40 protein-coding genes, 1 other RNA gene and 1 pseudogene are annotated in these 46,277 nt (G+C 62.8%); 13 read left to right on the top strand and 29 right to left on the bottom strand.

Annotation, left to right across the window (positions count from 1 at the left end; genetic code table 11):
- The 20 genes and pseudogenes from ftsA to QN222_RS11525 all read right to left on the bottom strand — a co-directional run.
- The coding region (ftsA, locus tag QN222_RS11620; RefSeq protein WP_284005439.1) for a cell division protein FtsA at positions 1-1,104 on the bottom strand (1,104 nt) is incomplete at its 3' end.
- Complete coding sequence (gene ftsQ, locus QN222_RS11615; RefSeq protein ID WP_283965280.1) at positions 1,101-2,030, bottom strand: cell division protein FtsQ; 930 nt, start codon at positions 2,028-2,030, stop codon at positions 1,101-1,103. The genes ftsA and ftsQ, both read right to left, overlap by 4 nt.
- The gene (locus tag QN222_RS11610; RefSeq protein WP_283965281.1) at positions 2,018-2,944 is read right to left on the bottom strand and encodes a D-alanine--D-alanine ligase; all 927 of its coding nucleotides are present in this window, start codon (positions 2,942-2,944) and stop codon (positions 2,018-2,020) included. Before QN222_RS11610 ends, ftsQ begins: the two co-directional genes overlap by 13 nt.
- Positions 2,945-3,310: 366 nt before the next feature.
- Complete coding sequence (gene murB / locus QN222_RS11605; protein WP_283965282.1) at positions 3,311-4,285, bottom strand: UDP-N-acetylmuramate dehydrogenase; 975 nt, start codon at positions 4,283-4,285, stop codon at positions 3,311-3,313.
- Positions 4,286-4,287: 2 nt separating this feature from the next.
- The gene (murC, locus tag QN222_RS11600; RefSeq protein WP_283965283.1) at positions 4,288-5,697 is read right to left on the bottom strand and encodes a UDP-N-acetylmuramate--L-alanine ligase; all 1,410 of its coding nucleotides are present in this window, start codon (positions 5,695-5,697) and stop codon (positions 4,288-4,290) included.
- Positions 5,694-6,818 carry an undecaprenyldiphospho-muramoylpentapeptide beta-N-acetylglucosaminyltransferase gene (gene murG / locus QN222_RS11595; protein WP_283965284.1) on the bottom strand — a complete coding sequence of 375 codons (1,125 nt, stop codon included), beginning with the start codon at positions 6,816-6,818 and terminating at the stop codon, positions 5,694-5,696. Before murG ends, murC begins: the two co-directional genes overlap by 4 nt.
- A gap of 3 nt (positions 6,819-6,821) precedes the next feature.
- On the bottom strand, positions 6,822-7,976 hold the full coding sequence (gene ftsW / locus QN222_RS11590) for a putative lipid II flippase FtsW (RefSeq protein WP_283965285.1): 1,155 nt from the start codon (positions 7,974-7,976) through the stop codon (positions 6,822-6,824).
- A 65-nt stretch (positions 7,977-8,041) separates the two neighbouring features.
- A complete protein-coding gene (gene murD, locus QN222_RS11585) occupies positions 8,042-9,433 on the bottom strand; it encodes a UDP-N-acetylmuramoyl-L-alanine--D-glutamate ligase (protein ID WP_283965286.1) in 1,392 nt (463 codons plus the stop codon).
- 7 nt (positions 9,434-9,440) lie between these two features.
- Complete coding sequence (mraY, locus tag QN222_RS11580; protein WP_225165836.1) at positions 9,441-10,541, bottom strand: phospho-N-acetylmuramoyl-pentapeptide-transferase; 1,101 nt, start codon at positions 10,539-10,541, stop codon at positions 9,441-9,443.
- Between the two features lie 242 nt (positions 10,542-10,783).
- Entirely contained in the window at positions 10,784-12,217 is a 1,434-nt protein-coding gene (locus QN222_RS11575) for a UDP-N-acetylmuramoylalanyl-D-glutamyl-2,6-diaminopimelate--D-alanyl-D-alanine ligase (RefSeq protein WP_283965287.1), read from the bottom strand.
- A 1-nt stretch (position 12,218) separates the two neighbouring features.
- Positions 12,219-13,679, bottom strand: coding sequence for a UDP-N-acetylmuramoyl-L-alanyl-D-glutamate--2,6-diaminopimelate ligase (locus QN222_RS11570; RefSeq protein WP_284005443.1), 1,461 nt, complete (start codon positions 13,677-13,679; stop codon positions 12,219-12,221).
- 66 nt (positions 13,680-13,745) lie between these two features.
- A complete protein-coding gene (locus QN222_RS11565) occupies positions 13,746-15,491 on the bottom strand; it encodes a penicillin-binding protein 2 (RefSeq protein WP_283964572.1) in 1,746 nt (581 codons plus the stop codon).
- Positions 15,491-15,874, bottom strand: a complete 384-nt coding sequence (locus QN222_RS11560; RefSeq protein WP_283964571.1) for a hypothetical protein — start codon at positions 15,872-15,874, stop codon at positions 15,491-15,493. The genes QN222_RS11565 and QN222_RS11560 overlap by 1 nt, the downstream gene beginning before the upstream one ends.
- Positions 15,875-15,880: 6 nt before the next feature.
- Positions 15,881-16,906, bottom strand: coding sequence for a 16S rRNA (cytosine(1402)-N(4))-methyltransferase RsmH (gene rsmH / locus QN222_RS11555; RefSeq protein WP_283964570.1), 1,026 nt, complete (start codon positions 16,904-16,906; stop codon positions 15,881-15,883).
- A 14-nt stretch (positions 16,907-16,920) separates the two neighbouring features.
- Complete coding sequence (mraZ, locus tag QN222_RS11550) at positions 16,921-17,361, bottom strand: division/cell wall cluster transcriptional repressor MraZ (protein WP_153437367.1); 441 nt, start codon at positions 17,359-17,361, stop codon at positions 16,921-16,923.
- 404 nt (positions 17,362-17,765) lie between these two features.
- Positions 17,766-18,164: RNase P RNA component class A (gene rnpB, locus QN222_RS11545), an RNA gene on the bottom strand.
- Positions 18,165-18,240: 76 nt separating this feature from the next.
- Positions 18,241-18,401 (bottom strand): annotated as a pseudogene (locus QN222_RS11540) (FAD-dependent oxidoreductase); the annotation flags it as partial.
- A gap of 222 nt (positions 18,402-18,623) precedes the next feature.
- Positions 18,624-19,157 (bottom strand): lytic transglycosylase domain-containing protein, encoded by a 534-nt coding sequence (locus tag QN222_RS11535; RefSeq protein WP_283964569.1) that lies wholly within the window; start codon positions 19,155-19,157, stop codon positions 18,624-18,626.
- 228 nt (positions 19,158-19,385) lie between these two features.
- On the bottom strand, positions 19,386-20,150 hold the full coding sequence (locus QN222_RS11530; RefSeq protein WP_283964568.1) for an N-acetylmuramoyl-L-alanine amidase: 765 nt from the start codon (positions 20,148-20,150) through the stop codon (positions 19,386-19,388).
- Positions 20,147-20,854, bottom strand: coding sequence for a DnaJ family molecular chaperone (locus QN222_RS11525; protein WP_283964567.1), 708 nt, complete (start codon positions 20,852-20,854; stop codon positions 20,147-20,149). Before QN222_RS11525 ends, QN222_RS11530 begins: the two co-directional genes overlap by 4 nt.
- A 324-nt stretch (positions 20,855-21,178) precedes the next feature.
- Here QN222_RS11525 and QN222_RS11520 point away from each other — a divergent pair, with 324 nt between their 5' ends.
- From QN222_RS11520 to QN222_RS11510, 3 genes are all read left to right on the top strand, one after another.
- Positions 21,179-22,393 (top strand): pyrophosphate--fructose-6-phosphate 1-phosphotransferase, encoded by a 1,215-nt coding sequence (locus tag QN222_RS11520; protein WP_283964566.1) that lies wholly within the window; start codon positions 21,179-21,181, stop codon positions 22,391-22,393.
- A 191-nt stretch (positions 22,394-22,584) separates the two neighbouring features.
- Complete coding sequence (locus tag QN222_RS11515) at positions 22,585-23,214, top strand: LysE family translocator (protein ID WP_283964565.1); 630 nt, start codon at positions 22,585-22,587, stop codon at positions 23,212-23,214.
- 116 nt (positions 23,215-23,330) lie between these two features.
- Positions 23,331-24,377, top strand: a complete 1,047-nt coding sequence (locus QN222_RS11510) for a lytic transglycosylase domain-containing protein (protein ID WP_283964564.1) — start codon at positions 23,331-23,333, stop codon at positions 24,375-24,377.
- Positions 24,378-24,485: 108 nt separating this feature from the next.
- Here the strand turns inward: QN222_RS11510 and QN222_RS11505 are convergent, their stop codons facing one another.
- Positions 24,486-25,853: a serine hydrolase gene (locus QN222_RS11505; protein WP_283964563.1), complete on the bottom strand. Its 1,368-nt coding sequence runs from the start codon at positions 25,851-25,853 to the stop codon at positions 24,486-24,488.
- Between the two features lie 178 nt (positions 25,854-26,031).
- Here QN222_RS11505 and QN222_RS11500 point away from each other — a divergent pair, with 178 nt between their 5' ends.
- The 5 genes from QN222_RS11500 to QN222_RS11480 all read left to right on the top strand — a co-directional run bounded on the left by QN222_RS11500 (position 26,032) and on the right by QN222_RS11480 (position 31,456).
- A complete protein-coding gene (locus tag QN222_RS11500; RefSeq protein WP_283964562.1) occupies positions 26,032-27,282 on the top strand; it encodes a DUF3419 family protein in 1,251 nt (416 codons plus the stop codon).
- Complete coding sequence (locus QN222_RS11495) at positions 27,279-27,956, top strand: class I SAM-dependent methyltransferase (protein ID WP_283964561.1); 678 nt, start codon at positions 27,279-27,281, stop codon at positions 27,954-27,956. The genes QN222_RS11500 and QN222_RS11495 overlap by 4 nt, the downstream gene beginning before the upstream one ends.
- Positions 27,957-28,152: 196 nt before the next feature.
- On the top strand, positions 28,153-28,932 hold the full coding sequence (locus QN222_RS11490) for a glycoside hydrolase family 25 protein (RefSeq protein WP_283964560.1): 780 nt from the start codon (positions 28,153-28,155) through the stop codon (positions 28,930-28,932).
- 241 nt (positions 28,933-29,173) lie between these two features.
- Positions 29,174-30,385: a lytic murein transglycosylase gene (locus QN222_RS11485; RefSeq protein WP_283964573.1), complete on the top strand. Its 1,212-nt coding sequence runs from the start codon at positions 29,174-29,176 to the stop codon at positions 30,383-30,385.
- A 132-nt stretch (positions 30,386-30,517) separates the two neighbouring features.
- Positions 30,518-31,456, top strand: a complete 939-nt coding sequence (locus QN222_RS11480) for a DMT family transporter (protein WP_283964559.1) — start codon at positions 30,518-30,520, stop codon at positions 31,454-31,456.
- Between the two features lie 502 nt (positions 31,457-31,958).
- On the opposite strand, the gene metF is transcribed toward QN222_RS11480, so the two are convergent.
- The 4 genes from metF to QN222_RS11460 all read right to left on the bottom strand — a co-directional run bounded on the left by metF (position 31,959) and on the right by QN222_RS11460 (position 36,753).
- Complete coding sequence (metF, locus tag QN222_RS11475) at positions 31,959-32,888, bottom strand: methylenetetrahydrofolate reductase [NAD(P)H] (protein WP_283964558.1); 930 nt, start codon at positions 32,886-32,888, stop codon at positions 31,959-31,961.
- A gap of 2 nt (positions 32,889-32,890) precedes the next feature.
- Positions 32,891-33,913, bottom strand: coding sequence for a metalloregulator ArsR/SmtB family transcription factor (locus QN222_RS11470; protein ID WP_283964557.1), 1,023 nt, complete (start codon positions 33,911-33,913; stop codon positions 32,891-32,893).
- A gap of 298 nt (positions 33,914-34,211) precedes the next feature.
- Positions 34,212-35,861, bottom strand: a complete 1,650-nt coding sequence (gene ettA, locus QN222_RS11465) for an energy-dependent translational throttle protein EttA (protein WP_283964556.1) — start codon at positions 35,859-35,861, stop codon at positions 34,212-34,214.
- A gap of 118 nt (positions 35,862-35,979) precedes the next feature.
- On the bottom strand, positions 35,980-36,753 hold the full coding sequence (locus tag QN222_RS11460) for a ribonuclease (protein ID WP_283964555.1): 774 nt from the start codon (positions 36,751-36,753) through the stop codon (positions 35,980-35,982).
- 275 nt (positions 36,754-37,028) lie between these two features.
- On the opposite strand from QN222_RS11460, the gene QN222_RS11455 reads away from it, so the two are divergent.
- From QN222_RS11455 to QN222_RS11445, 3 genes are read left to right on the top strand one after another with little or no spacing between them, the layout of a single operon-like run.
- Positions 37,029-37,982 (top strand): alpha/beta hydrolase, encoded by a 954-nt coding sequence (locus QN222_RS11455; protein WP_284005437.1) that lies wholly within the window; start codon positions 37,029-37,031, stop codon positions 37,980-37,982.
- Positions 37,979-38,932 (top strand): DMT family transporter, encoded by a 954-nt coding sequence (locus QN222_RS11450; RefSeq protein ID WP_283966040.1) that lies wholly within the window; start codon positions 37,979-37,981, stop codon positions 38,930-38,932. Before QN222_RS11455 ends, QN222_RS11450 begins: the two co-directional genes overlap by 4 nt.
- A 47-nt stretch (positions 38,933-38,979) precedes the next feature.
- Entirely contained in the window at positions 38,980-40,626 is a 1,647-nt protein-coding gene (locus tag QN222_RS11445) for a thiamine pyrophosphate-binding protein (protein WP_284005436.1), read from the top strand.
- 104 nt (positions 40,627-40,730) lie between these two features.
- Here the strand turns inward: QN222_RS11445 and QN222_RS11440 are convergent, their stop codons facing one another.
- Both QN222_RS11440 and QN222_RS11435 read right to left on the bottom strand, forming a co-directional pair.
- Entirely contained in the window at positions 40,731-41,069 is a 339-nt protein-coding gene (locus QN222_RS11440; protein WP_283965857.1) for a TIGR01244 family sulfur transferase, read from the bottom strand.
- Positions 41,070-41,185: 116 nt separating this feature from the next.
- Positions 41,186-42,028 (bottom strand): DUF4432 family protein, encoded by an 843-nt coding sequence (locus tag QN222_RS11435; RefSeq protein WP_283965858.1) that lies wholly within the window; start codon positions 42,026-42,028, stop codon positions 41,186-41,188.
- 317 nt (positions 42,029-42,345) lie between these two features.
- Between QN222_RS11435 and QN222_RS11430 the strand changes: the two genes are divergently transcribed.
- Complete coding sequence (locus QN222_RS11430; protein WP_283965859.1) at positions 42,346-43,722, top strand: L,D-transpeptidase; 1,377 nt, start codon at positions 42,346-42,348, stop codon at positions 43,720-43,722.
- A gap of 43 nt (positions 43,723-43,765) precedes the next feature.
- Here QN222_RS11430 and QN222_RS11425 read toward each other — a convergent pair whose 3' ends face one another.
- Complete coding sequence (locus QN222_RS11425) at positions 43,766-43,963, bottom strand: hypothetical protein (RefSeq protein WP_283965860.1); 198 nt, start codon at positions 43,961-43,963, stop codon at positions 43,766-43,768.
- Between the two features lie 31 nt (positions 43,964-43,994).
- Between QN222_RS11425 and QN222_RS11420 the strand changes: the two genes are divergently transcribed.
- Positions 43,995-45,284: an FAD-binding oxidoreductase gene (locus QN222_RS11420; RefSeq protein ID WP_283965861.1), complete on the top strand. Its 1,290-nt coding sequence runs from the start codon at positions 43,995-43,997 to the stop codon at positions 45,282-45,284.
- Positions 45,285-45,545: 261 nt separating this feature from the next.
- On the opposite strand, the gene QN222_RS11415 is transcribed toward QN222_RS11420, so the two are convergent.
- Positions 45,546-46,277 (bottom strand): methyl-accepting chemotaxis protein (locus tag QN222_RS11415; RefSeq protein ID WP_283965862.1); only part of this gene is annotated, 732 nt, incomplete at its 5' end.

The following is a 46,277-nucleotide window of genomic DNA, read 5'->3' as shown; positions in this document are numbered from 1 at the left end:
CGCTGCCCGCCGGCCGGGCAGCTGGCTGGCGCCGCCCGTCAGCACGATACGTTTGCCGACGATCGGGCTGAATCCGGAGCGCTGGATGCGGTCGCGGATGAGCTCCAGCGTCTCCTCGATGCGGGCGCGAACGATGCGCGACACCAGCGCACGCGGCACGTGGGTCGGCTGGTCGCGGTCGTCCTCGCCGATCGGCGGGACGGAAACGATGTCACGCTCGTCGGCGCTGTTCGGCAACGCCGAACCGTGCACGACCTTCAGCCGCTCCGCGTCCTCGATGCGCGTCGAAAGTCCGCGAGCGAGATCGGTGGTGACATGGTGACCGCCGAGGCTGACGGCATCGGCATGAACCAGCTTGCCTTCGGCGAAGACGGAAATCGTCGTCGTGCCGCCGCCCATGTCGATGGCCGCGCAGCCAAGCTCCACCTCGTCGTCGACGAGTGCGGCAAGACCGCTGGCATAGGGCGTAGCAACAATGCCCTCGACCGAGAGATGGGCGCGGTTGACGCAGAGCTCGAGATTCTTGAGGGCGGCCCGCTCGACCGTCAGCACGTGCATGTCCACGCCGAGGACGTCGCCGAACATCGCCAGCGGATCGCGGATGCCACGCTCGCCGTCGAGCGAGAAGCCGGTCGGCAGCGAATGCAGGATCGCCCGGTCGGAGCGCAGCGACTGCTGGCCGGCGGCGGCGAGCACCTTCTTGAGATCGCTGGCATCGACTTCCTGTCCGCCGAGATCGATCGTCGCGGTATAGACGTCACTCTGCAGGCGGCCGGCGGAAACATTGACGATCAGGCTGTCGATCGTCAGTCCTGCCATCCGCTCCGCGGCGTCGACCGCAAGACGGACGACGCCTTCGGCCGCGTCGAGATCGGCGATGACGCCGTTCTTCACCCCGCGCGACTTCTGATGGCCGATGCCGATGATTTCGATGTTGTGGGTGCGGCCGGGAAGGATCTGGCTTTCGGCGCGCGGCGTCAGCCGGCCGATCATGCAGACGATCTTGGTCGAGCCGATGTCGAGCACCGAGACGACATGCGACCGCTTGGAAGACAGCGGCTTCAGACGCGGAAGACCTAGATTGGAAGAACCGAACAAACTCATATCCGCTTCTCCTGGGCTTTCAGCATCTTCTCCCTCGCCTTTAACGCGACTTCCCGCCGGGCAACGGCTTCCGGCGTCAATTGTACTGTGGTGCGGTCTTCAAGCCTCAGATCGACAGCGGCGATGTCGCGCTCGAGAAGCTGATGCTTCTCCTCCATTTCGGAGAGAACCCTCATCGCCCGGACGATGTCGTTCTCCGGAAGCTTGACGATAATGCCGTTGTCGAGGCGCAGATCCCACCGCCTGCTGGAAACGCGCACAAACGCCTTCACGCGCGAGCGGAATTCCGGCCAGCGGGAGAACTCGTCGTAGAAACCGGCGGCGGCCGTCTCGGCGTCGCGGCCGACGAACAGCGGCAGCGCGGCGAACTTGTTGTCGCGAAGCGGCGCGATGACGCTGCCGCTCCGCTCGATCAGGGACAGGTCGGAACCGTGCTGCCAGATGCCGAAGGCCTTGCGCTCCTCGAGATTCACCTCGATCGTGCCCGGATAGACCTTGCGCACGGTGACGTTCTGCACCCAGGGCAATTCGCTGATCAGTCTCCGCGCCTCGGCGATATCGAGAGCCACGAGCGACGTCGTGCCGTCCAGCCCGAGTTGCTGAAGAATATCGATCTCGGACGTCTGCTCGTTGCCGGAAACCCGCACGTCCTCGATTGCAAAGCCTGCGGCGGTCGTCGAGGCCTGAGCGAAATTCTGCGTGTGGCCGCCGAGCGACATGCCGTAAAAGCCCGTCGCCGCCAGGAAGGCAGCGGCCGAAAGCGTGCCGGTGTGCGCCGGGAAGCGGATGCGACCGGTACCGAGGCTGACCAAGAAACGGACTACCTTGCGCAACGGACGCGGCAGAACGAACGTCTCATCCGCCTCAGCGGCGACGCCGAGCGGGTGACGCACCCTTCTGCCCATTCTGCCCCTCAACGCAAACACGACGCGTCCTCCACCATCCACCTGAGAAACTCACCAAACTGAAGGCCCGCATGCTGCGCCATCTCGGGCACCAGGGAGGTCGGGGTCATGCCGGGCTGGGTGTTGATTTCCAGCCAGATCAACTCGCCTTCGCCGGGACCGCGATCATCGAAGCGGAAGTCGGATCGGCTGACGCCGCGGCAACCGATTGCCTGATGCGCCTTCAAAGCGAGTGTTTGTATTTTTTGGTAAATATTTGGTGAAATCTGTGCCGGAATGACGTGGCTTGAACCACCTTTTACGTATTTTGAATCATAATCGTAGAAGGCATGCCCCTGCGGAATGATCTCGGTGACGCCAAGCGCGACCTCGCCCATGACGCCACAGGTCAGCTCGCGGCCGGCGATGTAGCGCTCGACCATGACGCGGTCACCGTACCGCCATTCGCTCGACGTGATCACCTGCGGCGGATGCGACTGATCCTCCTTGACGATCACGACGCCGAAACTCGAGCCTTCGCGAACCGGCTTGACCACGTAGGGCGGCTTCATCGGGTGCTCGTTGCCGAATGTCCGCCGATCCATGATCAGCGCCTCTGCAACCGGAATGCCGGAGGCCTTGGCAACATGCTTGGCCTGCGCCTTGTCCATGGCGAGCGCGGAGGCAAGCACGCCGGAATGCGTATAGGGGATCTCCAGATATTCCAGGATTCCCTGGATCGTGCCGTCTTCGCCGAACGGACCATGCAGGGCATTGAAAGCGACATCCGGGCGGAGATCGGCGAGAACCGCGGCCACGTCGCGACCGACATCCACGCGCGTCACGCGATAGCCTTCGGCTTCGAGAGCATCGGCGCAGGCAGCCCCGGAAGACAGGCTCACCGGCCTCTCCGAGGAAAATCCGCCCATCAGGACAGCAACATGCCTGCCGCTCATCAAAACCCCCAAACAATACGCCACTATCACAATGCTTGCTTGCGCCTGGCTGATTCCGGCTGCCGAGTCACGGGCGCCCGAACAGGGCCACTAGAACGGCATTATGGTTAATGAACCGTTTACTTTGGTTAACTCTTCTCATGAAACGCATCAGGTTTGACACCGGAAAACGCCTGCCGAAACAAGGCAATTAGGCGGAAAATCAGCGCTTTGTGCGATCGTGCTAAGAAAGGAGTTCAGAAGTCGGAAAAATAATGGCGTCGGAATCTAGAGGAGGAAGTCCCTGGCTGGCGACAGTTCCAAACAAACAGCAAAAAGGGCCGCGACGGTAACCCCATCGCGGCCCTTTCGTTTTCCTGCTCCGGCTCAGGCGATGCCGCGGCCGAGGAATTCCTTGATCTCGTAACCCGGCATGAAGTTGCCGATACGCTTGATTTCCCATTCGAGGCGAATGCCGGAATGTTCTAGCACGCGGGAGCGCACGGTTTCGCCGAGATATTCGAGCTCGTAGCCGGTCGCCTGCCCCGTATTGATCATGAAATTGCAGTGGAGCGGCGACATCTGGGCGCTGCCGATCATCATTCCGCGACAACCCGCCTCGTCGATGAGCTTCCAGGCGGAATGGCCTTCCGGGTTCTTGAAGGTCGATCCGCCGGTCTTCTCGCGGATCGGCTGCACCGTCTCGCGATGCTGGCGCACGGCGTCCATGTCGGTGCGGATCTTGTTCTTGTCTTCCGGATAGCCTTCGAAAATCGCGTGCGTGAAGATCAGGTCCTTCGCCGCCGCCGTATGGCGATAGCTATAGCCCATGTCGGCGTTGCTCAGCACATGCTTGTTGCCCTTGCGGTCGACTGCATGCACCTCCACGACCCGCTCGCGCGTCTCGCCGCCATTGGCGCCGGCGTTCATCCGCAGTGCGCCACCGATCGAGCCCGGAATGCCGTAGTAGAAATAGAAGCCGCCAATGCCGTGATCGAGCGCCATGGCAGCGATGTTTTTGTCCGGGCAGATGGCACCCGCCTTGATGCGGTTTTCGCCGACGAGTTCGAGATCGCCGAAGCCCTTGGCCGAAAGCCGGATGACCACGCCCGGTATGCCGCCGTCGCGCACGAGCAGGTTGGAGCCGACGCCGATCACCATCACCGGCACATCCTCCGGCACAAGCTTCAGGAAGGTGACGAGATCGTCCGTGTCGTGCGGCTGGAACATGAGCTCGGCAAGCCCGCCAGCGCGAAACCAGGTGACGCGGTCCATCGGGGCATCGGGGGTGATGCGTCCGCGGACTGCGCTGACGCCGCTTCCGAGCGCTTCGAGAAGTTTCTGACCGTTAACCTGTTTCATGCTCAAATTCCTGAAATATTCGCGAGTTCCTTGGGAAGGGCTGCAGCCCAATAGGTAATACTGCCGGCCCCCAAGAGAACCACAAAATCGCCCGGCTGCGCAATCTTCGAGACGATCGGCGCGATCGCCTCCTGCCCGCCGACGTAACGCGCGTCGCGATGCCCTGCCGCCTTGATGCGGTTGACCAGCGCTTCCGAATCCACTCCGTCGATCGCGTCTTCACCCGCCGCGTAGACCGGCGCGATCAGGATCGTGTCGGCATCGTTGAAGCAGGCGGCGAAGTCCTCGAAAAGGCTCGAAAGACGGCTGTAGCGATGCGGCTGGTGGACGGCGATGATCCGGCCCTGGCAGGCCTCGCGCGCCGCCCTCAACACCGCCTTGATCTCGACCGGGTGATGGCCGTAGTCGTCGAAGATGCGGGCACCGTTCCATTCGCCGGTGAGCGTGAAGCGCCGCTTGACACCACCGAAGGCGGCGAGCCCCTTCGCGATATCCTCCGTCTTGATGCCAAGGCGCTGGGCGACCGCGATGGCGGCCGTGGCATTGGAAACGTTGTGGCGGCCGGGCATCGGCAGGCGCAGGTCCTTCATCGTGATCACCTGGCCGGTGCGGCGGCGGCGGATCTCGATATCGAAGACCGAGGTCGCGCCGTCCATGCGGATATTGTGGTAGCGCACGTCTGCCTGCGGGTTCTCGCCATAGGTGACGACCTTGCGGTCCTCGATCTTGGCGACCATCGCCTGGACCTCGGGGTGGTCGAGGCAGAGCACGCCGAAGCCATAGAAGGGCACGTTCTCGACGAACTGCCGGAAGGCAGCACGCACCGCGTCGAAATTGCCGTAGTGGTCGAGATGTTCGGGGTCGATATTGGTGACGACCGCGATATCGGCGGGCAGCTTCAGGAAGGTGCCGTCCGACTCGTCCGCCTCGACCACCATCCATTCGCCGGCACCCATGCGAGCATTCGTGCCGTAGGCATTGATGATCCCGCCATTGATGACCGTCGGATCGAGCCCGCCCGCATCGAGCAGCGCCGCGATCATCGAGGTCGTCGTCGTCTTGCCGTGCGTGCCGCCGATGGCGATCGCATTGCGGAAGCGCATGAGCTCGGCCAGCATTTCGGCGCGCCGCACCACCGGCAGGAACTTTTCGCGCGCGGCAATCAGCTCGGGGTTGTCCTTCTTGATCGCCGTCGAGACGACGACGACTTCGGCGTCGCCGAGATTTTCAGCCCTGTGGCCGACGGAGATCTTGATGCCCTTCTCGCGAAGGCGCTGCACGTTGGCGCTGTCCGACTGATCCGAACCCTGCACCCGGTGCCCGAGGTTGTGCAGCACCTCTGCGATGCCGCTCATGCCGATGCCGCCGATACCGATGAAATGTACGAGCCCGATCGTCTTCGGCATTTTCATGAGCGTGTTTCCTTGAATTTCTCGACTGTCAAACCGCTGGCAATAGCCTCTACGAGGGACGCAAGCAAGCGCGCGGCGTCCGGTTTGCCGGTTTCGCGGGCACTGGCGGCCATCTGCGCCAGGGCCTGTGGATTGTTCATGGCATCGGCGAGGATGCCCGAAAGCCGCTCGGCGCTGAGCTCGGCCTGCGCGATCACGCGGGCACCGCCCTTGGCCGCGAGTGCGGCCGCATTCGCCGCCTGATCGTGATCGAGCGCATAGGGATAGGGCACGAGGATCGCCGGCCTGCCGATCACCGCGAGCTCGGACACGGTCGATGCGCCCGAGCGGCAGATGACGAGCTGGGCGGCTGCTATCCGCGCCGCCATGTCGTTGAAGAAGGGAGAGACCTCCGCCGGAACGCCGAGTTTGTCATAGGCCGCGCTAACGCCTTCCCGGTCCTCGGGACGCGCCTGCTGCGTGACCCGCAGCCGCTGGCGCGCGGCGTCCTCGAGACGGCAAATCGCCTGCGGGATCGCCTGCGAGAAATATTGCGCGCCCTGGCTGCCGCCGAAGACGACCAGATGGAACGGCGCGTTATTCGAGAAACCCGCATAGGGCGTGCCTGCCGCCTCGAGCACGGCCGGACGAACGGGATTGCCGGTCGTCACCGTTTTCGTCGCAAACGCCCCGGCGCCCTCCGGAAGAAAGCCTCCGGCGATCGCCTGCACGCGCGAGGCCAGCATCTTGTTGGCCCGCCCCATCACCGCATTCTGCTCGTGGATCATGGACGGGACGCCCATGCCGGTGGCAGCGAGCAGCGGCGGGACCGTCGGGTAGCCCCCAAAACCGATCACCGCCTTGGGCTTCAGGCGCGCGATCAGCCGCCGCGCCGCGCGCAAGCCGGTCCAGAGTTTCCAGACCGATCGCGCCAGCTTGATCGGGTTCTTCGAGCCGATCGTCGCGGAAGGCACAATGTGGATCTCGTCGGCGGGAAACCGGCCGGCAAAGCGCTCGGCGCGGCTGTCCGTCGCCAGATGCACGTCGTAGCCGGAGGCCCTGAGCTCATGCGCCAGCGCTTCCGCGGGAAAGAGGTGACCGCCGGTGCCGCCGGCGGCAAGAAGAATGATGCCTTTGCTCATGACTTACTCCGCCGGCATTCCGACACCGGATCGAAAGAGGCTACGCTCCACGGCGCGCTTCTCCGGCCGATGCCGGGTCAATGCCAGGACGAAACCGGCCGTCACGCAGATCGCCACCATCGAGGAGCCGCCATAGGAAATCAGCGGCAGGGTCATGCCCTTGGCCGGAAGCAGTTCGAGGTTCACGCCGATATTGATCATCGACTGGATGCCAAGTTGCAGCACCAGACCGGCAACGGCAAAGCGGTTGAAATCGTTCCGCTCGCGGAAGGCATGGCTGAGACCACGCATGACCAGGAAGGAGAAGATCAGCACGATGACCATGCAGAAGACGATGCCGAACTCTTCCGCCGCGACCGAGAACACGAAGTCGGTGTGGCTGTCGGGGATGATGCGCTTGACGACACCCTCACCCGGGCCGCGACCGAACCAGTCGCCGCGAATGATCGCTTCGCGTGCCGTGTCCACCTGGAAGGTATCGCCCTCGCCGGTCAGGAACCGGTCGATACGGCCGGCAACGTGCGGCAGCATGGTATAGGCGACGAAGAAACCGCCGACCGCGGCGCCTGCAAGCACGATAATCCAGAGCCACGGCATGCCGGCCATGAAGAACATGCCGCCCCAGACGGCCGTGGTCAGGATGGTCTGGCCAAGGTCCGGCTGGGCGACAAGAAGCGCGCCGACGATGCCGAAAAGCAGGATGGCGAAAAGATTGCCTGGGATTTCCGGCTGCCGCGCGTGCTCGGAGAAAAGCCAGGCGCAGACGACCACGAAGGCCGGCTTCATGAATTCCGAGGGCTGGATCGAAATGCCGGCGATCGATATCCAGCGCAACGAACCCTTGACCTCCTGACCGACGAAGAGCACCAGCACCATCATGCTGAGCGAGACGCCGAGCAGGATGATCGCTGCGCGCCTGACCTGGCGCGGCGAAAGGAAGGAGATGCCGACCATCACCGCGAGCGACGGCAAGAGGAACAGCGCGTGACGCTTGACGAAGTGGAAGCTGTCGAGGCCGAGCCGTTCGGCAACCGGCGGGCTGGCAGCGAAGGAGAGCATGAAGCCGACGCCCATCAGGAGGATGAAGGTCGCCAGAAAAAACCTGTCGATCGTCCAGAACCAGTCGGCCACGGGGCCACGTTCGGCTCGGCTTACCATCTGTCTGTCCCCTTTTCCGGCGCAGATCTGCGCCAACGTCAATCGTTCAGGCCCGACTCCGCCCGTCAGACGAGCATGTTCACGCCCTCGAGTGCTGCCACATGCCCGACAAAGGCATCTCCACGCACCTCGAAATTCTTGTACTGGTCGAAGCTTGCGCAAGCCGGGGAGAGCATCACGGCCGAAGGCCCGCCCTCGTCCCGTGCCGCATCCGTCGCCGCATGGGCGACGGCCTTTTCCAACGTTCCGGAAATCTCGTAGGGCACGGTGTCGCCGAGCGTCGCCGCAAAGGCCGGTGCGGCTTCGCCGATCAGATAGGCCTTGACGATCTTCGGGAAGAACGGCGCAAGCGACGTGATGCCGCCCTCCTTCGGCAGACCGCCGGCGATCCAGTAGATCCGATCATAGCTCGACAGCGCCGGCGCCGCGGCGTCCGCATTGGTCGCCTTGCTGTCGTTGACGAAGACGACGTCACCTTTCTTCCCGACCGGCTGCATCCGGTGTTTCAGGCCCGGGAAACTGCGAAGCCCATCGATGATGTCCTTCTCGTCGACGCCGACCGCAAGGCAGGCCGCAATCGCCGCAGCGGCATTCTGGGCGTTATGTCCGCCGCGCAGCGTCTGGATCCCTTCAAGGTGTGTGAACAGCGAAGACGTGCCGCCGCTGGCGCGCATCAGTCGCGAGCCTTCGGCATAAAACCCGTCGGCAAGCACTTGCCGGCGCGAAATGCGCACGACCCTGGTCCCGGCGCGCTCCACCCGGTCGGCGATCAGGCTGGAGAAGCTGTCGTCGACGCCGACGATCGCCGTGCCGCTTCCGGCCACCAGCCGCTCCTTGATATTGGCATAGTGCTGCATCGTGCCGTGCCGGTCCAAATGGTCCGGCGTCAGGTTGAGCAGCACCCCGGCCGTGGACTCAAGCGTCGGTGCAAGATCGATCTGATAGGAGGAGCATTCCACCACATAGAAACGCCCGGCCTTCGGCGGATCGAGCGTCAGCACCGCCGTACCGATATTGCCGCCAAGCTGGGTGTCGCGCCCGCTTTCCTTGAGGATATGGGCGATCAGCGCCGTGGTCGTCGATTTGCCGTTGGTGCCGGTGATGGCGATGAAGGGACAATCCGGGGCATGCACCCGGCGCTCACGCACGAAGAGTTCCACGTCGCCGATGATCTCGACGCTGGCCTGGTGAGCCAGATCAACCGTCCAATGCGGCTTCGGATGCGTCAGCGGCACGCCCGGAGAAAGCACGAAGGCGGCAAAGGCGGACCAGTCGACACCACGCAGGTCGGCCGTCGGAACCCCCGCGGCCGCGGCCTTGGCGACGCTCTCGGGATTATCGTCCCAGGCAACGACCTCCGCCCCGCCCGCGACCAGCGCTTGCGCCGTCGCGAGGCCGGAACCGCCGAGCCCGAAGAGTGCGACCTTCTTGTCCTTGAATGTGGTGACCGGGATCATCGCGCACTCACCTGAGCTTCAGCGTCGAGAGGCCGATCATCGCGAGGATGACGGCGATGATCCAGAAGCGGATCACCACCTGGCTTTCCGTCCAGCCCTTCTTCTCGAAGTGATGGTGGATCGGCGCCATAAGGAATACGCGGCGGCCGGTACGCTTGAACCAGAACACCTGGATGATCACCGACAGCGTCTCCATGACGAAGAGACCGCCGATGATGATCATTACGACTTCATGCTTCGTGGCGACGGCAACCGTGCCGATGAGGCCACCCAGCGCCAGAGAGCCTGTGTCGCCCATGAAGATCGCGGCGGGTGGCGCGTTGAACCAGAGGAAGCCGAGGCCCGCGCCGATAACGGCGCCGAGGATCACGGCGAGTTCGCCGGTGCCCGGCACGAAATGGATCTGCAGATAATTGGCGAAAACGGCGTTGCCCGCGAGATAGGCGATGAGGCCGAAGGCGGCGGACGCAATCATCACCGGCACGATGGCAAGGCCGTCGAGACCATCGGTCAGGTTCACGGCATTGCCCGCGCCGACGATGACGAAACCGCCGAAAAGCACGAAGAAATAGCCGAGATTGAGCATCAGGTCCTTGAAGAAGGGGAAGGTCACCGAGGAACCGAAGGTGGAGCCGGCGGTCCCCGCCGAAAGCGCCGCCTGCATCATGAAGAATACGGCAATCGCGGCGATCACGAATTCGATGCCAAGGCGCGCCTTGCCCGAAAAGCCCTTGTCCGACTGCTTGGTCACCTTGAGATAGTCGTCGTAGAAGCCGATTGCGCCGAAGCCGAGCGTCACCAGAAGAGTCGAAACGACATAGACGCTGGAAAGGTCGGCCCACAGCAGCGACGAGACGACGATGCCGGCGAGGATCATCAGGCCGCCCATTGTCGGCGTGCCAGCCTTCTTGAAGTGGGTCTGCGGACCGTCGGCACGGATCGGCTGGCCCTTGCCCTGGCGGATGCGAAGCGATGCGATCATCGCCGGGCCGAACAGGAAGACGATCAGGGCGGAAGTGAAGAGAGCTGCACCCGTGCGGAAAGTGATGTAGCGAAAGAGATTGAAAAATTGAAAGTGGTCCGCCAGTTCCACGAGCCAGATCAGCATAAGGGACCTTTCCCCAAAGGTTTAGAATCGGACATCGTCCAACAGAATCATCTGAAAGACGTTACCCGCTTGTGGTCGACTATGTTAAGGCCATATCCCCTGGCCGAAGGCGGTATCCACCAGCGCTGCAGCGCCGTGCGTCCTTTCAGGCGCACAAAGATTGCTGCAGCACTTCCAATCACCGCATGTCTTTTCCTTGGATCGGTTCGGACTAAGGAGACATGCAGTGGTGGCAACGCCCGCTATACTTCCCCGCCCCTCGCCGCCTCTTCCGGATAGGCGTTGAGAAGCGCCTGAACGATTCTCGCGCAGCCGGTTCCCTTGGACGACTTGACCATCACCACATCGCCGGCGGCAACCGCCGCGAGTGCGTAATCCGTGAGATCGTCGACGGCCTCGCGATAAACGACCGAAACCTCCGGCGGCAGAGCGTCGCGCAGATTAGCCATCTCGGGCCCCGCGAGCCAGACGTCGGCAATGCCGGCCTCAACGATCGGCCCGGCAAGAGCGGCATGAACATCGGCGGCCTGCTCGCCCATCTCCAGCATGTCGCCAAGGATCGCGATCCGGCGTCCGCCGACGGGCGGTTCGGCGTCGCGCAGCAGCGAGATCGCGGCGCGCATCGAGGCCGGGTTGGCGTTGTAGCTCTCGTCGATGAGCGTCAATCGACCCGCGCCGACCTTCAGACGGTGCTGCAGTCCCCTGCCCTTTTCCGGCCGCATTGTCGCAAGCGAAGCCAGGACCTGATCGAGATCGGCGCCTGCGAGCTTCGCCGCCGCGATCACGGCCAGCGCGTTCTCGGCGATATGGCGCCCCGGAGCGCCGATCGCGACTTCCAGCGTCCTGCCGCCAATCCCCGCCCAGAGCACCGACCCTTCCGACCGACCAGTGAATTCGACCAGCCGGAACTCGGCTTTCGGATTGGCGCCGAAGGAATGGATGTAACTCACCCCGGCAGCACCGGCGGCACGCTCCAGGAGGGTATATTGCGGGCTGTCGATATTGAGGACGGCGTGGCCGCCTTTGACGACCCCTTCGAAGATCTCCGCCTTTGCCGCTGCGATCTCATCAAGACTTTCGAAATTGCCGAGATGGGCCGGTGCGATGCTGGTGACGACCGCCACGTGCGGGCGCACCATCTTCGTCAGCGGTCGGATCTCGCCCGGGTGATTCATGCCGACCTCGAAAATGCCGAAGTCGGTCGCCTCGGGCATCCGCGCCAGGGTCAGCGGCACACCCCAGTGATTGTTGAACGAGGCAACGGAGGCGTGGACCCGGCCGAGCGGGGACAGCACATGCCTCAGCATTTCCTTCGTCGTGGTCTTCCCGACCGACCCGGTGACGGCGATAACCTTTGCCGCACTGCGATCGCGCGCGGCGCAACCGAGGCGGATCAGCGCCTCCAGCACGTCATCGACAACGATCATCGGCGCGATCAGCCGGCCGAGGGCGGGAATCTTGCCTTCGCTGACGACAAGGAGGGCGGCTCCATTGGCAAGCGCGATCCCGGCATAGTCGTGGCCGTCGACGCGATCGCCCTTGATCGCGAAAAACGCCTCGCCCTTATTGATCGTTCGGCTGTCGATCGAGATGCCTGCAATGCCCTCTGGCAGATTTCCGACCGGACGGCCGTTCATCGCAGCCAGAAGATCGCTGCTTGTCCAGAGCCAGCTCAAGTCACAGCCCTCCCAATGCCTTGCGTACTTCCTCATGATCCGAGAACGGCAGCGTCACAGAACCGATCGTCTGCCCTTCCTCATGTCCCTTGCCGGCGACGATCAGCGTGTCGCCGGTTTTCAGCATCCCGACCGCCGTGCGGATCGCCTCGGCGCGGTCGCCGATTTCGGTCGCGCCTTTGGCCGCAGCCATGATCTCGGCGCGGATGACCTCCGGCACTTCCGAGCGCGGGTTGTCGTCGGTGACGATGACCACGTCGGCAAGCCGGGTGGCGATCTCGCCCATGATCGGCCGCTTGCCCTTGTCCCGGTCGCCGCCGCAGCCGAACACGATAATGATCCGGCCGGTGGTGAAAGGCCGAACCGACGTCAGGACATTCTCCAGCGCATCCGGCTTGTGGGCGTAATCCACATAGGCGAGCGCGCCGTCCTTCGTGTGCCCGACGAGTTCCAGGCGCCCGGACGCGCCCTGCAATTTCTCGAGCGCCGAGAAGGCGGCCTTGGCGCTGATGCCGGTGGACATGGCGAGGCCGGCTGCAACCAGCGCATTGGCGATCTGGAAGTCGCCGGCAAGCGGCACGTGGATTTCAAAGATTTCGTCGCCGACATGCACCTCTGCCGACTGCTTGTGGCGGAAATGCTCGACGCGCTTCAACGTGATGAATTCGCCCTTGCGTCCGACGGTGCGCACGTCCTGGCCCGCCTTGCGGGCGGCGCCGATCGCCTGGTCCGACCATTGGTCGTCGGCGAAGATCACCGCCGGCGCGCCCGTGGGCAGGAGGTTGGAGAAGAGGCGCATCTTCGACGCCATGTAGTGTTCGACCGTCGGATGATAGTCCATGTGGTCGCGTCCGAGATTGGTGAAGGCGGCGGCGGCAAGCCGAACGCCGTCGAGCCGGCTCTGGTCGAGGCCGTGGCTCGACGCTTCCATCGCCGCGTGGGTCACAGCGGCATCGGCGAGTTCCTTAAGCAGCTTGTGCAGCGAAACCGGGTCCGGGGTGGTCAGCGATCCGTAGTCGTTGCGGCCCGGCGCCACGACGCCGGTCGTTCCGATCATCGCGGCAGAAAGGCCTGAATGCGCCCAGATCTGCCGGGTAAAGGAAGCGACGGAGGTCTTGCCCGCCGTCCCGGTCACCGCCACCATGGTCTCCGGCTGGCGACCGTAGAATGCAGCTGCAGCCTTCGCTAGGAAACGACGCGGCTCCGACAGTCCGAAGACCGGCACGCCGGCCTCGGCAACCGCACCAGCCACCGTGACCACAGCCGCAGCGCCGCGCGAAAGGGCATCGGCGATATAAGCGGCACCATTCGCCTTCGTCCCGGCGACGGCGACGAAAAGGTCGCCTGGCTTGACCTGCCGGCTATCGGCCGTAATCCCGGCGATCTCGATATCCGAGGAAACGCCCTTCAGTTGCGCCGAAAGTTCCGGGAAAGCGGCTCCCGCCAGGTCCTTGATCTTCATGAACTGCATGTCTCGCATCGATATCGATCCGCCGGATCGCGAATCGTTCGCATTCTCATTTCACGGTCAATAAGACACAAGCAAGGCAGAACCGTCTTCTCCAAATTTCGGTTCGACACCGAGAAGCGGCGCGGAGCGGCTGATGATGTCGCGCACCATCGGCGCTGCGTTGGAGCCCGCGGTCCGCCCGCCACCTTCCCCGGTCTTCGGCGCATCGATGAAGGTCAGCACGATGTATTTGGGGTTGTCGATCGGGAATGCGGCGAGGAAGGCGTTGAAGTTCAGGTCATGGGCGTAACGGCCGTTGACCACCTTATCGGCCGTACCGGTCTTGCCGCCGACGTTGAAACCGGGAACGAGCGCCCGTTTGCCCGAGCCGGCAATGCCGTTCCAGCGAAGCAGGAAGCGCATGTCTTCGCTGGTGCTTTTCTTGACGACCGCAGTCGCGAGCTCGTTTGCCTGCTCCTCCGTGCGCGGCAGGAAGGTCGGCGGAATGAGCTTGCCGCCATTGACCAGGGCAGCCCCGGCAACCGCCGTCTGCAACGGCGTCGTGGAGACGCCGTGGCCGAAGGAGATGGTGATCGAGTTGATCTTCTTCCATTCGCGCGGCTGGGACGGTGTCTTGACCTCAGGAAGTTCCGTCGGCAGCTTCGACAGGAGCCCGATGCGCGTGAGGAATTCCTTATGCCCGGGAATGCCGATCAGGTCGGCGATCTTGGCCGTGCCGATGTTCGAGGAGTACTGGAAGATCTCCGGCACCGTCAGCACGCGGCGCTTGCCGTGAAAATCCTTGATGGTGAACCCGCCGATGCGGATCGGCGCCGACGCATCGAAGCTGTCGTTGAGGGTCACCTTGCCGGAGTCGAGGCCCATCGCGATCGTGAAAGTCTTGAAGGTGGACCCCATCTCGAACGTGCCGTTCGACATGCGGTTCATCCAGCCTTCCTCGGCGCCTTCGGCTGGCTTGTTCGGGTCGTAGTCCGGAACCGAGGCCATTGCCAGCACTTCGCCGGTGTGGACATCGAGCACGACCGCGCCGGCGGCGATCGCCTGGAAATTCTTCATGCCGGCTTCGATCACGTCGCGCACGATGTTCTGGACGCGCACATCGATCGAAAGCTTGACCGGCTCGAGTTTGGCATCGCTGGTCATGCCGATCGCCGCAAGATCGGCAAGGCCCTGGCCGTCGATATAGCGCTCCATCCCGGCAACGCCGCGGTTGTCGATATTGACATGACCGAGGATATGGGCGGCGGTCGGGCCGCCAGGATAGAAGCGCCGCTTTTCCGGGCGGAACCCGACGCCGGGAATGCCGAGCGCCAGGATTTCGCTCTGCTGCTTCGGCGTCAGCTGCCGGCGCAGCCATTGGAAACGCGACTTCGATTTGAGCTTGTTGTAGATCTCGCGGGCGTTGAGATCGGGCAGAACCGTCGCCAGGCGCTCCACTGCTTCGTCGGCATCGACGATCTTGTGCGGCTCGGCATAGAGCGACACGGTGCGGATGTCGGTTGCGAGGATTTCACCGTTGCGATCGAGAATGTCGGGGCGCGAAGCCATCAGATTGTCGGCGCGCCCGATCGACGAAACGGTCTCCGGCTGCGCCATGCCGTACTGCACCAGCCGCCCGCCGATCACCGCATAGACGATTCCGAAGCTGGCAATGACGATCGCCACCCGGTTCTTGGCCTGGCTGGCGCTCTTCTTGCGCGCTCCCTGGATCGTGACCTTGACCCCATCGGATGGCCGGTTGTTGCCGCCCGCCGAGAAATGCGCCTTGCTCTTCAGCACCATGATACGGGAGAGAAACGACATCAGCGCGCCACCGATCCTGTTGCTATACCATCTGTCTTGATGACGGCGGCAACGCCGTCGTCAGCCCCCTTGTCGCCTTCCGGTTGCGGCAGATCCGCTCTCAGCATCGGCAATTCCTCGGGCCGCGCGAGTTGCGTCGAAGGGGTCGGCGCGAGTTGCAGGTCGGCGGCGAAGGCGCCCACGAGCCGCTCGAGCCGGTTCGGCTGTGTCAGCAGCGCCCAATCCGCCCTCAAGAGATCGATCGTGTCTTCCTCGAGCTTGATGGCGGCGTCGAGCCGGCGAACTTCTTCGCGCTTGTTCTCGGCCTGATGCTTGATCGTGTAGGTGACCGTAGCGGCTGCCGTCATGACGACGATCAGGACAATGTCGAGCGTTCGCAGCATCTTCTCTTAGCCCCCCAGTTTCGCAAGGCTCGCCAGTTCCGGCAGATTGAAAATGGACAGATCGTTTCCCGGCGACGGGGCCTCCGTGCGGATGCCGGCCCTGAGCTTGGCGGACCGGGCACGCGGATTGCGGGACGCTTCTTCCTCACTGGCCGCAATCATAGGCTTGCCGACTGGCGTGAAGGTTGCGGCGCGTGCAGCAACCATCGGCAGATGGCGGGATCCTGCCGCCTTGCCGGACCGGTCCTGGAAGAACGTCTTGACGATCCTGTCTTCGAGAGAATGGAAGGTGACGACGACAAGGCGCCCGCCGGGCTTCAGCACCCGCTCGGCAGCAAAAAGCGCATTGGCGAGCTCCCCGAGCTCTTCGTTGACGAAGATGCGCAGCGCCTGAAAGACGCGGGTCGCAGGATGGATCTTGTCCTTGGCCTTGCGCGGCGTCACGGTCTCGATGAGGCCCGCGAGGTCGCGCGTCGTTTCGAACGGCGCCTCAGCGCGGCGTTTTTCGATGGCGCGGGCAATGCGGCCCGCCTGCTTCTCCTCGCCGAGGAAGCCGAAGATGCGGATGAGATCGGAGACCTTGGCGCGATTGACGACATCGGCGGCAGAGACGCCGGAAGCCGACATGCGCATGTCGAGAGGACCCTTCTTCTGGAAAGAAAAGCCGCGCTCGGCCTCGTCGATCTGCATCGAGGAAACCCCGATATCGAGCACGACGCCGTCAAGGCCTTCTGCCGGCGCATGTTCGGCGAGTTCCGAAAAACGGGAATGAACGAGCTTGAGCCGCCCCTCGGAGGCAGCGACAAGAGGCTGACCTGCGGCAATCGCCGTCGGATCGCGGTCTAGCGCGACCACGTCGGCGCCCGCCGTCAGGATGGCGGCCGTATAGCCGCCGGCACCAAACGTGCCATCGAGAATGATCTTGCCAGGCGCAGGTTCGAGGGCAGCGAGCACCTCGGTCAGCAGGACGGGAATGTGACGAACCGGTCCGCCGTCGGCTTCAGAATCTCCGCCGCCTTGATCCGTCACCATTCCGCCTCTCCATTCTATTCCGGACGCAACCCCCGTTGCTTGCGCCCTTCCCGGGCCTCCGCCTGCGCCCTCGCAAACGCCTGCGGCTCCCAGAGCTGAAAATGATCGCCCCGTCCGACGAAGGTCACGTCGGTCGAGATGCCGGTGAAGTCGCGAATAAAATCCGTCACCATCAACCGGCCCTCCGGGTCGAGCTTCACAAAGACGCCGCCCCCATGAACGAGGAGCGACATCTGGTTGGCGACATCCGAAAACGGATCCTCTGCCGCCATCTGCTTCTCGAACCGGTCCAGAAGCTCCGGCCCACCGACGCTGATCGCCGGAAAGACGAAGTCCTGAAAGCAGTATAACTCCCGGACGCCCCCATCCGAAAGCACGGCGCGGAACGCCGAAGGCACGGACACCCGCCCCTTTGCATCGATCCGGTTCGTAGCATGTGACAAGAAGCGGTTCATGACGCGAAACGGCCGCCTCCGACTGACGGGCCACGATCATCGGCCCGCGCGAACACTTGCCTGCGCGCGCAAAAGACCCCCGCCGGACACAAGCATGCCCGCCCGACCCTTCCGAGGAAGGAACCTTGGAATTTTGCGATAGTGGGCCACGACGCGGCCCTTGCGCAGTACCATTATGGGATAACATGGGACCATATGGGCGTCAATGGGAGAAGCCTTGCGGATGATCAAATATTGATAGGTTGTTAAGTTTAACAAAGGGTTACGATCGGGATCCTAATCCCTTGGAATCCCGCGTGAAACCGCACGGCAGCAGCAATGGTCGCGGGAGGCGTTCGACTGCTGATTCGCTTGAGAAATGGCGCTCCGCTTGAAATGGCGGCTGCGAGTAGCCCTGGAAGAAAAAAGCCAGTTGGCCTGTAAGCCGGGTTCTGTATGGCCCCGCCCCCGAAGGAACGGGACGTGGCAGCCATTCATCTGGGACTGCGCTTGCGCGCAGCCTCTTGCAACCCACCCGGATGACGCGCCTGGAAACCGGCTGGACGCTTGCGCGCCCGTGTCATCCCTATTCGGTCTTGCTCCCGGTGGGGTTTGCCGTGCCGTCCATGTTGCCATGTCCGCGGTGGGCTCTTACCCCACCCTTTCACCCTTACTCCGCGAAGCGAAGCGGTTTGCTTTCTGTGGCACTTTCCCTAGGGTCGCCCCCGCCGGACGTTATCCGGCACCGTGTTTCCGTGGAGCCCGGACTTTCCTCCCCCCGCGGCCTTTCGGCACTTGCGGGGCGCGGCTGCCCGGCCAACTGGCAGAGGGTCCATAACCCGCCAAGACAGCAAGCGCCAGAAAAATCGGCGATTTCATGCTTTGCCTAGCCGGTTCTGTTCAGCGATACAAAACCGCAAAGTCGGTTTCGTATTCGGGGCATCAATGCGCCCCTTGAGGACGAGCGCGGCACCGAGTCGGCCGATCTCGTCGGAACTCTTCGCGGCGTGTCCATTGCCGCCGGTGACGACAACGCTGCGATCGCTGGCAAAACCGATATAGGATCGACGACAGCGAAATCAAAGCTTTCCGACATGACAGTCCCCGATGGCTCCCGTCGCCGGGAATAACATGCCGCAAACACAAGGCACCGAATTCCTTCGGGAATTAACGGTATGCCGGAACGCGAGACCTTTCCGGCAATAGCCTTGGACCGGGATCGATCCAAGGCTAATCATGTGTCCGTCATGTTCAGTCGGGGAGGCCCACGGACGATTCAGCCCTTAGTTCAGGATGCTCTGAACCTTGCCGCAATAGCGCTTCGACACCGGGTTCATGCGCGTGGCGGCGTGGCCGGCATTGTATTTCAGGATGGTGCCGCAGGTTGAGCCGTCCGAAAGCTCCTGCGCCTTCGCCAGATACATCATGCCGAACTTGATGTTGGTTTCCGGATCGTAGAGGCCCTTGGCGGAACCGGAATAGCCCATCATGCGGGCAGTGGCGGGCTTGATCTGCATCAGGCCGATCTCGCCGGAGCTGCCACGCGCATCCGGGTCGAAGTTGCTTTCGATTTGAACGACGGCGTGAGCGAGGCCGGCGGGGACTCCAAATTGCTTGGCGTAGGACTGGATGAGGATCGTATATTGCGAACCCGTCGACAGGGATAGGTCAGGCTTCGGATAACCTGTTGTTCTGGTCACTGACTGAAGCGAAGAGGTCTTGATGGTTTTGTCGACATCCCCTGCATACGACATACCCATCCCGGCGAAGGACATGCCAAAGCATGCCGCCACCGCAGCAACAGACGATATTCTCATTTAGTTTGAAGTCTCCGGTCTGGGGAACTGCTCGCAGCGGCGCACCCCGCCGCCACGACCGAATTTCCCGATCGTTTTTATTGACAAAAGAGCGGCGCGGTCGCGCTGCATCCCCTGCAGTTGATGCAGGGAAAATGAAGGGGCCATCATGGTAAACATGTGGCAACACAAAAAAATCGCGCAGGAAAATGGTGAGCGCGCTAAATTAGCGCCCCCAAAAATCGTCGCCTAAACGGCGGGATTCGGCAGGGCGGAAAGCAGGCGGTGAAGCGTGTCGATGGTCGAAACATCGGCGATTCCATCCACCCTCGCCTGGCGGAAATGCCGTTGGAATGCGGCCACCGCGCCTTCTGTCTTCTCGCAGAAATCGCCTGTTACTTCAATACCATAACCGTAGAGGGACAACAGAGACTGGATCGCCTCGATCGGCTGCCCCCGGTCGCCGCGCTGGAAAAACCGGCCGCCGCCGACCGGCGCCGGTTCCACCCAGTGGCCGACCCCCTTGGCGTGCAGCACGTGCCAAGGAAATTTTTCTCCCGGATCGACCTTGCGAATCGGTGCAACATCGCTGTGCGCAAGGACCCTTTCCGGGGCGATGGACCAGCGCTCGCCACAGTCCCGACACAATTCGGCGACCGCTTCGATCTGTGCTTCAGGGAAGTCCGGCAACCCGCCCGGATGGCCGGCATTGGCGATCTCGATACCGATCGAACAGGAGTTGATGTCCGCCTCGCCCTTCCAGAAGCTCTTGCCCGCGTGCCAGGCACGCCGCTCCTCCGCGACAAGCTGGTCGATCCGGCCGTCCTCATGAACGAAATAATGGCTGGAGACCTGGCTTTCCTCGCGGCAAAGCCAGTCGAGGGCCGAAGCGGCGGTCTCCATGCCGGTATAGTGCAACAGGATCATATCCGGGTTGCGCCCGGCGGCCCGCTCGCCATGATTGGGCGACGAGAGCAGGCGGGCACCGGGAAAGTCGCATGTCTTCGCTGTCATGCCGCGCGGCGTTCTCTTTCGATCGCCTCATAGGCTGCGTTGAGCGCGGCCATGCGATCGTTGGCGATCGCGTGAAATTCTTCCGGCACGCCCCGCGCCACCAGCATGTCTGGATGGTTCTCGGAGACGAGCACGCGATAGCGCCTGCGGATCTTGGCGAAATCGTCCTTCGGCGACACGCCCAGAACCTCATAAGGATCGCGGCCCGTGAGATGGACATGGCGCGCCATGATGCGGTGGAAATGCTCCTCGTCCATCTTGAAGATCTCCGCGACCCGCATGAGGAACGCGAGCTCCTTCTCATGCAAGGCGCCATCGGATTTCGCGATATGGAAGAGCCCGTCGATGATGTCCTCGAGGATCGGGCAGTTCTTTTCGCAGGACGAGCACAGCGACGCCATCTTTTCGGCATAGGCCTCATAGCCCGCAACGTCCTGACGCGCGAGGTTGTAGAGACGCGCAACGTTCTGCGCCTGGTCCGCGGGAAATTTGAAGATATCGCGGAAGGCGGCAACCTCGGTCTCGCTGACGATACCGTCGGCTTTCGCCATCTTCGCCGAAAGCGCGATCATCGCCACCGAGAACGCGACCTTGCGCCGTGTTTCCGGGTCCCCTTCAAAGAGGGTGCGAACGGCCTCGACCACGCCCGCGAGCGCATTGCCTGTGGCCGTGACGATTTTCAGCAGGCTGTCCCAGAATGACATATGTGCGATTTTTCCCTGTCCACCATCCAGCATGATCTGATGTGGTGGCAAATTGCAAGCGGCCGATCGCCGGAAACACCACGGATGACGTACTTGTGATGGCCCCTCAATAAATCATATAGCCGTAAATCTCAACCTATTTCGAAGTATAGTCGCGTCGACGAGTCGACGTCGGACGGCATGGGCTTTTTGAAGGATCCACAGGCCTGTCATTTAACTTCCATCGGATTTGCGCTAGACCACGATGTCCTTGAATGAGCAAGGATCATGAACATGACCGGCTCTGCTGAGCCGTTGCCAGTGCCGAATCGCCGAGGAGGAACCATGGCCAAGAAGAAAGTCGCAATGCTGACGGCGGGCGGGCTTGCCCCCTGCCTTTCATCCGCTGTCGGCGGCCTGATCGAACGGTACACCGACATCGCGCCCGACTACGAGCTCGTCGCCTACCGTTCCGGCTATCAGGGCCTGCTTCTCGCCGACCGTATCGAGATCACCAGGGACATGCGCGAGAAAGCGCATCTGCTCCATCGCCACGGCGGTTCGCCAATCGGCAACAGCCGCGTCAAGCTTACCAACACAGCCGACTGCGTGAAGCGCGGTCTCGTCAAGGAAGGCCAGAACCCGCTTCGGGTCGCCGCCGAGAGGCTGGCGTCGGACGGCATCACGATCCTGCATACGATCGGCGGTGACGACACCAACACGACCGCGGCCGATCTCGCCGCCTATCTCGGTGCGAACGGCTATGACCTGACGGTCGTCGGCCTACCGAAGACGGTCGACAACGACGTGGTGCCAATCCGCCAGACGCTCGGCGCCTGGACGGCGGCCGAATACGGCGCGCGCTTCTTCGACAATGTCAGCAACGAGCAGAGCGCGGCGCCGCGCACCCTCGTCGTCCACGAAGTGATGGGCCGCCATTGCGGCTGGTTGACGGCAGCAACCGCGCGCGCCTACATCCAGATGGCCGAAGACAAGGAATATGTCGACGGCTTCATGATGAACGCGCAGCTGAAGAACATCGACGGCCTTTACCTGCCGGAGATGAAGTTCGATCTCGAGGCCGAGGCCGAGCGCCTGCGCAAAGTCATGGACCGCGCCGGCTTCGTCACCCTGTTCGTCAGCGAAGGCGCATGCCTGGACGCGATCGTCGCCGAACGCGAGGCGGCGGGCGAAACGGTCAAGCGCGATGCTTTCGGCCACGTGAAGATCGACACGATCAACGTCGGCAACTGGTTCTCGAAGCAGTTCGCCGCCCTTCTCGGCGCCGAACGCTCGATGGTGCAGAAGTCCGGCTACTACGCCCGCTCCGCGCCCGCCAATGGCGACGACCTGCGCCTGATCCAGAGCATGGTCGACCTCGCGGTCGAAAGCGCGCTCAACAAGGTCTCCGGCGTAACGGGCCATGACGAGGACCAGGGCGGCAAGCTGCGCACGATCGAGTTCCCGCGCATCAAGGGCGGCAAGCATTTTGACCCGTCCGCGAAATGGTTCGGCGACGTCATGGACGTCATCGGTCAGAAGTGGCAGGCGGCGGACTAGCATGATTCCTCAAATCGGAATCGATTTGAGGAAAAAATCATGCAGCAATTCAGAGTGCTACAGCGACCTTTGCGCGTCCCGAAGGACGCGCGGCGCTGGAAGCGGCACCCATAATTGCAGTTGACGGCTTCGCGCTTGCGTGGCTCCCTCCCGGTTCTTTCCAGGAAGCCATTCAAGCGCGGAGCCTTTTCATGTCCTTCGAACACTGGTTTGCCTTTGCGGCCGCGTCGGCGGTGCTGCTCGCGATCCCCGGCCCGACCATTCTTCTCGTGATCTCCTACTCCCTCGGCCACGGCCGCAAGACTGCCGGCGCGACCGTCGCCGGCGTCGCCCTCGGCGACTTCACCGCCATGACCGCCTCGATGCTTGGCCTTGGCGCCCTGCTCGCTACGTCGGCCGCCATCTTCACCGTCTTGAAATGGGTCGGCGCCGCTTACCTCGTCTGGCTCGGCATCAAACTCTGGAAGGCACCGGTCGGTGGCGAAGAAGCCGATAGCGCGGCTTCGGCGGAAAGGCCGCGGCGCATCTTCCCGCACGCTTATGCCGTCACCGCTCTCAATCCGAAGAGCATCATCTTCTTCGTCGCCTTCCTGCCGCAGTTCCTCGATTTGTCGCGGCCGCTCTTTGCCCAGATGGCGATTTTCGAGGCGACGTTCCTTATGCTCGCGACACTCAATGCAGCGCTTTATGCCTTTCTCGCCGCGGCCGCCCGAAACACGATCCGCAAGCCGAATATTCGCCGCGTGGTCAACCGCACCGGCGGCTCGCTGCTGATCGGTGCTGGCCTGCTGACGGCCGGTCTGAAACGGGCTGCGCCGTGAAAATCTCCCACGCGCTTGCCGCAACTGACGGCATAGGTTAATGGAGATTCAAGCGCGGTGGTTGGCATCCACTGATTTGCGGGGGCTACGGGGCCCAGAAGCACGAAAGTGACACTATGGCTGTATTCCGTATCTCCCTTACAAAACGGGCATTTACTGCCGCTGCCCTGGCATCGGTGGCCATTGCCTCGGGGTGCTCCACGGTCGAGCATACGTCGCTTGAAGAACTCACCGCCGTGCAGACAGTCACCCCCATCGCGAAGCCCGGAACAGAAATGACGGCCTATGCCCTGCCGACACCGGACGGAGCGGCGACCGTAGCTTCGACAGCCCTTGCTTCTCAAACGACCCCCGGTGAGACGACACCAGGCGCAACCGCGACGGACGCCGCCGCGGCGTCGACGACAACCATGGTGGCAACCGCAGCGACGGAGACCTCTCCGATAGCGGCGACCGCGACAATGCCGGCCAGCGATGCAACGCTGGCCTATGCCGCTCCCCAGAGGGTTGCGATTCCGACCGCCAAGCCGGGTCAGGCATTCGAAGTGGCGATGGCAGGGCCGGCCACATCGGCCGAGCTTGCAGAAAAGCCCGCCGCCGCCGCGCCCGCAACCGTGCCCTTCCTGGGGGTTGCCGCGGCCATGGAATCGGATTTCGACACGGGCGAGCCGGTCGGCCTCGAAACGCTGGTCGCCAACCGGATGATCGTTCCGACGGCGCGGCCGAACACCGGCGTGATCGGCTCTGCCGTCGGCGCCGTCGCAAGCGTCATCCCCGACTCGCTGAAGTTCTCAAAGACGCCGACCAGCTCGCGTCCGGAACTCGACCGGCTGATCAAATATTATGCGGAGCTGAACGGCATTCCGGTGGAGCTCGTGCACCGGGTCGTCAAGCGCGAGAGCAACTACAATCCCCGCGCCTACAGCAAGGGCAACTTCGGCCTGATGCAGATCCGCTATAACACCGCCAAGGGTCTAGGTTATGAAGGCCCGGCCGAGGGTCTGTTCGACGCGGAAACCAATCTCAAATACGCGACCAAGTACCTGCGCGGCGCCTGGATGGTGGCCGACAACCAGCATGACGGCGCCGTAAAGCTTTACGCCAGCGGCTACTACTATCACGCCAAGCGCAAGGGCCTGCTAGACGAGCTCGATATGCGCTAGAGCGGGATGAGGAAAAGTGTGTGCGGTTTTCCGCCCGCATCCCGCTCCAAATGATTTAAGCCCTGGGCGTCGTCCGGCAAACAGCGTGAAACTGATGTCCGAGGGCGCTCAATCGAGCGCCTCTATTATTTTCGCATTCAGCTTCTGCACGTCGTAGCCGGTGCGCGACGGTGTGAGACCGAGGCGGACGACCGCGAGCCGCAGTGACGGAACGAGCATGATCGCCTGTCCGTCGTGCCCAAGCATCCAGAACGTATCCGGCGGGAAGTTGCCTGTGCCGGCGCGGATGCCGTTTTCCTGCAGCCACACCTGTGCGGAGCCATAATCGCCGCCGGACGCCGCCGATGGCGTGCGCATGAAGGAAACATAACCCTCCGGCAAAATCCGCCTGCCCTTCCAGCTTCCGTCATCCAATAGAAACTGCGCGAAGCGCGCCCAGTCCTGCGCCGTCGCATACATGTAGGAGGAACCGACGAAGGTGCCGCTCGCATCCGTTTCCATCACGGCGCTCGTCATGCCGAGCGGGGCGAAGAGCGCCTTGCGCGGATAAGCGAGCGCTTCGGCCGGATCGTCGAACGTTCGCATCCACAGCTGGGACAGAAGATTGCTGGTGCCGCTCGAATAGCGGAATTTCTTGCCCGGCTGCATGTCCAGCTGCTTTGACGCCACGAAGCCGGCCATGTCGCTTTCGAGATAGAGCATGCGCGTGACGTCGGTCACGTCGCCATAGTCCTCGTTGAACGCGAGCCCGCTCTGCATCGCCAGGAGATCGGCGAGCTTGATCCGCGACCGATCATCGCCGCTCCAGGCTGGCAGAAGATCGCTGCGGGCGACGTCCATCTTCCCCTCCCCGGTCCGCAGGCCGATCAGGGCCGCAGTCACCGATTTCGTCATCGACCAGCCGAGCAGAGGCGTCCCCCGATCGAAGCCAGGGCCATAGGTCTCGGCCACCAGCCGGCCGTCTCGCACGACGGCGATCGCCCGTATGCCGGAACCCGCCAGGCCGGCATCCTCGATGACGCTCTGAATCGCCGGATCTATGTCGGCTTTGCTGCCGTCTGGCCAGCCGATAGCCGCGTCGTGAGTCCCTATGGCTCCGGTCTCAGCCCCTGTCCCCGTTGCCGAACCCGCAAGCGCCTGCGCGCCGCTGTCATCGACATTGGTACAACCATATCCCGGCCTATGGACCGCTCGGCCGGGCGCGGCAAAGCCGAATATGCGCGCCGTCACGCTCTCCTTTTCCCGATCGACCGAGACGCGGACGAACTTCAAGAGCGGATGGCCGGGCGCCTGCACGTCCTCCGCAAGAACCGCTTGCGGATCGCGTTTGGCAAGGAAGACATTGGAGCAGACGATCTTGGCGGCATAGCCGTCGCCCACCTTCAGAAGCTCCGGCGGGAACAATGCCAGCCATCCGCCGATCCCCGCAAGACCGACGACCACCGCTCCGGCGATCGCCTTCAGCAACCGTTTCATGCGCGTCCTCCCGGCTCCCGGACCGTCACGTCTCCGCACGCGCGGCAGTTACGAGAGAAACAGGATTCCGGCGAAAGGAAAAGCCCTCGGAAGCCTCGCGGCTGTGCGAAACCCCGTCATCAAAGTGTAGCGGAGTCACTTTAGAAGCGGCTAAGTTTCAACTGGATGACAGGCAAAGATGACCGAACTCGCCCCCGACGCCGGCTTTGGCAGGAAGAATCCAAAGCTGAAAAGCGCGCTGCTGCAGCACAAGCCCCTCTCCCTCGCCGGCCTGTCGGAACGCCTGTTCGGGTTGCTTTTCTCGGGGCTCGTCTACCCGCAGATCTGGGAAGATCCGATCGTCGACATGGCGGCAATGCGGATCCGTGCCGGACACCGCATCGTGACGATCGGTTCAGGCGGTTGCAACATGCTGACCTATCTCTCCGCCGGCCCCGCCCATATCGATGTCGTCGACCTCAATCCGCACCATGTCGCGTTGAACCGGCTGAAACTCGCCGCCTTTCGCCACTTGCCAAGCCACAAGGACATCGTGCGCTTTCTTGCCGCGACAGACACGCAGTCGAATGTGCAGGCCTTCGACCTTTTCCTCGCTCCTAACGTCGACGCGACGACCCGCGCCTACTGGAACGGCCGGGCGCTCGACGGACGACGCCGCATCGGCGTCTTCGGCCGCAACATCTATCGCACTGGCCTTCTCGGCCGTTTCATCGCCGCCAGTCATCTGCTCGCCCGTCTCCATGGCATCAACCCCGAGGAGTTCGTCCAGGCCCGGTCGATGCGCGAACAGCGCCAGTTCTTCGACGAAAGGCTCGCGCCGCTGTTCGAGCGTCCGGTCATTCGCTGGATCACCAGCCGCAAGAGCTCGCTTTTCGGTCTCGGCATCCCGCCGCAGCAATTCGACGAGCTCGCGAGCCTGAGCGATGAGAAATCGCTGGCCGCGGTGCTGCGCCAACGCCTTGAGAAGCTCACCTGCCACTTCCCGCTTCGCGAGAACTATTTCGCCTGGCAGGCCTTCGCGCGGCGCTACCCGCTGCCGCATGAAGGCGAGCTGCCGGCCTATCTGCAAGCCGAGAACCACGAAGCGATCCGCGATCATGCCGACCGCGTCGAGGTCCACCACGCAAGCTTTACCGAATTGCTGGCCCGCAAAGCGGCTTCGTCGGTCGATCGTTACGTCCTGCTCGACGCGCAGGACTGGATGAACGATCGGCAGTTGAACGACCTTTGGACGGAGATCACGCGCACCGCCGACAGCGGCGCCGTGGTGATTTTCCGCACCGCCGCGGAAGCGAGCATCCTGCCGGGCCGCGTCTCCGCGGCTCTGCTCGACCAGTGGCACTACGATGCCGAGGCGTCCACCAAACTCGGTGCGGAGGACCGTTCGGCCATCTATGGCGGCTTCCACGTCTATCGGAAGAAAGCATGAGCGCCGCCCAGCCGTCGGAAAACAACCACGCGCGCCTGATGGACCAGATGTATCGCTATCAGCGCTACATCTATGACTTCACGCGGAAATATTACCTCTTCGGACGCGACACGCTGATCCGAGAGCTCAACCCGCCGGCGGGCGCCTCGGTGCTCGAGGTCGGCTGCGGTACAGGCCGTAACCTCGCCATGATCGGCGAACTCTATCCCGGTAGGCTCCTCTTCGGCCTCGATATTTCCGCGGAGATGCTTGCGACCGCGAGCGCAAAGCTTCGGCGTCAGGGCTTGTCGAGTGTAGCACTACGTGTCGCCGATGCGACGAATTTCACGCCCACCGCCTTCGACCAGCCGGGCTTCAACCGCATCGTCATCTCCTATGCGCTGTCGATGATTCCCGAATGGGAGAAGTCTCTCGACGCCGCGATCGCCGCGCTCAATCCGGGCGGCTCGCTTCATATTGCCGACTTCGGCCAACAGGAAGGCTGGCCCGGCGGCTTCCACCGCCTGCTCCAGGCGTGGCTGAAGCGCTTTCACGTGACCCCGCGCGAGACGCTTTTCGAGGTCATGCGCGAGAAGGCGAAAACAAACGGCGCAACGCTCGAATTGAAGTCGATCGGCCGGGGATATGCCTGGCTCGCCGTCTATCGCCACCCGGATCGAAACGGCGCCCGATAGCATTTTGCGTGGCCCGGCGGGCGCCCGCTCGCGCCAGCGAATGTTTGCCCGCTCGCCGCTGCCGCAATTCCCGCTTGAGCTAACTCAATTTTTACGATGATATGGTGAAAATGGGGCACGCCTCCGAGGGGAAAATCACCATCATGAAAGCCATCGCGTGAGGCAGGATCGTCGATCGTCTCGAAACGGGAACCCCATGCGCCGGCTTCTCCTGGCTTTGCTGCCTGTTGCAACCCTTCTTTCCGCCTGCACCTCAACCGACTACGACCTGGTACAGACCGCTTCGATATCGCCGCGGTTCCAGGATACGGACCCGCAGGATTTCGGCGGCCGCAATCCGCATCGTCACAACATCCACGGCATCGACGTTTCCAAGTGGAACGGCGACATCGACTGGGCACGGGTCAAGAATTCAGGCGTCTCCTTCGCCTTCATCAAGGCGACGGAAGGCAAGGACAGGATCGATACCCGCTTCAACGAATATTGGCAGCAGGCGCGCGCCGCCGGAATTCCCTATGCGCCCTACCATTTCTATTACTTCTGCTCCACCGCGGACGCCCAGGCCGACTGGTTCATCGCCAACGTGCCGAAGAGCGCTGTCTATCTGCCGCCCGTGCTCGATGCAGAATGGAACGGTGAATCGAAGACCTGCCGCTATCGCCCCTCCCCGGAGACCGTGCGCGCCGAGATGAAGCGCTTCATGGACCGGCTGGAGGCGCATTACGGCAAGCGGCCGATCATCTACACCTCCGTCGACTTCCATCGCGACAATCTCGTCGACCAGTTCAAGGACTATCACTTCTGGGTCCGCTCGACCGCCAAGCATCCGGGTGAGGTCTATGTCGAGCGCCGCTGGGCCTTCTGGCAATACACCAGCACCGGTGTCATCCCCGGCATCCGGGGAAGCACGGACATCAACGCCTTCGCCGGGTCCGCGAAAAACTGGCAGAAGTGGGTAGCGGCGGTTTCGAGATAGACGGCAATTGTCGTTCAGATTGCTCGCACAAACCCCGCATTTCTTCATTCGGTCATAATGCTCTGAGAGAGCTTCGGCAGACTTCTTGCAGCGCCGGCGTCTCTCGGACGCATAAGGATCGCTGGGGCATTTCGAATGGCTGCCTGTTTCTCAAATCGATGCCGATCTGGGAAAACGGGCATGAGACAGATTGCACGCTCGCCGGCCTGCCGGGGCCGCGCGGCGAAGGAAAGGAACTATGATGACAGGCACGGCCCGCAAAATCCTCCTCACCCTCGGACTGCTGGCGCTGACCGGCACGTCTGCGCTGGCGCAAACCCAACAGCAGACGCCACCCGTGGCCTGCGGCGGTGATCTCGCCACGTTCCTTGACGGCGTCAAGGCCGAGGCCGTTGCCAAGGGTATTCCGGCCGATGTCGCCGACCGTGCGCTCGCGGGCGCCGCGATCGACCAGAAGGTGCTGAGCCGCGACCGCGCCCAGGGCGTGTTCAAGCAGACCTTCACGGAGTTTTCCAAGCGCACCGTGAGCAAGGCCCGGCTCGATATCGGCGCGCAGAAGATCAGGGAATATGCCGAGGTTTTTGCACGGGCGGAAAGCGAATTCGGCGTGCCGGCGCCGGTCATCACTGCCTTCTGGGCCATGGAGACGGATTTCGGCGCGGTCCAGGGCGATTTCAATACGCGCAATGCGCTGGTGACGCTGGCACATGACTGCCGCCGCCCGGAAATGTTCCGGCCGCAGCTCCTTGCTGCGATCGAAATGGTGCAGCATGGCGACCTTGATCCGGCGACGACCACCGGCGCCTGGGCCGGCGAGATCGGCCAGGTGCAGATGCTGCCGGAAGACATCATCGCCTATGGCGTCGACGGAGACGGCGATGGTCACATCAATCTGAAGAAGAGTTCGCCGGATGCCATCCTCACGGCGGCGAAATTCATCCAGAGCCTCGGCTTCAAGGCCGGGCAGCCCTGGATCCAGGAAGTCAGCGTCCCGGAAAACCTGCCCTGGGAGAAGACCGGGCTGCAAGCCGGCATGACCGCCGGTGACTGGTTCGCGCTTGGCGTCGCGCCGCGTGATGGCAACACCGCGAGCAGCGGTCTTGAAGCATCGCTTGTGCTGCCGCAAGGTCGCAAGGGCGTCGCCTTCCTCACCTATCCGAATTTCAATATCTATCTCGAGTGGAACCAGTCGTTCATCTACACCACCTCCGCCGCCTATTTCGCGACTCGCCTTGCCGGCGCTTCGCCCTATCAGGGCGGCAATCCGGAACCCGGTCTCGGTGACGTCGAGATGAAGGCGCTGCAGACACGACTCCAGGCCCTCGGCCACGATGTCGGCAAGATCGACGGCATTCTCGGCTCCGGCACGCGCACCGCGTTGCAGAAGGAGCAACTGAAGCTTGGACTGCCCGCCGACGGCTGGGCAACTCAGGAACTCCTGAGCGCGCTCTGATCGCAACGTTCCGCTTGTCGTCGGACAACCGTGGCGGGCACGAGAACGTGGAACGAGCAAGAAGCGGGTGGCAGCGCCCGCTTCTTTGTATTACGGCTTGCGCGTCACTTGCAGCATGGCACAGGCACGACGATGAGTTCACCGGCAAAGGCGATCAACACACAGATGACGATGGGCAACTGGGCGCTCCTGACCCTGCTTGGCCTTATCTGGGGTGGTTCCTTCTTCTTCGCGCGGGTTGCCGTTGCCCATGTGCCGCCCTTCACGCTGGTTCTCCTGCGTCTCGGTCTCGCGGCGCTTGCTCTCCACATCTACATTCGCGGCCGCTACGGCATCTATCCGGCGCTCAAGGAACGCTGGCCCGAATTCATGCTGATGGGATTGATCAACAACGCCATCCCGCACGCCTTCATCTTCCTCGGCCAAACGCATATTGGCGCCGGGCTCGCCGCGATCCTGAACGCGACGACGCCGGTCTGGACCGTACTGATCGCCAACATGGCCACGGACGACGAGAAGCTGAGCGCCGCCAAGATCAGCGGTTGTTTGTTGGGGCTGGCGGGCACCATCGTGCTCATCGGTCCGAGCGCGCTTTCGGGTCTTGTCGGCCGTTCCACAACCATCCCGCTCTGGGCGCTCGTGCTGCCGGTGCTGGCCGCTGTCAGCTACGGCCTGGCCGCAACCTACGGCAAGCGCTTCCGCAGTCTGGCACCGCCGGTGACGGCAGCCGGACAATTGACGGCGTCGACACTGATGATGTTGCCGATCGCCGCCCTTGCCGATACGCCCTGGATGCTGCCGGCGCCGCCGACAACCGCCGTGTTCGCGATCCTCGGCCTCGCTCTCGTCTCGACCGCCTACGGCTACATTCTCTATTTCCGCATCATGGCGGAGGCTGGCGCAACCAACGCTTCGCTCGTCACGCTGCTCGTGCCACCGAGCGCCATATTGCTTGGCTATCTCTTTCTCGGCGAGACACTGCAGGCGGTGGATATCGCCGGCATGGCGCTCATCGCAGCCGGCCTCGCCGTCCTCGACGGACGCGTCCTGAAGCTTCGTTATTCGACCTGAAAAAGAATCAAAAAAGGCTTCGTCATCGCCCTCCGCGACGCTCACGCAGCATTACACGCGGTTACATTAACCCGCGCGAAGCAATTGTGAAAAAAATGTGGCAAGGAGAAAATCGAATAATTTCCGACGTTTAGTTCTGTGAATAACGCATTGTTACAGTCCGTCTTTCGCAGCGCAGCACAAGTTTCGCTTTCACACGCCGTTTTTTCGCCCTATGTTTTACCGGTCAACGCAGGGAGGATCATCTTATGGGACTTACACATTCGTTGAATGTCCTCATGATCAGTGCAGCGTTCGCATTCGTGGCCATAATGCTTTTTGTCTGAGCAGGGCCGCTGAAAAGTCCAAACCGAGACAAGGACTTTAATTTCCGGAAATCCATTTGCAGCAAGATTTGTCAGGCAGGCCACTCAGAGAGTACCCGGTCAACAGACTGCGATAACAACCAAAGCCCATGAACGCCGATCCGTTCATGGGCTTATCTTTGCTCGAACTGGTGCGTCTACGCGCTCGCCCTGATCGGAAGCTCGACAGCGGTCTCCTGCACCGGCATACGCTCAAACCCGACAAGATCGCAGACCGCCGTGATAAGCGGTGAGCGGTTCATCGTGTAGAGATGGAAATCGCGCACGCCGCGCCGGGCGAGATCGACAATCTGTTCGGCGGCGATATGGGTCGCTTCCTTGAACCGCTCCGCGGGCTGGTCTTCAAGATGGGCGAGCCGCGAAATGACCGCCTCGGGAACCCGCGCGCCGCACAATCCGGCGAATCTCTGGACCTGAGCGAGATTGTTGATCGGCAGGATTCCCGGCACGATCGGAACGTGGACGCCGGCCCTTCGCACCCGCTCCAGATAACGCTCGAAATCATCGTTGTCGAAGAAGAACTGGGTGATCGCCCGCGTCGCGCCGTTGTCGACCTTGCGCTTCAGCATGTCGATATCGGCGGCGACATCCGTGCTCTCCGGGTGCTTCTCCGGATAGGCCGAAACCGAAATTTCGAAGTCGCCACGGGCGCGCAAGGCCTTTACGAGGGCAGCGGCGTTTTCGTAACCTCCCGGAAACGGCTGATAGGCGCTGCCGATGCCGCCCTGCGGATCGCCCCGGAGCGCCACGAAATGCCGGACGCCGAAGGCCAGGAACTCCTCGATCACTGCATCGACTTCGGCTTTCGGGGCGCCGACGCAGGTCAGATGCGCCGCCGTGTTCCCGATGCCCATTTCCCCGATCATACGCCTGACGGTCGTCAGCGAACGGGCCTTCGTCGAGCCGCCGGCGCCGTAGGTCACGGTGACGAAGGCAGGGTCAAACACGGAAAGGTCCGCAACCGTCTGGAAGAGCTGCACCTCCATTTCGTCGGTCTTCGGAGGAAAATACTCGAATGACAGTCTGAGGTTACCGCGCTCAGCCGGATAAAGCGTCCGTGTCGTCATTCTCAAACTCCCCCTGCCTGAACGCGCTGACGCGGCATATCGGCGATGTGATCGGCAACACGCTGATCGCGCGCCAGCCAGATCGTCACTGTCAGTTTGCCCTCGTCCGCGCCCTCCGGCGCGAGGTCGGTTGTTTTCTCCAGCGCGAGGCCAGCCTTCTGCAGCCAGTCGGCCATCGCCTGATGGGAGAAGCCGAGGCGCGCATGGGCATGCTCATGACGCAGATATTCGAGCCCGTGCGGGGCGAAATCGATGATGACGAGCCGGCCGCCAGGCGCGAGCATGCGCGCGGCCTCGGCAATCGCCGCTTCGGGCTCCTCCAGGAAATGCAGCACCTGATGGATCGTCACGAGATCGAAAGCCTGTCCGTCGAGCGGCAAGTTGAAGATATCGCCGTGGCGGATGGAAGCTTTCGTAATTCCCGCCCTGTCGAGGTTGGAGCGCGCCACAGCAAGCATGTCGCGGCTGGCATCGACGCCGATGCCGCGCCGGTAGATACCCTCGAAAAGTTGCAGGATACGACCGGTGCCGGTGCCAAGATCGAGCAGGCTTTCGACCGGTTTCTCGCCGACCATCGCCTTCAGCGTGGCCTCGACATCGCCTTCGCTGACATGCAGCCGCCTCAGTTCATCCCATTCGGCGGCATTGCGGCTGAAATAGGCCTGCGCCTTCTCGGCGCGCTGGCGTTTCAGGACGGCGAGCCGCATCGCATCCTTGGCAAGGATGGCGTCTTCAGCCGCGGCCGCCGCGAGCAGTTCGCGCACCAGCGCGACACGCCCTCCCTCCTGCCGCAGGCGGAAATAGGCCCACGCCCCTTCCTGATAGCGATCAATGAGCGCCACTTCGGCAAGCAGCTTCAGATGCCGGGAGATACGCGGCTGCGATTGTCCGAGAATTTCGGTAAGATCGGTGACGGTAAGGTCGCTGGCACACAGCAAAGCGAGCAGGCGCATCCGTGTCGGCTCACCCGCCGCCTTCAGCACGTCGACCAACGCGTCCAACCCAAGCGTTCCTCGGCTCACCATCGCCTCCTCATCAACACATAAAGATATCTTTATGTGATTTGTGAGAAGTGCGCAAGTGAATTTGCGCACAAAGACAATCGAATGGCGCGGAGAAGATAGGCGAACGGGCGGATGCTACGATCCGCCCGTCCAAGAAGAGCCTACTGCATGTCTCCTTAATCGCAGACGATGTAAAACATCCAGCAATTCAGGGAGCTACAGCGACCTTTGCGCGTCTGATAAGACGCGTGGCGCTTTACGTCTTTGTTTTCATGCATGTCGTGGTCCAAAACCGCTGCACAGTTTTGGGCAACATGCGTTAGCGCGTCAGGCGCTTGTAGGTCACGCGCTTCGGATTGACCGAATCCGGGCCGAGGCGGCGGACCTTGTCCTTTTCGTAGTCCTCGAAGTTGCCTTCGAACCACTCAACATGGCTATCGCCCTCAAAGGCGAGGATATGGGTCGCCAGACGGTCGAGGAACATGCGGTCGTGGCTGATGATGACCGCGCAACCGGCGAAGTTTTCGAGCGCGTCCTCGAGTGCCGCCAGCGTTTCGGTATCAAGGTCGTTGGTCGGTTCGTCGAGCAGGACGACGTTGCCGCCGGACTTTAGCATCTTCGCGAGGTGCACGCGGTTACGCTGGCCACCCGAAAGCGTGCCTACCTTCTGCTGCTGGTCGCCGCCCTTGAAATTGAAGGACGAGCAATAGGCGCGCGAATTGACCTCGTGCTTGCCCAGCTTGATGATGTCATTGCCGCCGGAGATTTCCTCCCAGACGGTCTTGTTGGCGTCGAGCGCGTCGCGGCTCTGGTCGACATAGGCAAGCTGCACGCTCTCGCCGATCCGGAAGGAACCGTCGTTCGGTTGTTCCTTGCCGGTGATCATCCGGAAGAGCGTCGTCTTGCCGGCGCCGTTCGGACCAATGACGCCGACGATGCCGCCGGGCGGCAGTTTGAAGCTCAGGCCCTCGATCAGCAGTTGATCGTCATAGCCCTTGGAAATGTTCTCCGCCTCGATGACCACCTGGCCCAAGCGCTCGCCGACGGGAATGATGATCTGGGCGTCGCCGGGACGCCGGTCGGCGGCCGCCTTGACCAGTTCGTCATAGGCGCGGACACGCGCCTTGGATTTCGCCTGTCGGGCCTTCGGGCTCGAAGCGATCCACTCCTGCTCGCGGCTGATTGCCTTCTGGCGGGTTGCCTCCTCGCGGCCCTCCTGGGCCATGCGCTTGGCCTTCGCCTGCAGATAGGCGGAATAATTACCCTCGTAGGGAATGCCGCGGCCGCGGTCGAGCTCGAGGATCCAGCCGGTGACGTTGTCGAGGAAGTAGCGGTCGTGGGTGACCATCAGCACGGCACCCGGATATTCGCGCAGGTGCTTTTCGAGCCAGGCGATCGTCTCGGCATCGAGGTGGTTGGTCGGTTCGTCGAGCAGCAGGAGATCCGGCTGCGACAGCAGGAGCTTGCAGAGCGCAACGCGGCGCTTCTCACCGCCCGAGAGATTGTTGACGTCGGCGTCACCCGGCGGGCAGCGCAGCGCGTCCATCGCCATCTCCACCTGGCTGTCGAGATCCCAGAGGTTCTGGCTGTCGATGATGTCCTGGAGCTTGGCCCCCTCGTCCGCCGTCTCGTCGGAATAGTTCATCATCAGTTCGTTGTACCGGTCGAGGATCGCCTTCTTGGCGGCAACGCCCTCCATGACGTTCTCGAGCACGGTCTTTGCGGGATTGAGCTGCGGCTCCTGCGGCAGATAGCCGACGGTTGCGCCCTCAGCGACCCAGGCTTCGCCGGTATATTCATGGTCGAGGCCCGCCATGATCCTGAGGACCGTCGACTTACCGGCGCCATTGGGGCCGAGAATACCGATCTTCGCATCCGGGTAGAACGATAGATGGATGTTCTCCAGGACCTTCTTGTTGCCATAGGCCTTGTTGAGCCCGGCCATGTGATAGATGAACTGACGTGCCATAAGGGAATGCTCCGCATCGGAAGGGAAATTTGCCCGCTATGTAGGCGAATTACGGTGGCGGGGCAATCCGCCAAAGGCCTGCCCACACCAATCCCTTCTGGCAAGCAGCCCTCGCGGATCAACCGCGCCCGGCGGCGTCGACGATCCCCTTGGCGCACTTGAACTCGGTCGGCCCGGCCGCCTGGATCAGGCTCTCAAGACCAGCCTTGCCTGCGAGGTCGCCGGAAAGTCCGATGGTGAAACCGGTGATGACGCTGCGGCCGTTGATCGTCTGGCAGCGCATGCGCGCCCGGTCGCCGGCCCCGACCCCGAAGCTCTGGTCGAAGGCCTGCTTGATCTCTTTTTCGCCAATCTCTGAACCGAGTTTGCCGGCAAAGAGAGCCTGCACGGCGGACGAGTTCAATTCGTCGACAAGGCGCAGTTGCAGCCTGAAATAATCGTCCGCCTTTGCAGTCTGGCACGTGCCGCTCTGCAGCCATTGGTGGCGATCGAGGCCGGACTTGACCCCCGGCATGGCGACGAGCAGGCGTGCGGCGGTTTCGTCGGCCATGGCAAGCTTCGGCAGGTCCAGCCAGTCGCCCTTTCGATCGCGCGCCTTGAGCTCCGCCTCGACGCCGCAATAGCTCTTCTTCAGCGGCCAGAGCCCGTGAAGCGAGAAATGCGTCGCATCAAAGCGGTCTGCCGTCTGATCCGCGCATTCCTTGCGGTTCGGTCGCGTCTCGCAAAATCCCGGCTGCCAACTGACCGCCAGCACGTATTGCGTCTTGCCGGAGCTTGCCACTCCCGCCGTTTCGACCGGCGACACCTCCTCGGCTGCGGCAAAGGACGACAGTCCCAGCCCCAGAATGAGTGTCGCAACTCTCGCAAGATTCGTTTTCACCCTCGCCCGCATTTCAAATAGCCTCCAACAGGAAAACAAAACAAGAACAAATATCGACGAATGCGCGAAAATTGCAACCCCTAATCCTCATTTCCGGATTCGTTGTGACCTCATGCGCAACAAGCAACAAGCAGCGATTGCCTTTGCGGAGCAAATCGATTTGATATCGGCCGGTGTATTTTGCGAAGGGCATTTCCGCTGAGAGTGTTCCTTGGTTCGCGCGATGGTGTCCTCGACACTCTCTCGGCGGCACGCAAAGGTCTGATGATTGTTCCCGGGGGCATGACATGTTCGGGCAGGTGAGGACGCATCAAAGCCCGACGGGTGCTACGCTCGGCTGGCGCCATTTCACGGCCTCGACCGAACCGCGGGGCATCCTCATCATCAGCCACGGATTGTCCGAACATTCCGGCCGCTATGCGCGTTTCGCCGAGGCGATGGCGGCAAATGGCTTCCATGTCTATGCACATGACCATCGCGGCCATGGGGAGAGCCGGGCGCCGGACGCCCCGCTTGCAACCTTCGCGCAACGGGATGGGGCGGCCAAGGTGATCGCGGACGTGCGGGCGATGCGCGACATGGCAGTCGCCAACCACCCGGACCTGCCGGTCGTTCTCTTCGGTCATTCGATGGGTGGGCTGATCGCGCTCAACGCCGCCGAAGCCGATCCAGAGCTTTATGACGCGCTTGCCGTCTGGAATTCCAATTTCCGCCCGGGCCTTGCCGGCCGAGGCGGTCAGGCGATATTGGCGATCGAGCGGATGCTGAAAGGTTCGGACGTGCCGAGCCCTCTGCTGACGAAGCTCACCTTCGGCGCCTGGAGCAAGGCGATTGCCGATCGGAAGAGCGATGCCGACTGGCTGTCGCGCGACGAAAGCGAAGTCGCCAAATACGCGGCCGATCCGCTCTGCGGTTTCGATGCGACGGTGTCGCTTTGGATCGACCTGTTCAAATTCGCCTTCGCCGGCGCCCGCGCGGACCGGTTGGCGCGGTTGCCCGCCAATCTGCCCGTCCATCTCGTCGGCGGCAGCGCGGATCCTTCGACGTTCAACGGCGCCGCCATTCGCTGGCTCGGCGAGCAAATGAAAGCGCGCGATATGACCGACGTGACCATCACCATCCATGACGGCATGCGCCACGAGACGCTCAACGAGATCGGCCGGGAGAAGGCAACCGAAGACTTTGCCGCCTGGTGCCTGAAGGCGGTCGATAGAAAGCGCCGACGAGACGGAAAACCATGACCGACCTCTCCCTGCCCAGAATCGCCGCCGGTCACGACCGCGTTTCCTTTGGCCTCACGTTGATGGTCATTGCCGTTCTGATCTCGCCGCTGATCGACATCTTCGCCAAACTTGCGATCGCCACGGTTCCGTCGGCCGAGATCACCGCCGTCCGCTTCCTGCTGCAGGTGGCCTTCATCCTGCCGGTCGTCCTTGTCCGCGGCACCCTCTTCGACCTCACCTGGCGCAAGAGCGCACTGCATGCGCTGCGCGGCGGGCTTCTGGTGCTGACCATGCTCTCCTTCATCACCACGCTGAAGGTGATGGAGGTTGCCGACGCGATCGCCATCTTTTTCGTGGAGCCGATCATCCTCACCATTCTCGGCGCCATTTTCCTTAAGGAGACGATCGGCTGGCGGCGCTACACTGCCTGCGCCGTCGGATTCTTCGGTGCGCTGCTCGTCATCCAGCCGAGCATGCAGGAGGTGGGCCTGATCGCGCTTCTGCCGATCGTCGCCGCCTTCGGGCTCGCCGTCTTCCTGCTCGTGACCCGCATGGTCGCGCAGAACGAGGACCCCTGGTCGATGCAGTTCCACGCAGGCATCTGGGGCGGCCTCTTCTGCCTCGTCCTGCTCTCGTTCGGTGAAGGCAGCGGCTCGAGCGTGTTCGATCCCGTCTGGCCGGAGGGCAATACGTGGCTCTACCTGCTCGGCGTCGGCGTCACCGCGACGATCTCGGGCGTGCTCGGTGTCTATGCCTATCGCGCCGCCGCAGCTTCGGTGCTCGCGCCGCTGCAATATCTCGAAATCGTCTCGGCGACGATCTTCGGCTGGCTGGTCTTCGCCGATCTTCCGGACGCGCTGAAGTGGCTGGGCATCGCGATCATCATCGCCTCGGGTCTCTATATCATCTGGCGCGAGCGTAAGGTGGAGAAGACCGCAAGTGTCGCACCGGTCTCGCCGGCGATCTGAGGTGTCGATAAACGGATAAGAATAAAAGAGCATTGGGAGGAGTTCGGATGAAAACGGGTGGTCAGCTGGTTGTCGAGGCGCTGGTCGCGAATGGCGTCAGGCGCATCTCGTGCGTGCCGGGAGAGAGCTATCTGGCGGTCCTGGACGCACTCCACGACACCGACATCGATGTCATTGTCTGCCGCCAGGAAGGCGGCGCGGCGATGATGGCGGACTGCTGGGGCCGGCTCACCGGCGAACCCGGCATCTGCATGGTGACCCGCGGCCCGGGCGCCACCAACGCCTCGGCCGGGCTTCATATCGCCAGGCAGGACTCGATCCCGATGATCCTCTTCATCGGCCAGGTGCAGCGCGACGCGCGCGAGCGCGAGGCCTTCCAGGAGATCGAATATCGCCGCGCCTTTACCGAGGTCGCGAAATGGGTGGGAGAAATCGACGACCCGGCGCGCATCCCCGAGTTCGTCACCCGCGCCTTTGCCGTCGCGACGTCAGGCCGTCCCGGCCCGGTGGTCCTGACGCTCCCGGAGGACATGCTGACGGAGCCTACCGAGGCGCCTCAGGCCCGCGCCTACCAGCCGGTCGAGAGCCATCCGGGCCGCGGCCAGATCGCCGGGCTCGAGGAACTGCTCGCAGCTGCGAAACGGCCGATTGCTATCCTTGGCGGCACGCGCTGGTCTGCCGAAAGCGTGGCCGGATTCCAGCGTTTCGCGGAGCGCTGGAGGCTGCCGGTCGGCTGCTCCTTCCGCCGCCAGATGCTCTTCGACCACCTGAATCCGGTCTATGCCGGCGACGTCGGCATCGGCATCAACCCCGCACTGGCGAAGGAAATCAAGGAGGCCGATCTCGTCCTGCTCGTCGGCGGCCGTTTTTCTGAGATGCCCTCTTCCAGCTACACGCTGATCGACGTCCCCTACCCCAGGCAGACGCTGGTCCATGTCCATCCGGATCCCGCGGAGCTAGGCCGCGTCTACCGCCCGGATCTGGCGATCGCCGCAAGCCCGCGCGATTTCGTAGCGGCGCTCGGCGACCTCGCACCTGCGGCCGAACCTGAGTGGTCCGCGCGCACCGGGGCCATGCACGAAGCCTATCTCAAATGGTCGACGCCGCCTGAAAAGGGTCCCGGCGACGTGCAGATGGGGCCGATCATGAACTGGATCGAGGCGAATACGGGGCCGGACACGATCTTCACCAACGGCGCCGGCAACTACGCCACCTGGCTGCACCGCTTCCACCGCTTCCGCCGTTATGGAACCCAGGCCGCACCCGCTTCAGGCTCGATGGGCTACGGGCTGCCGGCGGCCGTCGCGGCCAAGCAACTCCATCCGGAGCGCGAAGTTATCTGCTTTGCCGGTGACGGCTGCTTCCTCATGCACGGGCAGGAGTTCGCGACCGCCATCCGCTATCAGCTGCCGATCATTGTGCTCGTCGTCAACAACGGCATCTACGGCACGATCCGCATGCACCAGGAGCGCGAATATCCCGGCCGCGTCAGCGCCACGGACCTTACCAACCCGGATTTTGCAGCACTTGCACGCGCCTATGGTGGCCATGGCGAAACCGTGGTGCGGACCGAAGAATTTGCCGACGCATTCCTCCGGGCACGCGCCAGCGGCAAGCCGGCGATCATCGAAATCAAGCTCGACCCGGAAGCGATCACGCCGACCAGAACGCTGACCGAAATTCGCAACGGTTGAAGCGAGACAAGAGCCGAAGTCCGGTGCTTCTTAACCTCCCTCCGCCCGGCAGGGCAGAGGGGGGTGCCGTAGCGGTTCACTTGGCCGGCGGCAGACCAGTCCCGTCAGCTGCGGATATGCTGCGTCTGCTGATAAACAGCGGTGGAGCGGGCGCCGGAACGGCAATAGCCGAGCATCGGGCGCTGGAACTCGTCGAGTGCATCGACCATGCGGGTCACCGTGTCGGCGGTCACGCCCATCGGTCCTACGGGAATATGCGTGATTTCGAGGCCCAGCTCGGCGGCGCGGGCGGCGATCGCATCGAAGGTCGGCTGATCAGGGGTCTCGAAATCCGGGCGGTGGCAGACGATGGACTTGAACCCGAGCGCCTTGATCTCGTCGAGGTCCTCGACCGTGATCTGGCCGGAAACCGAGTATTCATCGTTGATCTGGCGAATGTCCATGATGATGCTTCCTCTGAACGGTGTTGCCCTGATTTAGGCCGGGCGTCAGGCGGCGTCAATCGCAAGAGCGGGATGAGGAAGTTTCCGCCCGCAGCCGCTCTGGCTATTCCGGTCGATCAGGACACCGCGAAGGCGAGCGCATAGTCGCGCGCCTGGCCAGGCTCGATGACGCCGAGCTCGCCCGATGCCGCCAGCTCCGGCCGCCTTGCCAGGCGATGCGATGCCGGTTCGATGCTGATGACATTGGCGCCGTCGCGCTGGCAGCGCCACATCTGCAGGAACGGCAGCGTGTCCACGCGAAACCGAACGGCAAGCCGCCGCCCGCCAAGCCCCGGCAAGGGCGTAAGCGAAACCTCCGACCAGCCGTCCTCGTCATGCGCCGGAATACAAAAATGGGCGCTCTCGCCCATGCCGAACTGCCAGCCGAGCGATCCACTTTCGAGTGAGGGACTGACGACATGCGTTTCGGGGCCGAGCAGCCGGCCGCCAATATTCATGTGATACATCATCATTGGCGCGAAGGCCGAAGCGCCGACGTTCGTTACGTGATCCTCAAGTATCACGCTTTGCCCGTTTTCGCTCACGGACCATCGACGCTGGACGGCCGCCTTGCCGCCACAGGCAAGATGCACCTCGGTCAGAGCCTCGCAACCTGTGCCGTCGGCGGACATCTCCGCCCGGATGACGGACGTGCCTGCAAGCGAACCATGCAGAGGGTAGCGCCTCCCGTCGTCGCGGCCTTCGACAAGTTCGGGATGGCGGATGTGATCGGGGCCGCAGGTAAAGAGAAAGCCGGCGAGCGCACGATCGATCCGCGGGTCGCCATCGGACGGGATGGCCGAACCCGGAGAAAGGTCCGTGCCATCGACCACGAAGGCGCCAATGTCGAGCGCCGACGAGCGATCGAACAGGAGGTGGCTGGGGACACTGTCACGCGTGCTGCTCAAGGTTGTTTCCATAGGTTGCTCCGGCTGGTGCACACGAATCGGGCGACGTGCAAATGCATGATAAAGCAAAGCAAAACGCCCCGGGCATGACAATTTGCGACTGAACAATCCGGCTTCGTGAGCGTTACCGACACAGACGGAGGACGAACACGGTGCGAAGGATCGATTCCAGGCCCTTCTGCCCTCATTCTCCCCGGTTGAAACCGACGCCAGACCGATCTAGTACGGTTAACCGATCGGTGAGGATGAATTTTAACCAACCGTTCACGATGGATTCACTTTTTTCACATTAACGTCCAAATCGGCATGTACCGCCCGGATCAATCATCATGAAAACAGGTTCTATCGTGACGACTGCGACCCGCACCGGCCTCTCGCTTCTTGCCGCAGCCGGCCTTTTGGCCGTGGAGCTTATACCTGCCTTCGCGCAGGAAGGTTATTACCGCGGCGGCGGTGATGTGATCCTGGTTACCCCGAGCGGCGAAATTCTCGACTATATGCCGGGACAGGACGAGGTCCGCGCGATGCGTGACCGCCGCGGCCGCACTGTTCTCGTCGATCCCTGGGGCAATGTCGTCGCGACAGTGATGCCGTCGGACGGCTACAGCAGAGCCCGTCGGCGGCAAAGCGACGTCGACGTCTATTCGAACGACGGCTATGGCGACCGCGGCTACGGCTATTCCGAGCCCGGCGAATATACGGGCACCGTCCCGGACTACCGCGAGCCGGCCCCAGTCGAGCGTGAGGAGTTGCGGGACAACCTGCCGGGCCTGATCGATGGCAGCGAGCAGGCAGCCTACGATCCCCAATATGACGATCCGCTCAGGCAGCCGATGCCGCCAGCGATCACGGTGAAGGGCAAATCGCGTGCGGAGATCACCGCGCTGCAGGTGTTTCTCGACCGCGAAGGCTTCTCGCCGGGTGTGATCGACGGCAAGATGGGCTCGAACGTCACCAAGGCAATCGAGGCCTGGCAGCAGGCAACCGGCGAGACGCTCGATCCGAACAACACCGAAGACATTCTCGAACGGCTGCGCTTCAACGGCGGTCTGCCGATCACCACCTACACGATCACCGCTGCAGACGCGGCCGGGCCCTATGTCGCGGCGATCCCGGAAGACTATGCCCACAAGGCGATGCTTCCGCATCTGTCCTTCATGTCCACGGTCGAGATGCTCGGCGAGAAGTTCCACATGGACGAGGCCTACCTGCGCGAACTCAATCCGGGCATAGATTTCACCGTTCCGGGTACGATTATCAAGGTCATCAATCCAGGCCCGAACAAGGCGGGCAAGGTCGCGAGGATTGTGGCCGACAAGAGTCGCAAGCAGGTGCTCGCCTACGATGAGGCCGACAAGCTCGTTGCCGCTTATCCTTCGACGATCGGCTCGTCGGACACACCCTCCCCCTCCGGCATCGTGTCGGTCGAGCGGATCGCCTTCGATCCGGGCTACACCTACAACCCGAAGATCAACTTCCAGCAGGGCGCGAACGACAAGATCCTGACCCTGCAGCCGGGACCGAACGGTCCCGTCGGCACGGTATGGATCGCGCTGTCGAAGCCGACCTACGGCATTCACGGCACCCCCGACCCGTCGAAGATCGGCAAGACCCAGAGCCACGGCTGCATTCGCCTGACCAACTGGGACGCCACCGAACTCGGCAAGATGGTCAGCAAGGGCGTGACGGTCGAGTTCGTCGATTGATCCTATAACGCGGCCGCCACGCGGCGAAGGACACGCCCTCCTTTCAGGACCAGTTCCTCGAGAGGGCGCGTGCAGGCGATTTCCTGATCGCAATCTGCGGCCGCCGCCGGGCATTGCACGGCTTCATGACCTCATGAAACATTGTCATGAAAAACTTTGCGACAATGGTTCTATCACTGGCGAAGAGTTTTCCATCACGATCAATCGGTGCAGGATAAAGAGGGGCGTTTTCGGCCTTCATTCCCCACTCCGAAGGCAAAGGAATGTCCGCAATGGCAACGGAGCGTGCTCTCCCCAATCTCTGGCATGCGACGGCACCGGCCGCTCCTGAAACCGGCCCGCTTGCAGGCGAACTGACGACCGACGTGGCGATTATCGGCGGCGGTTTCACCGGCCTCTCCGCCGCGCTGCACCTTGCGGAAAAGGGCGTGAACGCAACCGTGGTCGAAGCGCGGATGATCGGATTCGGCGGCTCCGGACGCAATGTCGGTCTGGTCAATGCCGGCATGTGGGTGAAGCCGGACGATCTGGTGGCAACCCTCGGCGCCGACGCGGGAAACCGCTTGTTGAAAGAGCTCGGCGACGGTCCGTCTCTCGTCTACGACCTGGTCGCGAAACACGGGATGCAATGCGAAGCTGTCCGCAACGGCACGCTCCACATGGCTGTCGGCGCCGAGGGCTTGAAGGACATTGAGGATCGCGAGGCGCAGTGGAAGAAACGCGGCGCACCGGTCGAAGTGCTCTCCGCCGAGAGGACGCACGCGCTGTCCGGCGCGGAGGGCTTTGCCGGTGCGTTGCTCGACCGTCGCGCCGGAACGATCCAGCCACTCGCCTACGCAAGAGGGCTGGCACGGGCGGCGCTTGCCGGCGGCGCCAGCATCTTTACCGACACTCCGCTGGTTGCCGCCGAGCGCCAGGGCGATCTATGGAAACTGAAGGCCGGCCGCGGCAGGATTGCCGCCCGCCACGTCATTCTTGCCACCAACGCCTATGGCGGCCTCGTTGCCGACGTGCCGTGGAAGGCGCATACGCAGGAACTGACGATCCTCCCCTATTTCCAGTTCGCCACCAATCCGCTTCCCGAAAAGGTTGCAGCGCGAATCCTGCCGGAGCGTCAGGGCAGCTGGGATACCGGGCTCGTGATGACCTCCTTCCGCATGGACCAGCAGAACCGAATGATCTTCGGTTCGATCGGCCGGCTCGACGCCATGGCCGAGGGCACGCATCGCGCCTTCGCCGCTCGCTCGCTACGCAAGCTCTTCCCCTATATCGGCGATTTCCGCTTCGAATACTGGTGGGACGGCAGCATCGGCATGACGACCAACAACCTCCCGGCGATGCACGTGCTCGCGCCGAACGTCGTTTCGGTAAGCGGTTACAATGGCCGCGGCATTGCGCCGGGAACGGTCTTCGGACGTGCACTCGCTGACCACGTCATGGGAGACGCCTCAGCCATCCCGCTTTCAGAAACCCCGATCACGCCGGATCCGTGGCGAACCGTGAAATCCGCCTTCTATCACGCCGGCGCGCAGGCAAAGCATTTCGTCGATCGGCGGTTCTGAGCTCCGCTGCTCTTCACCTCCTGCCTGCCGGTTGTTCTCTCCCCCGTCATTCCTGTGCTTGTCACAGGAATCCAGCCGCACCGCGTCGGCGGTGCTAGAGACTCCATCTGGCGCTTTGTACCACGCCGAAGGGCAGCATTGTTGCCTCAGCAACCGCCTCCCTCGACAAGCCAACGTCATTCACGGCGCGGACGCGCCGTGGCTGGATCCCTGTGACGAGCACAGGGATGAGGAGCGTGTGGCTGTCATTCCGGCGGTAATTTAAGCAGCGATCTGATAGCCTGATGCGCCACCGGCACTGCCGCTGCCGGACGTCTTGAAGGCGCGGAGACGTCGTGCAGTCTGCTCGGCCTCAGCCGTCAGCGCCTGGCTCGAGGCGTTCGCCTGCTCCACCATCGCGGCATTCTGCTGGGTGATCTGGTCCATCTGGCTGATGGCGCTGTTGACCTCCTGGAGGCCGGTCGCCTGCTCGGCGGTGCTGGCGCGGATCGCACCGAAGACCGAGCTCACCTCCACCACCTGCGCCACGATCTGCCGCAGCGACTGGGCCACCTTGTTGACCGAGTTGACGCCATCCTCGACCTGGTCGCGCGATTTCGCGATCAACGACTGGATATCCTTGGCCGCCTCGGCACAGCGCTGCGCGAGCGCACGCACCTCCGAGGCGACGACGGCAAATCCCCTCCCCGCGTCGCCGGCGCGCGCCGCCTCGATGCCGGCATTGAGCGCCAGCAGGTTGGTCTGGAAGGCGATCTCGTCGATCACATCGACGATGCGGGCGATGCTCGCCGACGAGGCCTGGATTTCCTGCATCACGCCGATGGCATAGCTGACGACCTCGCCGCCCTGCTCGGCATTGGCACGCGCGGCAATGACGGTCGAATTGGCCTGGTCGGCGCCCTCGGCCGTCTGACGCACGGTGCGCGTCACCTGCTCCACCGCGGCCGCCGTCTCCTCGAGGTTGGCCGCCTGACGTTCGGTGCGTTTTGCGAG

It is taken from the genome of Sinorhizobium sp. 6-70 (genome assembly GCF_030124375.1).
GTDB lineage: Bacteria > Pseudomonadota > Alphaproteobacteria > Rhizobiales > Rhizobiaceae > Sinorhizobium.
Note: the sequence above shows the minus strand (reverse complement) of the source record. Positions and strands in the feature narration are given on the sequence as shown.

Coding starts and splice junctions, on each gene's coding strand:
- QN222_RS11425 (WP_283965860.1), bottom strand. CDS start 43,963: ATGAAGGCCGAAAACGCCCCTCTTTATCCTGCACCGATTGATCGTGAT.
- murG (WP_283965284.1), bottom strand. CDS start 6,818: ATGAGCAAAGGCATCATTCTTCTTGCCGCCGGCGGCACCGGCGGTCAC.
- murD (WP_283965286.1), bottom strand. CDS start 9,433: ATGATCCCGGTCACCACATTCAAGGACAAGAAGGTCGCACTCTTCGGG.
- QN222_RS11455 (WP_284005437.1), top strand. CDS start 37,029: ATGTTCGGGCAGGTGAGGACGCATCAAAGCCCGACGGGTGCTACGCTC.
- QN222_RS11440 (WP_283965857.1), bottom strand. CDS start 41,069: ATGGACATTCGCCAGATCAACGATGAATACTCGGTTTCCGGCCAGATC.
- murC (WP_283965283.1), bottom strand. CDS start 5,697: ATGAAAATGCCGAAGACGATCGGGCTCGTACATTTCATCGGTATCGGC.
- mraY (WP_225165836.1), bottom strand. CDS start 10,541: ATGCTGATCTGGCTCGTGGAACTGGCGGACCACTTTCAATTTTTCAAT.
- metF (WP_283964558.1), bottom strand. CDS start 32,888: ATGACGACACGGACGCTTTATCCGGCTGAGCGCGGTAACCTCAGACTG.
- QN222_RS11500 (WP_283964562.1), top strand. CDS start 26,032: ATGACCGAACTCGCCCCCGACGCCGGCTTTGGCAGGAAGAATCCAAAG.
- QN222_RS11450 (WP_283966040.1), top strand. CDS start 37,979: ATGACCGACCTCTCCCTGCCCAGAATCGCCGCCGGTCACGACCGCGTT.
- QN222_RS11490 (WP_283964560.1), top strand. CDS start 28,153: ATGCGCCGGCTTCTCCTGGCTTTGCTGCCTGTTGCAACCCTTCTTTCC.
- QN222_RS11610 (WP_283965281.1), bottom strand. CDS start 2,944: ATGAGCGGCAGGCATGTTGCTGTCCTGATGGGCGGATTTTCCTCGGAG.
- QN222_RS11495 (WP_283964561.1), top strand. CDS start 27,279: ATGAGCGCCGCCCAGCCGTCGGAAAACAACCACGCGCGCCTGATGGAC.
- QN222_RS11460 (WP_283964555.1), bottom strand. CDS start 36,753: ATGCGGGCGAGGGTGAAAACGAATCTTGCGAGAGTTGCGACACTCATT.
- QN222_RS11435 (WP_283965858.1), bottom strand. CDS start 42,028: ATGGAAACAACCTTGAGCAGCACGCGTGACAGTGTCCCCAGCCACCTC.
- QN222_RS11525 (WP_283964567.1), bottom strand. CDS start 20,854: ATGTCATTCTGGGACAGCCTGCTGAAAATCGTCACGGCCACAGGCAAT.
- QN222_RS11510 (WP_283964564.1), top strand. CDS start 23,331: ATGGCTGTATTCCGTATCTCCCTTACAAAACGGGCATTTACTGCCGCT.
- rsmH (WP_283964570.1), bottom strand. CDS start 16,906: ATGGTGACGGATCAAGGCGGCGGAGATTCTGAAGCCGACGGCGGACCG.
- QN222_RS11505 (WP_283964563.1), bottom strand. CDS start 25,853: ATGAAACGGTTGCTGAAGGCGATCGCCGGAGCGGTGGTCGTCGGTCTT.
- QN222_RS11570 (WP_284005443.1), bottom strand. CDS start 13,679: ATGAAGATCAAGGACCTGGCGGGAGCCGCTTTCCCGGAACTTTCGGCG.
- QN222_RS11565 (WP_283964572.1), bottom strand. CDS start 15,491: ATGTCGTTTCTCTCCCGTATCATGGTGCTGAAGAGCAAGGCGCATTTC.
- QN222_RS11560 (WP_283964571.1), bottom strand. CDS start 15,874: ATGCTGCGAACGCTCGACATTGTCCTGATCGTCGTCATGACGGCAGCC.
- QN222_RS11480 (WP_283964559.1), top strand. CDS start 30,518: ATGAGTTCACCGGCAAAGGCGATCAACACACAGATGACGATGGGCAAC.
- QN222_RS11430 (WP_283965859.1), top strand. CDS start 42,346: ATGAAAACAGGTTCTATCGTGACGACTGCGACCCGCACCGGCCTCTCG.
- QN222_RS11470 (WP_283964557.1), bottom strand. CDS start 33,913: ATGGTGAGCCGAGGAACGCTTGGGTTGGACGCGTTGGTCGACGTGCTG.
- QN222_RS11520 (WP_283964566.1), top strand. CDS start 21,179: ATGGCCAAGAAGAAAGTCGCAATGCTGACGGCGGGCGGGCTTGCCCCC.
- murB (WP_283965282.1), bottom strand. CDS start 4,285: ATGAAACAGGTTAACGGTCAGAAACTTCTCGAAGCGCTCGGAAGCGGC.
- QN222_RS11420 (WP_283965861.1), top strand. CDS start 43,995: ATGGCAACGGAGCGTGCTCTCCCCAATCTCTGGCATGCGACGGCACCG.
- QN222_RS11530 (WP_283964568.1), bottom strand. CDS start 20,150: ATGACAGCGAAGACATGCGACTTTCCCGGTGCCCGCCTGCTCTCGTCG.
- ettA (WP_283964556.1), bottom strand. CDS start 35,861: ATGGCACGTCAGTTCATCTATCACATGGCCGGGCTCAACAAGGCCTAT.
- QN222_RS11485 (WP_283964573.1), top strand. CDS start 29,174: ATGACAGGCACGGCCCGCAAAATCCTCCTCACCCTCGGACTGCTGGCG.
- QN222_RS11535 (WP_283964569.1), bottom strand. CDS start 19,157: ATGAGAATATCGTCTGTTGCTGCGGTGGCGGCATGCTTTGGCATGTCC.
- QN222_RS11445 (WP_284005436.1), top strand. CDS start 38,980: ATGAAAACGGGTGGTCAGCTGGTTGTCGAGGCGCTGGTCGCGAATGGC.
- ftsW (WP_283965285.1), bottom strand. CDS start 7,976: ATGGTAAGCCGAGCCGAACGTGGCCCCGTGGCCGACTGGTTCTGGACG.
- QN222_RS11515 (WP_283964565.1), top strand. CDS start 22,585: ATGTCCTTCGAACACTGGTTTGCCTTTGCGGCCGCGTCGGCGGTGCTG.
- mraZ (WP_153437367.1), bottom strand. CDS start 17,361: ATGAACCGCTTCTTGTCACATGCTACGAACCGGATCGATGCAAAGGGG.